Genomic DNA, 57,671 nt, shown 5'->3' with positions numbered 1-57,671 from the left:
CGGTACAGCACGATACCGTGTAGCAGGCGCTTCCGATGCTTAACCCCAGACCAGTCAAGGCGCACCTTTCAGTTTGCTGCAGCGGTGTTGCACTGCCTGCGCTGCAGGCGAACGTTCCCCGCCCACAATCCCAGTCCCGGTGTGGGTGTGGTCTAGGACACGCCAAGACTACCGGGCATATCCCCTATAGGGGGCGCTTCCCCTAAAGATCGTTCCCCTAAGCGACGGTAACCAATCGCGGGTTGTCCCCCATTGGGCACGGTCGGGGCCGCGCGAAGAATCGAGCTCACAACGATGCGCGTGAGCGTGCTTTTGTCACCCACGGACGGAACGAGGGCTGAGGCAATGTCGATTACCGCGGGCAACCCACTGGTTGCACTTATTCTTTGGCTGCTCCGGGACTCGAGTGCCCGTGAAGAGTTCCTCGCCAACCCAGCATGTTTCCTTGAAAAGCACGAGGTACTGCCTTTTTGTCGCGCGGATATCGACGCCATCGCGCCGCTGATCTGCAAAATCGGCGGCTTTAATGGTGATCCGAGTGCCCTAGCCGCGCATCTGTGCCCGTCTGGGTGGTTCGGTGCTTCGCACCTGGCGGCGGGGGGAGCCACCAAAATCGTCAATCTTCTGACTCCCGGCGGTGGGCACGGTGGCGGAAAGGCAGTAGTGGTGCAGGGGCCAGGCGGAAGCTCATCCGCCGTGACCCACGGACCTACGATTGTGGGACCGAGCACCACCGGTCCCACTATCGTCGGACCGACTATCGTCGGTCCGACGATAGTCACGCCCGGAGGTGGGGCAGGCGGGGGCAACATTGTCTTCAACCCCGTGATTGCGCCTGTAATAACTCCAGTGATTGCCCCCGTCATCAATCCTGGCGCACCAGGCGGCGGCGCGGCGGCACCTATCACCAATATCAACAACAATACGAACAACAACATCATCACCACCCCGCCCGGCGGTGGTGGCGACACTATTATCATCAACAATCCGCCCGGCGGAGGAGATGTGACCGGGCCGGTTACCAATATCGGCGACATCGGCAATATCGGCAACATCGGTGACATCAGCCTCGGTGATATCGGTCTGGGGGATATCAATCTCGGTGATATCGGCAATCTCACCGGCCCGATTCTGACCGACATCCTCACGTCAGGAATCACGCTTTCCGAGATTCTCCCGATCGACGTGCTGAGCAACAACGTCTTCGGCGACCTCATCAATGCAGCCTCGCTTGGTGACCTCACCGACATCGGGAACTTCGTGCAAAACCTCTCGAACATCGGCATCCTCGAGCCGTCGCTGGCGATCGGTGACATCATCAACAGCCTCGCCAACGTCGGTGACGTCACCGGAATCGGTCCGATCGGCGACTTCCTGCAGAACATCGCCTTCTTGAACGACCTGACCGCACTCGGTCAGGTGGGTGACATTCTGCAGAACATCACGGGCATCGGATCGATCGATCCGTCACTCCTGCAGAACATTACGGGTATCAACGACCTCGGGGGAATCACCGCAATTCTGCAAGATCTCGACATTACGGATACCGACGTCCTCAGCAACCTCATCAATGTTGGTGACTTCCTGTCGAATCTGTCGGGGATCGGTGACGTCTCCAACATCGGTCAAATTCTGCAGGACTTCGCCAATGTCGGTGACCTGACGAATGTTGGACAGGTCGGCGACATCCTTTCGAACCTCGTCAACGTCGGTGACCCCTCGGCCGTCATTGGTGACATACTCAGCAACGCCGGTGATTTCAGTGGCATCGGCGAGATCGGCAACATACTTTCGGGGCTGTCCCAGATTGGCGACATCACCAATATCGCGACGGTTGCGGACACCTTGCAGCAGTTCGCTCAGATCGGGGACCTCAGCGTTTTCAACTCTGTGCTCGACGGCCTTACGGGGGTCTTCGACCCGGATGTAACCTTCAGCGATCTCGTGGCAGTGTTATCCAATGTCGGCGACATCAACACGCTCAACACCGCGCTCACAGACGTTCTCAACGGATTTAGTGGGATTTCCGATGTCGGCAATCTTGTGGGCGTTTCGGACATCCTCAACGAACCGAGCGCGACGATCGGTGATGTTCTCTCAAACCTCACGGCACAGGATCTCACCGGTATCGGAGAAATCAGCAATGTGCTCAACCAGCTTGCTTCAATCGGTGACACGGCGTTAATTGGCCAGCTCGGTGATGTGTTGTCCAACTTTGCGAACCTCACCGACTCCGCCAATCTCACTGGCCCGCTTTCAATCCTCAGCGACAACCTGCAGAACATCGCGAACATCAGCGATGTCGCCGTGCTTAACCAGGTGAGTGACTTTCTCCAAAACATCAGCATCCTTGACCCATCCGCAACGGTCGGCGATGTGCTGAACAACATCACTGGTACTGCGAATTTTAGCGATATCGCGCTCATCAGCGATGTCCTGCAGAACATCGGTCAGTTCGGAGACCTGACAGGAATCGGTCAGGTCGGCGACACGCTTACTAACCTGATCACCAACAACGGAGATGTCCTTTCCAACCTTAGTGACATCGGTCAGCTCGGCGACGTGCTGTCGAACCTGGCGTCCACGTTCGAGCCCACAACGATTGGCGAAATCGGCGATGTCCTTAGCAATGTCGCCAATGGTGCATCACTCGAGGGTGTCGGAGATGTGCTGTCCAACAACATTGGTCAGTTGGGGCCCCTCACCGCAGTGCTCGGAGATCTCACCGGCATCAGCGACTCCACTGGAATCGGCACTATCGGCGACATCCTGTCGGATCTCGCTTTCCTCAACGACAATGTTGGCGTCGACGTGCTGACGAACGCGCTCCAGAACTTCGCGAACATCGGTGACCCGGTATTTGTCGCTGATTTCCTGAACGCCGTCATCGACTCGGACACGATCGGAATCGGCCAGATTGGTGACGTCCTCACCAATAACGGTGACCTCGGCAACTTCGCGGCGTTCCTGCAAGACGTTGCTCAGATGGGCGATATCGCGGGAGCTGCGGAATTTCTCAACAATATCGGGAACATCGGCGACCTGCTCAGCGCCAACAGCGCGCAACTCATCGGTACGGTCGGCGACGTCACAAATGTGAGCACGATCGGTGATGTGCTTTCAGACCTGGTGGCGCTGAACAACGCGGGCGTCCTCGGTCAGATCGGTGATGTCCTTATCGGGCTCGGCAACGTCGAGAACCTGAGCGGGATTGGGGACGTTCTCAGCAACATCGGAAATGGTTCGGGCGTAGGCGAAATCCTTACTGGCGACGTTACGGCACTCAACCAGATCGGGGACGTGCTCTCGAACATCGGCCAGCTCGGTGATGGTGCCAGCTTCACCGCCATCGGATCTGCACTTGAGAACATCGCCAACATCACGGATCCAACGATTATTGGCCAGATCGGCGATATCAGTGCACTTTCTCCAGTTTTCGACAACATCGCCGTTCTCAGCGACTTGATCGACGCCGGAGATATCACTGTGCTGAATCAGATCAGCGACGTGCTTACCAACGTGGCGGGTGGCAACCAACTTACCGACGTTCTTTCCAATATCGCGCTGATCAATGATCCGGTCGTGATCGGTCAGCTTGGCGACGTTCTGAACAACATTGCTCAACTGAGTGACATCAGCACCATCGGGCAGATCGGTGAACTGCTGAGCGGAAACCAGCTCGGCGATATCACCGGTATCGCAGGCGACTTCGGTGACATCGCCGCAAATCTACTATCAGGCAACCAGTTTGGGGATTTCGCTGGTCATATCGGTGATGTGCTCACCGGGAACGAGGTTGGCAACGTGATTTCAGGTATCGCGGGAGGAAACCAGGTGGGTGACGTCCTCTCGGGCATCACGGCGCTCAACGACGCGGTGGCAATTGGCCAGGTGAGCGACATCCTTTCGAACTTCGCGCAAATTGCCGACAACACGGTGATAACCCAGATCGGAGAAGCCCTTTCCGGCAACCAATTTGGGGATGTGCTGTCCAACCTTGCACAGTTTGACCCAGTGGTTCTCGGCCAGGTGGGGGACGTCCTCTCAGGGTTCAGTGCCTTCACCGATCCCGCGGTAGTGGGACAGATTGGGGACGTCCTCTCAGGAAACGTCGGCGCGATCGGTCAAGTCGGTGACATCCTCTCGAACCTCGCTTCGACGGGCGATATCGCGAGTATCGGTGCGATCGGTGACGCACTGAACAACTTCGCGAACCTCTCCGACACGTCGCTCCTGTCAGACCTCATCACCGCGGGCGATTTCACCGCGATTGGTCCCGTCTTCGAAAGCCTCGCCCAGTTCGGTGACGTGAACAACCTCAGCGTTGTCGGTGACGTCTTGAGCGGCAATGTCGCGCAGGCTGGAGATGTACTCACCAACCTGGCGAACGCTGACGGCGTCACCCAGTTTGGTGACGTTCTCTCCGGGATCGGCAGCGGAAACATCGCGCAGATCGGTGACGTCTTGAGCGGCAATGTCGCGCAGCTGAGTGACTTTAGCGATTTCGCTCAGTTCGGTGACATTCTTTCGGGCCTTGGCGCGCTCAACGACCCCGTTTTGATCGGCCAGTTCGGTGACATTCTGTCCGGCCTCGCGTCGAACAATCCGGTCGCAGTTTCCGATCTTGCCGACATTCTCTCGGGCAACGCTGGTCAGTTTGGGCCGATCACAACGTTCCTCGGCGATATTGCGGGCATCTCCGATCCAACGCTATTCGGGCAGGTTGGCGACGTACTTTCCGGCATCGGAAACGTGGAGAACCTGAGCGGAGTGGGCGATCTGCTGTCTGGTAACAACGGAGACATCCTTTCCGGCCTAATCGGCATCGGTGACGGGAACGGAATCGGCGAGGTCGGCGACGTGCTTTCTAACCTCGCGACGGTGAGCGAGAACCTGAATATCGGTGCGCTCGGCGCGGCTTTGCAGGACATCGCAACGATTGGTGACCCATCCGCAGTCTTCGGCGACATCCTGTCGGGAGACGTACTGTCCAACATCTCGAACTTCGGTGACTTTGGGCTCGCGGAATTGAACCAGGTGGGCGCGTTCTTCCAGGACATCGCGCAGGTGGGAGACCTCACGGCCGTGGGTCAAGTCTTCGACAACCTTGTCAGCCTCAGCGACATCGCGAACATCGGCGAGATTGGCGATGTACTCAGTGGATTCGGTCAGTTCAATGATGTGCTATCGAATATTGTTGGCGGAAACAACCTCGGAGACGTCTCAGGTATCGGGGATGTCAGCGATATTCTCTCCGGCACTCAGTTCGGTGACATCCTGAGCGGTTTCGGCGATGTGCTTTCTGGGTTTAGCGCGGATCCGGCCGTGATCGGTCAGTTCACGGACGTACTCAACAACCTGGCTGGTGGCAACGAGTTCGGTGACATCCTGTCAAACATCGCTAACCCGGCACTGATCGGCCAATTTGGTGACGTCCTCAGTGGACTCGCTTCTGTAGGCGACCCTGCGGCAATCGGCCAAGTCGGTGATGTCCTGTCAAACATCGGCTCGTTCGGTGACGACGCTACGATCGCTTCGCTCGGAGCGGTACTCCAGGACTTTGCCAACATCAGCGACGCCGCTCTTATCGGGGACATCCTCAGCAATATCGCTACCGGCGATCCGTCTGCCGTTTTTGGAGATGTCTTGTCGAACATCGGTCAACTCGAGCAGGTTGGCGCATTTTTCGAGACTCTCGCGCAGGCGGGTGACATTACCGGCATTGCAGGCAACCTGGCAGATATCGGCGACGTATTGTCAGGCAACCAGCTCACTGACGTCCTGTCGAATATCGCACAGCTCGGAGACATCACGGACAATACCGTGATCGGCCAGGTCGGAGACGTGCTCTCGAACTTCGCGCAGATCACCGACCCCGCAATCGTCGGTGACTTTAGTGAAGCTCTGTCGGGTCTTGCTTCGGGTAACCAACTAGGTGACGTGCTCGGCGGCAATCAGTTCGGCGACGTTCTTTCCGGTCTCGCTCAGATTGGTGATCCTACCGCGATCGGTCAGCTTGGCGATGTGCTGATCGGAATCGGAAACGTCGAGAACCTCGGACAAATCGCCGACGTGCTTAGTGGCGACCTTTTCTCCGGCAATTTCACTGAGGTCGGAGACGTACTCTCGCAGCTTGTAACGCTGGGTGACACCGCCAACCTGACTGCCATCGGCAACGCTTTGCAGGACTTCGCTAACATCACTGATCCGTCTGTGCTGAGCGACATCCTCAACCCTTCCAGCGACATCGGTGACATCCTCTCTGGCTTCACCACTGGTGACATCGGGCAGCTCGCGGCATTCTTCAATGACCTGGCTGATGTCGGTGACGTCAACGCCATCGGTGATGTGCTGAGCAACATTGGGCAGCTCAGTGACATCGCAAACGGAAATACCATCACAGACGTCCTTAATGGGCTTGCCGGTGGTAATCAAATTGGGGACATGGTCGGCGGCATTGCCAACGGCGACAACGGCGTCGGCCAGATTGGCGATGTCGCGGCCATTTCGCTCGCACAGGTCAGTGATGTTCTCAACAACAGCCAGTTTGGTGATGTGCTGTCAAACCTCGCTAGCATCGGCGACCCAACACTGATCGGCTCGTTTAGCGATGTGCTAAACGACGCGGCAGCGAATCTCGGGTCGGGCAACACGGTCGGCGACATCACCGGCATAGCAAGTGAAGTCGGAGATGTGCTGTCCGGTGATGTGCTCTCAGCAATCACCAATAATGGAGATCTCGGCAACCTCACCAACTTCTTCCAGAACATCGGTCAGGCCGGTGACCTCAGCGTTCTGAGCCCGGTTCTCGACAACGTAGGCCAGATCGGCGATGTGCTCACTGGCGACTTCGGCCAGTTCGGTGACGTGCTGTCTGGAATCGCCAACATTTCGGATCCGGCGGTGATCGCCCAGGTTGGTGACGTCCTCACCAGTCTGGCCGGCGGCAATGACATCAGTGATGTGCTGAGCGGCCTGACAACTGGAGACATCGCATCGATCGGTCAGATCGGAGATGTCCTCAGCGGCATCGCCAACATGGACAACGCTGGCCAGGTCGGCGATGTGCTCAGCGGTTTCGGCAACCTAGAGAATGTCGGCCAAGTCAGCGAGATTCTGTCTGACCTGGTAGACGTCGGTGACTTCGCGCCGGTTACCAACCTCGGTGATGTGCTGCAGGGATTCGCAAACACGGGCGACATCAGCCAGGTCGGCGCATTCTTCGACAACATCACGCAAAACGGTGACCTCAGTGTTCTGAACCCAGTTTTCGAAAACATTTCGACACTGAGTGATTTTGGGAACATCAGCGACATCAGTGACGTGCTTAGTGGCATCGGCAATATTTCTGATCCCACCGTCATCGCTCCCATCACTGACGTGCTGTCGGGCATCGCGAACATTTCCGATCCCACGGTGATCGGTCAGGTCGGTGACGTCCTTTCTGGTCTCGCATCAGGCAACGATGTGGGTGACGTACTCTCCGGCCTGTCAGGCATTGGTGACGGAAACTCAATAGGGCAACTCGGTGACGTCCTCAGTGGACTCGGCTCCTTCGGTGACGTCACGGGGATCGGAGAAGTCGGTGACGTCCTGTCGAGCCTCGGAGGACTCGAGAACATCGGACAGGTCGGTGACATCCTCTCGAACTTCAGCGCGATCAGCGACAACCTGAACCTCGGAACACTCGCAGCGACGTTGCAGGATGTCGCGCAAATGGGAGACTTCGCCCCGTTCCTGCAGGACATCGCTCAGGTCGGTGATGTCACCGGCATCAGCGCGGTATTCGACAACCTATCTGCACTGAATGACCTCAGCAATGTCGGTCACATCAGTGAAGTGCTGTCAGGTATCGGTAATGCGAACGAGGTCGGCAATGTTCTCAGTGATCTGGTGGATGCGGGCAACGCCAATCAGATTGGTGACGTCTTGAGTGGCCTGGCAAATGCAAACCAGCTCGGTGATGTCCTATCCGGGTTCGCGAACATCACCGACCCCACCGTTTTCGGTGAGATCGGCGACGTCCTTAGCGGCATCGCGAATCTCGACAACACGCAGATCGGCAACGTACTCAGTGATCTGGTGGATGCGGGCGACTTCGCAAATGTCGGCGAAATCGGCGATGTGCTCTCGAATCTCGCGAGTGCAGGCGACTTCACCAACATTGGACAAATTAGCGACATCCTCAGCAACTTCGGCACGATCAGCGACAGCTTCAACGTCGGTGAACTCGGTGCGGTTCTGCAAGACATTGCGCAGACGGGCGATATCAGCGAGGTTGGAGCCTTCTTAGACAATCTCGCCCAGATGGGTGATCTCAACGTTCTCAGCCCAGTCTTCGAGAACATTGCTGCGCTTAATGACATCAGCAATGTTGGGCAGATTGGGGACGTGCTCAGCAACTTCGTCGAAGCCGGGAACGGGAACCAACTCGGTGATGTTCTGTCCGGCATCGCAAATATCTCTGATCCCACGGTGATTGGTCAGGTCACCGACATCCTGTCGAACTTCGGCAATGCCAACGAAATTGGTGACGTTGTGTCAGAGCTGATTTCGATCGGCGATAACGCCACGATCGGACAGATCGGCGATGTGCTGAGCGGTATCGGTTCCTTCGAGAACTTCGGTCAGATAAGCGACTCTCTCAATGACCTCAGCGCGCTGAGCGACAACCTCAACATCGGTGCGCTAGGCGCGACACTGCAGGACGTTGCCCAGACCGGTGACATTGGTCAGTTTGCGGCATTTTTCCAGGACGTCGCCCAGGTTGGAGACATTGGACAGCTAGGTGCAGTCTTCCAAAACCTCTCAGTGCTCAGCGATCTCGCCAACCTGGGAGACATCGGTGATGTCCTTTCCGGGAACGCGAATCCAGTCACTGACATCCTGTCGGGTGACATCACCAACATCGGGCAGATGGGTGACGTGCTGAGTGACCTGTCGGCGCTGAATCCTGCCGTCATCGGTCAGGTCGGTGACGTTCTGTCCGGAATCAACGGCAACGAGTTTGGTGATCTGCTCTCCGGGAATGCTGGACAGATTGGTGACGTACTCTCCGGGCTCAGCTCGATCGGCGATCCAACAGCAATCGGTCAGGTCGGGGACGTCCTCTCGGGAATCGGCAACATCAGCGATTTCGGCCAGCTTGGTGACCTTTTCAGTGGCAATGAGGTCGGTGACATCATTGCCAACATCGCGTCGATGAGTGACAGCTTCAACCTCGACGCAGTCGGGACTGTCCTGCAGGATTTCGCGAACGTTAGTGACCCGCAGTTGCTCTCGAACTTCCTGAACGACCTTGTTAGCGCTGACCCGTCGGCCACTGTTGGGGACGTGCTTACAACTATCTCGAGTGGAGATGTTGGGCAGCTCACCGCCATCGTTCAGGACATCGCGCAGGCAGGTGACCTCAACGGGATCAATGCGGTGTTTGACAACCTCGCGCAGTTGGGTGATATCAGTGACGTCGGCCAGTTCGGTGATGTCCTTAGCGGACTCGCTGCCTTGAATGACCCGTCAATAATCGGTGAGATCGGTGATGTGTTCTCCGGCTTCACCGGTATAGCGGATCCCGCGGTGATCGGTCAGATCGGTGATGTTCTCAGCGGCAATCAGGTCGGTGACGTGCTGTCGGGCCTTACTGCGGTTGCCGACCCCACAGTGGTCGGGCAGTTTGGCGATGTTCTTTCGAACCTCGTTACAATCACCGATCCTGCGATATTCGGTCAGGTGGGTGACGTCCTGTCCAACGTGGCCGACATCGAAAATGTTGGCCAGTTCGGCGATATTCTCTCCAATCTGGCAACGCTGAGTGACACTGTCGACATCGGAAACCTGGGAGCTGCATTCGGGGACATCGCGAACATCAGCGATCCCGCGATTGTCGCTGACTTCCTCAACGGACTGGCGTCGGGTGATCCATCAGCTGCGGTCGGCGATGTGTTGTCGAATATCGCGTCTGGCGATATCGGGCAGCTCGGGGCGTTCTTCAGTGATCTCGCGGAGGTTGGTGATATCAGTGCTGTCGGTGCTGTGTTCGACAGCCTTGCGCAGCTAGGTGACATCAGCGGTGTCGGCCAAATCGGTGATGTTCTCAGCGGTAACGATGTCTTTGGGCAGGTGGGTGACTTCCTGAACGGCGTTGGCAACATTTCCGACCCGACGGTGGTCGGTGAGATCGGAGATGTGCTTTCGGGTCTGAGCGCGATTGGTGATCCAGCGATTGTGGGCCAATTCGGTGATGTGCTTTCCGGTATCGCTTCTGGCAATGAGCTCACGGACATACTGAGTGGTGACTTCGGCCAGCTCGGGCCGATTAGCTCGGTGATTGGGGACCTCACGGGCGTGTCGGACCCAACGGTGATCGGTCAGATCGGCGACGTTCTCTCGAACCTCGCTGCTGTCGGTGACCCAACACTGATCGCTTCGATTAGCGATGTGCTAAACGACGCGGCAGCAAACCTCGGGTCGGGGAACGTGGTCGGCGACGTCCTGACGAACCTAATATCGCTTAACGACACAGTCGATATCGGGAATCTCTCCGCCACGTTGCAAGATTTCGCCAATATCAGCGACCCCTCAGTCCTCAACGACATGATTGACAGCGTCGTGAACGTCAGCGGCGACCCGTCCGCGGCCATTGGTGATGTGCTGTCGGGCCTCTCAGCCGGGGACATTGGCAATGTGACCGCGTTCTTCGAAGACCTCGCCCAGATCGGCGACTTCGGCAACATCTCGGCTGTGGTCGAAAATATCGCCACTCTTGGCGATATAGGCAACATCGGCCAGATTGGTGACTTCACTGCCAACATTGGTGACTTGCCCGGGCTCGGGGATTTGCCTGGCCTAGGTGACCTGCCAGATCTCTCAGAAGTTCTTGACCCCAGCCTAATTGGCGATCTCACAGGAGGTATTGGTGCAGTGGAATTTGTAGGTGATATCTCCGGCGGGTTCAGCGGTGCAGCTGAAGCCGTGGCAGGGGTCGCGGGTGCCGCAGCGGGCGCGGCGGAAGCTGCGGGCGCTGCCGCGGGCGCGGTCGCGGGTGCAGCTGGGGCAGCAGCTGCTGCAGGAGGTGCGCTCTCGGGTGCAGTGGACGGAACCGCGGGGGCAGCCGCGCAAGCAGCGGGAGCGCTGTCCGGCGGGGCAACGGCAGTCGGAGACGTCGCTGGAAACCTCGGGGGCGCGTTCGCCGGTGGTGCTGAAGCGCTTGCGGGCGCAGCGGGCGGTGCGACGGGGGCGCTCAGCGGTGCTGCAGGGGCCGCAGCCGGAGCCGCCGGTGCGCTCGCAGGTGCTGCCGGGGCTGCGGGTGACGTTGCGGGAAGCCTGGGCGGTGCCTTCGCCGGCGGTGCGGGAGCGATTGGTGGCGCCGCTGGTGCGGTCGCTAGTTCGGCTGGCGCTGCTGGTGACGCTGCGGGAGCTGTTGCAGGGAGCGCTGGCGCTGCGGGACAAACGGCAGGTTCGGTTGCCGGAGCTGCTGCCGCCGCAGCAGGTGGCGCGGCAGCGGCAGCAGCAGGCCTCGCAGCCGTTGCGGCCGGTGGTGCTGAAGCAATCGGTGGATTTGCGGGCATGGGAGAAGCGCTTGCGGGTGCTGCGAGCGATCTTGCAGGTAGCGCTGGTGCGGTCGGAGGTGTGACAGGAGCTCTCGCCGGATCTGCTGGCGCCCTGGGTGACGCTGCTGCCGCCGTGGGCGGTGCCTTTGAAGGCGGCGCGGGCGCGGTCGGTGACGTTGCGGGCGCGCTCGCGGGATCAGCTGGCGCGGTCGGTGAAGTTGCCGGGGCTGCGGCAGCCGGACTTGCGGGTGGAGCTGGAGCGGTCGGTGACGTCGCAGGCAGTCTTGCCGGTTCGGCTGGAGCGCTCGGAGAAGCCGCCGGGGCTGTTTCTGGCGCACTGAGTGGCGGCGCGGAAGCTCTCGGCGGTGCAGCCGGAGCGTTCACGGGCGCACTCGAGAGTGGTGCCGAAGCCGCAGGTGCGGCCGCAGGAGCGTTCGCTGGTGCAGCGGGTGCGGCGGGCGACGTCGCCGGGGCGGTGGGCACGGGTCTCGCTGGTGGTGCGTCGGCGATCGGCGATGTCGCGGGCGGCCTCGCAGGTGGCGCGGGGGTCCTCGGAGAAGCCGCGGGCGCTCTGGGTGGTGCAGCTACAGGCGGCGCAGGTGCGGTCGGCGACGTGGCGGGAGCTTTGGCGGGGAGCGCAAGTGGATTGGCTGGTGCCGCTGGCGGTCTGACTGGTGCGTTTGAAGGCGGCGCCGCTGCATTGGGTGACGCTGCCGGTGCGTTGGCCGGCAGTGCGGGTGCGATCGGTGACGTTGCGGGTGCAGCTGCGGGCGCCTTCGCTGGCGGTGTTGAGGCACTCGGTGGTGTGGCTGGCGCGCTGGCTGGTTCGGCTGGCGCGGTCGGTGATGTCGCTGGCGGTCTGGCTGGTTCGGCTGGCGCAGTTGGTGGAGTCGCTGGCGGTCTGGCCGGTTCTGCGGGCGCCCTCGGGGAGGCTGCTGGCGCGGTCGGCGGCGCATTCACCGGTGGAGCGGAAGCGATTGGCGGTGCTGCTGGTGCCCTTGCGGGGTCAGCCGGAGCTGTCGGTGAGGTTGCTGGTGCGCTCGCCGGTTCAGCCGGAGCGCTCGGCGAGGTTGCTGGTGCGGGAGCCGGAGCGTTCGCTGGTGGCGCCGAAGCGCTCGGTGGTGTCGCAGGAGGGCTGGCGGGTTCGGCTGGTGCGGTTGGTGACGTTGCCGGTGCACTCGCAGGAAGCGCGGGCGCACTCGGAGAGGCTGCGGGTGGCTTTGCGGGCGCCTTCGCCGGTGGCGCAAGCGCACTTGGTGACGCTGCGGGTGCCGTGGCCGGTGCCGCTGGCGCAGCGGGAGAAGCCGGTGGTGCTCTCGCCGGAGCCGCCGGTGCAGCTGGCGAGGTCGCCGGGGCGCTCGCGGGTTCGGCTGGCGCTGTCGGTGACGTTGCCGGTGCTCTCGCGGGAAGTGCGGGCGCCCTCGGGGAGGTTGGTGGCGCCCTCGCTGGATCGGCTGGCGCATTAGGAGCCGCGGCTGGCGCGGTGGCTGGCGGTGCTGAGGCCGGTGCGGGTCTCGGTGGTGCGCTTGGTGACTCGGCCTTCGGGCTTGGAGGAACACTCGCTGGCGGTGCTGAAGCCGCCGCCGGCGCAGCCGGTGCCCTGGCTGGCGGTGCGGAAGCGCTCGGCGGTGTAGCTGGTGGTGCGGCGGGTGCGTTTGCTGGTGGTGCTGAGGCTGTGGGTGGCGCAGCTGGCGCCCTGGCTGGCGGTGCGGAAGCGCTCGGCGGTGTAGCTGGTGGTGCGGCGGGTGCGTTTGCTGGTGGTGCTGAGGCTGTGGGTGGTGCGGCTGGCGCCCTGGCTGTCGGTGCGGAAGCGCTTGGTGGTGTTGCTGGTGGTGCGGCGGGTGCGTTTGCTGGTGGTGCTGAGGCTGTGGGTGGTGCGACTGGCGCACTAGCTGGCTCGGCTGGTGCTCTCGGGGATGTCGCCGGTTCAGCTGCTGGGGCCTTCGCCGGGGGCGCTGGAGCGCTGGGCGAAGCGGGTGCCGCGTTCGCAGGTTCAGCTGGCGCCATCGGCGACGTGGCTGGAGCGGCCGCTGGTTCAGCCGGTGCAGTTGGAGACGTGGCCGGTGCGCTGGCTGGTTCCGCGGGCGCACTTGGAGGTGCCGCGGGTGCCTTCTCCGGTGCGTTGACCGGGGGTGCTGAGGCTGTTGGCGGTGCGGCTGGTGCGCTTGCTGGTTCTGCTGGGGCGGTCGGTGATGTCGCTGGTGCGCTGGCCGGCTCTGCTGGGGCGGTCGGTGATGTCGCGGGCGCAGCTGCGGGCGCATTCGCTGGCGGTGCTGAGGCCCTCGGTGGTGCCGCTGGTGCGCTTGCTGGTTCTGCTGGGGCGGTCGGTGATGTCGCTGGTGCGCTCGCCGGCTCAGCAGGTGCGCTGGGTGGAGCAGCGGGTGCCTTCACTGGCGCGTTCGAGGGCGGTGCGGACGCTGTCGGAGGAGCCGCCGGAGCGCTTGCCGGGTCGGCGGGTGTTCTCGGCGACGCCGCTGGCGCGTTCAGCGGGGCGCTGCAGGGTGGTGCTGCGGCTGCGGGCAACACCGCCGCAGCATTGGCGGGCAGTGCGGGCGCGCTCGGTGACGCTGCAGGTTCTGCTGGCGGCGCGCTCAGCGGTGGTGCTGATGCTCTTGCCAGTACTGCGGGTGCGGTCGCTGGTTCGGCCGGCGCGCTTGGAGGGCTTGCAGGTGCGCTGGGAGGCGCCGTTAGCGGCGGGGCAGGAGCTTTGGGCGGTGTGGCCGGGGCGGCTGGAAGCGGGCTTGAAGGCGGAGCCGGCGCTGTCGGCGGCGCCGCTGGTGCACTCGCCGGTTCTGCGGGTGCGCTCGGAGAAACAGCGGGTGCGTTCGGTGGCGCCCTCGGAGCCGGTGCGGACGCCTTCGGTGGTGCCGCAGGCGCTGTGGCAGGTTCCGCAGGTGCACTGGGCGATGCCGCAAGCGCATTCTCTGGTGCTCTGCAAAGCGGCGCTGACGCTGCTGGTGGCCTTGCTGGTTCGGCAGGAGCGGTCGGTGATGTCGCCGGGGGCCTGGCGGGAAGCGCCGGTGCGATCGGCGACGTTGCAGGGGCTGGCAGTGCTGCACTTGCCGGTGGCGCTGGTGCTGCCGCTGCGGCCGCTGGCGCGCTCGCGGGCAGTGCGGGTGCACTGGGCGAGGCGGCTGGTGCGGCTGCAGGTGGCGCGGAAGCGATCGGTGATGTGGCTGGTGCCCTTGCAGGCGCTGCGGAAGCGGGTGGTGCGCTTGCCGGTGCTGCTGAAGCTGTGGGAGGCGCCGCGGGTGGCTTCACGGGAGCCTTCGAAGGCGGCGCCGATGCGCTGGGTGGCGCAGCGGGTGCGCTCGCTGGGTCAGCTGGTGCTGTCGGCGACGCAGCTGGCGGGTTCGCAGGGGTGCTTGACGGTGGCGCTGGAGTCATCGGCGACGCGGCAGGAGCGTTCGCTGGTGCCGCGGGCGGTTCGGCAGATGCTCTCGGCGGAGTCACCGGTGCGGTGGCTGGAGGCGCCGACGCGCTTGGCGACGCGGCCGGGGCGCTGTCCGGGAGCACCCAGTTCCTGGGCGATGCAACAGCTGGTGTGGCCGGTGCCGGAGGTGCTGCCGCGGAAGCTGTTGGAGGCGTCGCGGGCGCTGCTGCGGGTGGAGCCGAGGCGATCGGTGGAGTTGCTGGTGCCGTCTCAGGGACACTTGAAGGCGCGGCTGGGATTACGGGCGGACTCACCACGGCGTCTGAGTCGGTGAGTGCAATGTCCGTCCCGGACAGCACGGACAGCTTCAGCGGAACCACGGACTACAGCACTTACAGTGCTCCCGTAACCGACTACGCTGCCCCGGTTGCCAGCACGACCGGTGCGGTCACGGGTGTCGTGACCGATACGGTGGGGAGTGGTGCAGACACTCTGGGTACGACCGCCACGGGGCTGACGAGTGGGCTTACATCCGGGCTCTCAAGCGGCCTGTCGCAAACGTGGGATTCCGGTTTGACGTCCGCATTCGATGCTCCCGTCGCAGACAGCGGCGACTTCATCGGGTGACCGTGCAGCGTGAAATTGGCCCGGTGCAGAGAAATCGTCTGCACTGAGTAGATCGAAGCTGGCGTGCTCCCGGACTGGACTTGGTAACCTCCGGGAGCACGCCGTCCCAAGGTGAGCTTCACTGCGCGAAAGGGACCACTTGATGACGCAGACGCCCGAGCGCACTGCCACGATCGATCGCTCCAGCGTGCCGGGCTCGCAGGACGGTACGACGCAACATGTCACAGTGTCATCAGTGCGAAGCAAGGTGGCCGATCAAGCCGCACTCGTGGCGATGGTCGACACGGCGCTGCGTGCGGTAACGAAATCTGGCCGCGATGACTTGGCCCGCAAACTTATAGCTGTCCGGGAACGTGTCAGCGATTCGAGGCTGCGTGTGGCAGTCGTCGGTGAGTTGAAGCAAGGTAAAAGTCAACTCGTCAACTCTTTGATCAACGCGGGTGCGTGCACGGTCGGTGACGACGAGGCGACGGCAGTGCCAACGCAGGTTCACTACGCGGAGCAGGCAGCTGCCTTTCTTGCCCTCAGTGATACCTCGGGGAACGTGTCGCGCCAGCCGGTGCCGCTGGACGAAATCCATGCGATCACACCACTCACGCCGTTCGCGGCCGGGCAAAGCGTGCTGCGGCTAGAAATTGGCATTCCCTCGCCGGTGCTGCGCGAAGGCCTCATGCTCATCGATACGCCAGGTGTCGGCGGACACGGTAATCCACGATTAGCCAGCACACTCAGCCTGCTGCAAACATCTGATGCAGTCTTCTTCGTCACCGACGCCAGTCGCGAGCTGACGGTGCCGGAAGTGGACTTTCTCCGCCAGGCTGCGGGCGTGTGCCCGGCCGCCGCATGTGTCGTCACTAAAACAGACCTTTATCCGCACTGGCGCGAAATCGCCGCAGCCAACGAGCGCCACCTGGCTGAGGCCCGAATCGAAATTCCGGTCCTTGCCGTGTCGGCGTTGCTGCGCGGATATGCGCTGCAGCGCCGAGACGAGTCACTCAACCAGGAATCGGGTTTCCTGGAACTGTTTCGTTTCCTGCGTGATGACGTTGCGGAGACGGTCTCAGGAACGTTGCGCCGGCTGGCCGCGACAGACGTCACCGCAGCAACCGAACACCTGATCATCTCGATGCGCGCTGAACTGGCCTCGCTGCGCGACCCCGCACGCCACGCGGAACGTCTCGCGGACTTCGAAAAAGCCCGTACCCGGGTGGAGGAACTCCACAAACGTTCGGCCCTGTGGCAACAGACGCTCAACGACGGCGTCATGGACCTGGTCGCGGACATTGAACACGACTTGCGGGACCGCTTGCGCCACGTCCAGAGGGCGGCGGAAGAGACCGTCGATACCACTGACCCTGGGCCGGCCTGGGAGGAACTCGGCGGATGGCTTGAAGACCAAGCGGCTAAGGCGGTGGGCGACAACTTCGTGTGGGCCCATGAGCGTTCCCTTTGGCTGGCTGAACAAGTCGGTGAACACTTCGCTCTCGACCACGCCGTCGACATCCCCGACATTGAGCTCGATGATGTCGAGGGCGTGCTGGAACCCGTCGCGGACCTCGGGGAAATCGAATCAGGCAAGCTAAGCGTCACCGACAAGGTGATGGTGGGGATGCGAGGGTCCTACGGCGGAATCCTCATGGTGGGTCTCGCGACGACGCTCGTTGGTATGGCGCTGATAAACCCGCTCTCGATCGGCGCGGGCGTAATATTCGGAGCACGCGCCTACAAAGAAGACATGGCTAACCGCCTGCAGAAGCGGCGCGCCGACGCGAAGATGGCGATCAGGCAGTACACCGACGATGTTGCCTTCCAGACGGGCAAAGAGTCGCGAGACCGGCTGCGGTGGGTGCAGCGCCAGCTTCGTGACCATTTCACCGACATCGCTGGCCAAACGCTGCGGTCCCTCAACGACTCGGTACGCACCGCCCAAGAAGCGGTGAACCTCTCGAAACGTGACCGAGAGGTCCGGATCGCTCAGCTCGAAAGCTCACTGGCGGAACTCACAGAACTCAAAGCCGCCGCGCAGCGGATGCTAGGGAAGTAACGGGCATCGCCAGCGTGGAACTACACACCCAGAACTACAGGCCGGAAACTACTTCGCGGAAACTACAAGGCAGGAACAGTGACGGGACCTCAGCTTTCTCACGCCCGTGAATTGATCAGCGAAGCATCGCGCCTTTACCGGGGCAGCATCGGCATCAAGCAGGCGATTGCGGACTGTGACGAACGCACCCGTCAGCCCCTGCGCATCGCGTTCTCCGGCTCGCTCAAAGCCGGAAAGTCGACGCTGCTCAACGCGCTGGTTGGTGACGAGATCGCGCCGTCCGATGCAACCGAATGCACAAAAGTGGTTACCTGGTACCGCCACGCCCACGCGCCGAGCGCAGTGGCCTGGCGCGAAAGTGAGGGAGTTTCGGAGTCTTCGCCGGTGATCATCGATCGCAGCGGCCGGAACCTGGCGTTCCACCTGGGTTCGAGGACCGCGTCTGACATCGACTGCATAGAAGTCGGGTGGCCGTCAGAAAGCCTCGAGAAGACGATGCTGATCGACACCCCGGGGATGTCGTCGCTGTCCCACGATGTATCGGAGCGGACGGCGCGTCTGCTGACGCCAGAGCGCGGCCCCTCGGAAGCTGACGCGGTGGTTTACCTGCTCCGCACGCTCAACGACACGGACATCCGCTTCCTCCGGGAGGTTGGCTCCCGGCTCGGCGGGGAAACCGGGCCACTCGGAATCATCGGTGTTGTTGCGCGAGCCGACGAAATCGGTGCTGGCCGACCAGATGCGATGGGCGCAGCGCGTGACGTCGCGGATCGGTTTGCGGCGGAACTGGAGAGCGCCGGCCTGTGTCAGGCCGTGGTGCCAGTGTCTGGGCTGGTCGCACTCGCAGCTCGCACCCTGCGTGAATCCGAGTTCGCTGACTTGCAGCGAATCAGCCGCGTTCCCGCAGGGGATCGTGACCTCGCGCTGCTGTCGGCTGACCGTTTTACTCGCTCACCAGATCTGCCAGTGGCCCCTGAAGCGCGGTCCGCGTTAATGAACCGGTTTGGGGTGTTCGGCGTGCGTGTGGCAATCGGTTTCCTGCAGGATGGCGTTGCCTCCGCGAACGAATTAGCGCAAGCGCTGCTCACGCACAGCGGAGTTGATGACCTCACTGAGCTGATCGCTGTTCATTTCCGGCAGCGTTCAGAGGAGCTCAGGGCGCATTCGGCGCTGCTGACGTTGCGCGAGATCCTATCGACTTCGCAGGTCAGCGGTACCGGCGAGCTACTGGCCCGGGTGGACCGTTCGTTAGCGAGTGACCATGGACTGGAAGAGCTGCGTGTGCTCGCCCGGCTCAAAAACAAGCTTTCCGGCGTGCCTGATGTGAGCGACCTGAAGCGGATCCTCGGAGGCCGAGGCACCTCGCCTCAAGCTCGTCTCGGCGTCCCGTCGGGCACGCCCCCTGACGTCGTCCGGCAGTTAGCTCGTGATTCTGCTCTTCGCTGGCGTTCCCGCGCTCAGCACCCGCTGAACGACCCCTTCGCGGCAGCGGCATACAGATCCGCGGCGCGCAGCGCGGAGGGACTAATGGAGGATGCAGCTCCTTTGTGACGGGGCTCCGACCGTCCAGGCCGTTAGCTCGCCGCCAAACAACGTGGAGTTCCGATGAGCGCCGTCGCAGACAATATCTGCCAAAGAGTGCTGAAGCGCCAGTTCGAACTGACGTGGAGTCTCCTGGAGTTGCACCTCGCGGCCCTCGATCCTGCCACGGACCTGTTGTGGGAACCAGCGGTTCACTGCTGGACGATGCATCAAGGGCCCGACGGGCGTTGGATGCCAGACTTTGCCGAGACGGAACCTGATCCGATTCCGGTCCCCACCATCGCCTGGCTTACCTGGCACATCGGCTGGTGGTGGACGGCCGCGGTGGCAAGCGTGAAGGGTGGAATCCCGCCGGATATCCGCACAACCCGCTGGCCTGGCCCCAACGAGGAGACGCTTCGCTGGCTGCACAGAATCCGTTCAGAATGGCAAGAAGTTTTCCACCAGGTGAACGACGCCGACCTTGCCCGACCGGTCGCGGTGCCCTGGTCCGCTGCTGAGGGGCATTCTCTTGCCGACCTGCTCGCCTGGGTGAATGCAGAGCTGATGAAGAATGCCGCCGAAATCGGTCAGTTGCGAATTCTCCGCAATGCGGGAACTGGAGCGGAAAAGTCGACATGAGCCGTTGCGTTTGCTCGAAGACGCTTCGCCTCACGCGGCGGGCACGGCAGCGCGGATAACGTCCACCAGTTCGTCGCGGTTGGGGCCGTGTGCGTACGCTGGTCGCCAGCCGTCCTGGTACACAGCCCGTGCTAGTGGTTCAGCCGGTCGCAGCGTCTCGGGGAGCGCGGTCATCTCGAAGTAGCCTCCGGTGAGCTCCCCGATTCGGGGGTCAGCATCGGCCGCGGCGGCGATGAGGTCGGAAGTGAGCGGGATGGTGAGGTCGAGATCCTCGCCCTTCCATCGTCTTACCATCCCGCCATCGATCGCGATGTGGTCTGCGACCCAAGGCTCGATGGCGTGGTCACACCAGGCTCCGAACGGTTCGGCGACGGTGACTGGGTCAGTCCCCTCGTCGAGCAGAGCGAGCAGGGCGGTGATCTGCATGCAGGCCATAGCTATCCCGCGCCCGCGGGTTGGTGTCGTCGTTGCAACCGAATCACCCACGGCGACGAGTCCCGGAACGCCGCCTTGCCGACGGTAGGTGTTGCGTAGCGCCCCGCCGACAAGTACGGCCGAGGTGATGAGCGCGCGGTCCTGTTGGGTCCACTCGGCGAGCGCCGGGATGGCCCGGCAGGCGGCGTCGAAGGCTTCCTGGAACTGTAGTGCCTTGAGTGCTGCGTCCGCGGTGGGGCGGACGAAGACCACTGAGAAGTGACCCGCCTCGTGCAGGAAGACCAGGCACTGGTAGCCGTCGAAGTCGCCGGTGTAGGCAAGTGGGCTCACCACAGGCCCGGGCGCTGCTCCGGGCCGCAGCCGGTACGTGCGGTTGACGTACGCGATACCGCAGTCGCCCTGGATAGTGGACTCACTGCGCTGCATGCCAGACATGCCGTGCCGCCCGACTCGGCCCGAGGCATCCACGACGAGATCAGCCTCGACGATGGCGCCGTCGACCCGCGCGCCGACGACTCGTTTACCGTCGAGGATCAATCCATCGACGTGCCCCCTGCGCAGGGTGAGGCCGGGCACCTTCTGCGCCGCCCGTCGAAGTGCTCGTTCGAACGTCAACCGGCGCGACAGCACCCCCATCACCCGGCAGGAGCCGTCGGACCGGGGCGTCTCCAAGGGCTGCGCGCCCAGGTTCATCCAGTTGCGGTGCGCCTCAGGCCACTCCGCCTGCAGGAAATGGGGTACTTGGGGGCGGAAGCCGTGTGCATGTTCGAATTGCATGACCCCGCGACGGATCCAGATATCGCCGGCGGGTCCGGGGTCCCTGTCCACTGAGACGACCTGATGACCGCGACGAGCCAGGGCGGCTCCGAGCATGAGCCCCGTCGGGCCTGAACCAACGATGAGAGTGCGCACGACTCGTCCTTGGGTATACTTGTCATGACTTAATTACACTCATAGTCACCCGAAAGAGATGTGGTGTCAAGATGTCAGCGGCGCGCCGTGCGTACCGGTCGACCTTGCGAGAAAGCCAGGCGCGGGCAACTCGCCGTGCAGTCGTCCAATCGGCCCGCGATTTGTTCGTCGAGTTGGGGTGGTCAGGAACAACCATCGACGCTGTGGCTGCGCGGGCAGGGGTCAGCCGCAAGACGGTGTTCACCGCCGTCGGCGGCAAGTCGGCACTCCTGAAGCTCGCCCTTGACTGGGCTCTCGTCGGCGACGACGAACCGGTCCCGCTTGCGGAACGAAAGGTCTTCGCGGAGTTGGAGCAGCAGTCCGATCCCCGCGCACTCGTGGCCTGTTGGGCGCGATTCGTTGCCGAGTTGGAGGAGCGGGCAGCACCTCTGGCCGCAGTCCTCGTCATCGCCGCCGATGCTGACCCAGAAGCCGCCGAGGTGTACGCCGTATCGGAACGTAACCGGCTAAGGGGTGCCGAGTTCATCGTCGCGCGACTCACGGCCATTGGCGGTCTCCGGCCGGGAGTGTCTCCCGAACGTGCTGTTGCTGCTGCCCACGTCCTCATGGACCCCTCTGTTCATCGGACGCTGGTCAGCGAGCACGGTTGGACGCAAGGCGAGTATGCAGACTGGATCGAGCGCAACGCCGCGGCCGAGTTGCTCAAGGGGGAATGACGCTCAAGCAATTCATGACTGGGAACTCTTGTCCAGGCACCCGAGTATCGCGCCGACGATAAGGACTACCGCCGCAGGGACAAAAAATACGCCAACTGACAGCAGCGCGAGCAGGCAGTAGCCAGAGAGCAGTACCGCGCAGGTAAGAACGACAGTTCTGCGTCGCGTTGACAACGCGACCACACCGAGGGCAGCCGGGATGGCCAGGGATGCGTAGGCTCCGCGGCCACTGCTCTCCACGATGTTGGTGGCGGTGACAAGGTAAGCCGCGGCGGCGAGGGAGAGGACGATACTGCCAACGGCGAATAACCGATGCCGGCGTCTCCCCAGTGTCAGGACTCGGCGCTGGCGGGATTCAGCCACTGGGATACGGGTGCGGAGAACATCATGCCCACAGCTCCCACAGTGAGCACCGCGTGCGCGGCGAGCACATACTGCGCAATATCGGTCGAAGCGCCTAGGGGGCCTTGGAATGCCGCACTAAGGATGTCGTATGCGAGGTAGTCGACGATTATTGCAGCCACCGCGAGCGTGGTGAGGGCGATGCGCGCCTTAGCGTGGCGCTGAAGGAGGGAACGCAACGCGACCAGCTGCAGCAACACGATCGCGATTCCGGCTGCGCCGATGCTCAGCAGCGCTACTTCGACTGCGTGTGCGATGTCAGTCGTGCCAGCCGAGTCGGGGAGTTGTGCGGTGCGCCGCCGTTCAGCCTCCTCAGCCACCGCAAGGACGTCGTCCAGCTGGGTGGTGACGAGTAGGCAGAATGTGAGAAATGCACCGAACGTGGTGAACCACAGTAGCTGCACCTTGCCCAGACGCGTTGGTGCGCCGGGTGGTTCGGGTGGCTTTGGGGGGGTGACACTCATTGTCGGGCGTGGCGGAGGCGGGGTCCGCTTGTCGGATTCGCTAGGGCGCGACCTGGGCGAAGGGGGCGGAGATGTGCGGTTTTCGGGCACGTGATCATCATGACAGTTCGTTGGGAGAACTAGGGAACAATCGCGAACTCTCGGACGTTAGACTGGTGTGAACATGAGCGAATGACGCTCAACTACGGTGGGTAGAGATGCTCGCGCAGGCTTAGTTGAGTCGTGTACGCTCACCCTAGAGCTGAAGTCAGCCTGATAAGAGGAGGAAACAATGGCGCGTGCGGTCGGAATCGACCTCGGCACCACGAACTCGGTCGTGTCGGTACTCGAGGGTGGTGACCCGGTCGTCATCGCGAACTCGGAAGGCTCTCGCACCACCCCGTCGGTGGTTGCGTTTGCCCGCAATGGCGAGGTCCTTACGGGCCAGCCTGCCAAAAACCAGGCAGTTACCAACGTTGACCGCACGATCCGGTCGGTCAAGCGCCACATGGGCACCGACTGGAAGCAGGAGATCGACGGCAAGTTTTATACGCCGCAGGAAGTCAGCGCCCGCGTTCTCATGAAGCTGAAGCGTGACGCTGAAGCCTATCTCGGCGAAGAAATCACGGATGCTGTCATCACCGTGCCCGCGTACTTCGAGGATTCGCAGCGGCAGGCGACGAAGGAAGCCGGCCAGATTGCTGGCCTGAATGTGCTGCGCATCGTGAATGAGCCCACCGCGGCAGCTCTTGCGTACGGCCTGGACAAGGCTGGCAAGGAGCAGACGATCCTCGTGTTCGACCTCGGTGGCGGTACGTTCGATGTGTCGCTCCTCGAGATGGGCGACGGCGTGGTCGAGGTACTGGCGACCGCTGGCGATAACCACCTCGGCGGTGATGACTGGGACCAGCGCGTTGTTGACTGGCTGGTCAACAAGTTTAAGATGCAGAACGGTATCGACCTCACCAAGGACAAAATGGCGATGCAGCGCCTTCGTGAGGCTGCGGAGAAGGCCAAGATTGAACTGTCCTCGAGTCAGAGCACAACGATCAACCTGCCGTATATCACCGTTGACTCCGAGAAGAACCCACTCTTCCTCGATGAGCAGCTGACACGCGCAGAGTTCCAGAAGATCACGTCCGATCTTCTCGACCGCACCCGGGCGCCGTTCCAGCAGGTCATCAAGGACGCTGGCGTTTCCATCAAGGACATCGACCAGATCGTTCTCGTTGGTGGCTCCACCCGTATGCCTGCTGTGGCTGACCTGGTACGCGAGCTCGGCGGCAAGGACGCGAACAAGGGTGTCAACCCGGACGAGGTCGTCGCGGTGGGCGCTGCCTTGCAGGCAGGTGTCCTGAAGGGCGAGGTCAAAGACGTTCTCCTGCTCGACGTCACTCCGCTGTCTCTCGGCATCGAGACCAAGGGTGGCGTGATGACCAAGCTCATCGAACGCAACACCACGATCCCGACCAAGAAGTCCGAGGTCTTCACCACGGCTGAAGACAGCCAGCCGTCGGTGCAAATCCAGGTGTATCAGGGCGAGCGCGAGATCGCTTCGCACAACAAGCTGCTCGGTTCCTTTGAACTCACCGGCATCCCGCCTGCGCCGCGCGGCGTACCGCAGATCGAAGTGACCTTCGACATCGACGCCAACGGCATCGTTCACGTCACCGCGAAGGACAAGGGCACCGGTAAGGAAAACAAGATCCAGATCCAGGGTGGCTCAGGTCTGTCCCAGGACGAGATCGACCAGATGATCAAGGACGCCGAGGCACACGCTGAAGAGGACCGTAAGCGCCGTGAAGATGCCGAGGTCCGCAACCAGGCCGAGTCCCTCGTCTACCAGACCGAAAAGTTCCTCAAGGAAAATGAGGAGAAAGTCGCCGGTGACGTCAAGTCGAAGGTCGAAGACGCGGTCAAGGACGTGAAGGATGCCCTCGCCGGTACCGATACCGACGCGGTGAAGGCTGCCGTCGAGAAGCTCGGTACGGAGTCGCAGGCACTCGGCCAGGCAATGTACGAAGCAGCTGCGCAGGACGCGGGTGCTGAGGGCGCGCCAGGTGCTGGCCAGTCCCAGGCTGGTCAGGACGATGTTGTTGATGCAGAAGTTGTCGATGAGCCAAGCGATAAGGACAACAAGTGACAGACCGCGATACTCGTGATCAGGAACCGGTGACGATTACCGACAAACGGAAGATCAACCCCGAGACTGGCACGGTTCGTGCTGCTGACGCCGAGCAGGATGTGTCTGACAATTCGGCGGCACCTTCGGGTGCCGCCGAGGGCGGCGAGCCGGCAGAATCAGTTGCCGAGGGTGGGGAATCCGCCATCGACGCGGAACCGTCGCAATCGGGTGCTTCGGACGAGGCGGCGCAGCTGGCGGCGCAACTCGACGAGCGAACCGCCGACCTGAAACGTGTTCAGGCGGAGTTTGCGAACTACAAGCGGCGGGTCGCCCGTGATCAGCAAGTGGCGGCCGAGTCGGCGAAAGCCAAAGTCATGACCGAGCTGATCACCGTCCTCGACGACCTCGACCGTGCCCGAGCACACGGTGATCTCGAGGCGGGCCCACTCAAAGCTGTGGCGGACAAGCTGGTCTCCATTTTGGCCGCTCAGGGGCTCGCTCCGTTCGGTGCTGAAGGCGAAGGCTTCGATCCAGCACTGCACGAAGCGGTTCAGCATGAAGGTGACGGCGCCGATCCAGTAATTGGCATGGTGCTGCGGCCCGGTTACACGCTTGGTGACCGAGTGCTGCGGCATGCCATGGTTTCGGTCGTCGACCGGCCTGCCGACAGCGACACCGCTGACGCTGCGGAAGTGGAGACCGAGTAAGAAGTAACTGGAGAAGCAGTTACGAGACTGGACGGGCGACGACATGAGGAAGGGAGGGACGCCCAATGGTGCAGCGTGAATGGCTAGAGAAAGATTTCTACAAGGACCTGGGCGTTCCCCCGGAAGCGTCACAGGAAGACATCAAACGCGCATATCGGAAACTCGCGCGCGAACTGCATCCCGACGCCAATCCGGGCGATGCGCATGCTGAGGACCGGTTTAAAGCTGTGTCTGAAGCGCACAGCGTCCTTTCCGATCCCGCGAAACGCAAGGAGTACGACGAAGCGCGGCGCCTGTTCGCTTCGGGCGGCTTCCGCCGTGGCGGTGGTTACGGTGGATTTGATCCGGGTGAAGGTGGCGGGTTCGGAGGTGACTTCAACATTGGAGACATCTTCGGAGGCGGCACTGGAACCGGCGGGGGTGGCTTCGGCGACCTGTTCGATGGTCTTTTCAACCGCGGCGGCGGTGGCGCTCGCACCAGTGCGTCCACTCGCCGGCCCAGGCGCGGCAACGATCTCGAACTCGAGACCAGGCTCACTTTCCGTGATGCGGTGCTTGGTGCGGTCGTTCCGCTCAAACTGACAAGTCCCTCATCATGTACGACGTGTCACGGCAGCGGCGCCCGGCCCGGAACCAGTCCCCGGGTGTGTGCGAACTGCAATGGCAGCGGAATCGTCAGCTCGAACCAGGGTGCCTTCGGCTTCAGCGAACCCTGCATGGAGTGCCGGGGCAGCGGATCGATCATCGACGATCCCTGCACCGATTGCCGCGGCACGGGCGTGACAAACCGGACACGCACCATCACTGTCCGAATTCCCGGCGGCGTCGAAGACGGCCAGCGCATACGACTTGCCGGTCAGGGTGAAGCGGGGTTACGAGGTGCACCCTCCGGCGACCTATATGTGACCGTGCACGTCGATCCGCACCACGTATTCGCGAGAGCAGGCAATGACATCACACTGACTGTTCCGGTGTCGTACTCCGAGCTGGCGCTCGGCACGACAGTGTCGGTTCCGACGCTCGAAAACCGCGTGCGTGTCAAAATACCGCCCGGCACAGCTGACGGCCGGACCTTCCGGGTCCGCGGCAAAGGTGTCCACCGCAAAGGTGGCACAGTTGGCGATCTCCTCGTTACGGTCAAAGTGGCGGTGCCCCCGGCGCTTAGTGCGGACGCTGCGGAGGCACTTGAGAAATACGCCGCAGCGGAGCGGGCGAGTGGCTTCGATCCCCGCGCTGGATGGGCAGGTGCGCTGTGAATGAACGGTTAGACCACATGTCAGCGCCGCGCGGAGGGAACTCCGGTGAATCGAGCGCTGCCCTGTTCGCCATATCCGTCGCTGCGGAATTGGCGGGCATGCACGCTCAGACGCTTCGCACTTACGATCGGCTTGGGCTCGTGACACCGCACCGGACCAGTGGTGGTGGCCGCCGCTACTCGCAGCGGGACGTCGAATTGCTGCGAGAGGTCCAGCGGCTATCCCAAGAGGAAGGTGTCAACCTCGCGGGAATCAAGCGGATCATCGAACTGACGAACCAAGTCGAAGCTCTGCAGTCGCGCGTGGGCGAACTGCTCGACGAAGTTGCGCGGCTGAGGCAGCGCCGCGGGGAACTAGTGCCCTTGCCGCGCAGCAACGCGCTCGTCGTATGGAAGCGTCGCACCCAGTAGCCCACAGGTGCTGCGGTTAGCCGTAGGCATTGCTGCGCTGACGAAGAAAATGTGATGTTCGACGCAATCCCTCCCGGTTGCCCCTAAGATTAGGGGCAACCGGGAGGTGTGTGGTGCAAAATACCGACGTGATCAACAGTCGGGCGAGTAGCAGGCCGGGGCGACGAGGCCCAGGTGGGAAGCTGACGCGCGAGGCGATCGTCTCGGTTGCGCGCAGCCTCATCGAAGAGGAAGGGCCGGACGCGCTTTCTATGCGCCGACTGGCATCAGTCGTCAACAGTTCCCCGATGGCGCTCTATCACCATGTCGAAGGACGTGCCGATCTGCTCGCTGCGATTTTCGCGCAGATCTGCGCGGAAGCGCCCCGCCCGGAACTTCCCGAAGACCCCGTCGAACGGATGGAGTCGCTTGCCATGCTTGGGCAGCGAATGCTGCACGAACACCCATGGACGCTCGAGATTCTGAGTTCCGAACTGGCCTTGCGCCGGGAAAACCTCTGGTACATCGAGGAGTTTCTGGCCGCCGCTGCCGCGGCAGGGTGCACCGATTCGCAGAGTGCCGGTCTGTATCTGACGATCTGGAAGCTCATCATCGGAAACGCCGTACTCCGCAAGAATCGGGAAACCGGCCTGGCCGGTCCGGGAAATGCGTCCGCAGCGCTCGAGATTGCTGAAGCTGAAGGTATGCCGCGATCCCGGAAAGCGATAGCCGAGTGGCACGAACTGGGAGAGGCTGCGGATCTCCGCGCCGAAATCACCGCAGTTCTTTCGGCCTTAGTCGGGCGCGGGGTGCCCGCCACGGCATAGCGGTCAGCCGCACGCCCGGCGTGCGATGAGGCTGCGCTGCAGTCGCCGCAAAATTCTGAAAGTTGAGTGGAACAGACTCAATCTCTTGTGCGTTGGAGTAAGTAGGATCGGTACGCCCGGCAACATTAGCGCTGGTGCGCAGTGGGTGTCCCGATCGGCTTTCTTTCAGCTTTACGGTCACGAGGGGTGGTCATCGCATGGAATCGTTTACGCCAACAACAAAAGTGCAGGCAGCGCTCTCTACGGCGCTGCAAACCGCATCGGCTGCGGGGAATCCTGACGTCCGGCCGGTGCACATTCTCGTTGCACTGCTTGACCAGGGGGACGGCATTGCTGTTCCGCTCCTGAAAGCTGTCGGTGCAGACCCGGGCGCGGTACGTGCCGAGGCTGCTTCCCTGACCGACCGGCTCCCCGTTGTCACCGGTTCGTCTGCCGCGACGCCGCAACTCAGCCGTGAGGCGCTCGCCGCCATCACTTCGGCCCAAAAACTCGCTACCGAACTCGACGATCAGTACGTCTCGGCCGAGCACGTCCTTGTTGGCCTCGCGGATGGTGACGGCGAGGTCGCCCGCCTGCTCCAGCGGCACGGTGCGACGCCACCGGCGCTGCGTGAAGCGTTCACTACTGTGCGGGGGAGCGCGAAGGTGACGAGCCCTGATCCAGAGGGCACCTACCAAGCTCTCGAAAAGTACAGCACTGACCTCACGAAGCGGGCGCGGGAAGGCAAGCTTGACCCGGTAATCGGGCGTGACACTGAGATTCGCAGGGTTATCCAGGTGTTGTCGCGCCGTACGAAGAACAATCCTGTCCTCATCGGTGAGCCGGGCGTCGGCAAAACGGCCATTGTGGAGGGCCTTGCGCAGCGCGTGGTTGCCGGAGATGTGCCGGAAAGCCTGCGCGGCAAGTCCGTGATTTCGCTCGACCTCGGATCCATGGTGGCCGGTGCAAAGTACCGCGGTGAGTTCGAAGAACGGCTCAAGGCTGTACTCGACGAGATTAAAAAATCTGAGGGCCAGATCATCACCTTCATCGACGAGTTGCACACCATCGTTGGCGCAGGGGCGACTGGTGAGTCGGCGATGGACGCTGGCAATATGATCAAGCCGATGCTCGCGCGGGGTGAGTTGCGGCTTGTTGGTGCAACCACGCTCGACGAATACCGCAAATACATTGAGAAGGACGCTGCGCTTGAGCGACGCTTCCAGCAGGTACTAGTCGGCGAGCCTTCTGTTGAGGACACAGTAGGTATTCTGCGTGGGCTGAAGGAGCGCTACGAGGTCCACCACGGCGTTCGGATAACGGACTCGTCGCTGGTGGCGGCTGCGACGCTCTCTGATCGTTACATCACGTCCCGTTTCCTGCCGGACAAGGCGATTGATCTCGTTGACGAGGCCGCGTCACGCCTGCGTATGGAGATCGATTCGCGGCCTGTGGAAGTCGACGAAATTGAGCGTACGGTCCGGCGTCTCGAGATCGAGGAAATGGCGCTCACCAAAGAAACAGACGAAGGATCGAAGAACCGGCTCGAGAAACTCCGCAAGGAACTCGCGGACGCCCGGGAACGGCTCTCCGAACTCACTGCACGCTGGCAGAACGAGAAGAACGCCATCGAATCGGTCCGCGACATCAAACAGCAGCTCGAGAACCTGCGTGGCGCCTCGGAGCGCGCTGAGCGCGACGGTGACCTCGGCAAGGCTGCTGAGTTGCGTTACGGCCGCATCCCAGAGCTTGAAAAACAGCTTGACGTCGCCGAAGCGGCCTCGAGCGGCGGCGCCAGCGGTGACGTCATGCTCAAAGAAGAGGTTGGGCCCGACGATGTTGCCGACGTCGTCTCCTCGTGGACGGGGATCCCTGCAGGCCGCCTGATGGAGGGCGAGACCGCGAAGCTGCTCCGAATGGAGGACGAGCTGCGGCGTCGCGTAGTGGGACAAGACAGTGCGGTACAGGCTGTGTCCGATGCGGTTCGCCGCGCGCGTGCCGGTGTCGCTGACCCGAATCGTCCAACCGGGTCGTTTATGTTCCTCGGCCCGACTGGCGTCGGAAAAACTGAGCTGGCAAAAGCACTCGCTGACTTCCTCTTCGATGACGAACGGGCGATGGTCCGCATCGACATGAGCGAGTACAGCGAAAAGCACAGCGTGGCCCGCCTTGTCGGTGCCCCGCCCGGTTATGTCGGATACGAGTCGGGTGGTCAGCTGACCGAGGCTGTGCGCCGGCGTCCGTACACGGTGGTGCTATTCGACGAGATCGAGAAGGCTCACCCCGACGTCTTCGACATTTTGCTGCAGGTGCTCGACGATGGGCGCCTCACGGACGGGCAAGGCCGAACCGTGGACTTCCGGAACGCCATTCTTATCTTGACATCGAACCTCGGTTCGGGTGGCAGCGATGACATGGTGCTGGCAGCGGTGCGGAGCGCGTTCAAGCCGGAGTTCATCAATCGGCTCGACGACATCGTGATCTTCCGCCCACTGGGTCAGGATCAACTCGAGAGCATCGTCGACATCCAGCTGAATCTGCTGCGGAATCGTCTCGCGGCACGGCGCCTCGAACTCGAGGTCTCCGGAAAAGCACAAGAATGGCTCGCGCGGCGCGGATACGATCCCGTTTACGGGGCGCGCCCACTGCGGCGGCTGATTCAGCAGTCGATCGGCGACCAGCTCGCAAAGCTGATCCTCTCCGGTGACGTGCACGATGGTGACACGGTTCCGGTGAATGTATCGGTTGATGGGGAGCGACTCGTGCTCGGGTGAGTGCCGAAGGTCTCAAATGCGCAGCAAATACGTCTCACCCTGAGTATTCGCTGAGAAGAACCCGCGATGGGCAGCCAAGCCGCCGCTACGATTGCGGCGATGGCTGTGATGTGGTTTTTCCTCGGAGGATTGGCCCTGATAGGGGCCATCGTTGTGATGCGCATCGACAGTCGCCGGCGGGCTTGGCAACGGAAAGTGCGAAGCATTTGGGGAGCCCGCCGGGGACTCGAGTTCACGCGCAAGGTGCCGCGTCTCGCGGCGCAGTGGCGATTCGGCACGGTCGGGAGGCATTCGCTGACCGACGGCCGCAATGTCGTCCAGGGGGTACCCCGGTCGAGTGATCAGGGGTGCGAAGAAGTCCTGTTCGATCTCGATGATGCGGCGACCATCGTTGCCTTCCGCGTGCCAGCTGAAGCGGGCATCGCGTTCGAAGCGGTTCGCACGGATCCGGAAGGTCAGCCGGCGCCCGCAGTCGCGGCCCGTCCGAGCCCGGGCACTGCGCCCGTAGCTGCGATCGGTGAGTGGACTATCTTCTCCACCGATGTCGAGGCGGCGCGGCGCGCCGCGGATCTGCGGCTCGTCTCGTTCCTTGACGCGGCGCCGCCGAGCGTGGACCTCGTATGGGCGGAATCGGAGTGGGTGCTCGCGAGTCTCGGCCCGAATACCGGCTGGGCGGAGTGGGACGCGGCTGAGGAGTGGCTGGCTCGGTTTGCGGGCCTCATGCGAGTCCTGCCTCCGGCGCGCTCGACAATGGTGCCCGTAGGTTAAGCGATCCGCCGTCAGGTCCTGTTGGCCCTGTGACGAAGCGATATGCTGACGCAATGATGCGTCCAGTAGCACTCGTCACAGGGCCAACTTCTGGTTTAGGCGCTGGTTTCGCCCGCCACCTGGCGGAAGCGGGCCATGACCTTGTTCTCGTCGCGCGGGACAAAGACCGTCTCGAAGAACTGGCGGGAGAGTTGCACGCGGCAGGCGCCGATTCTGAAGTTATTCAGGCTGATCTGTCCACGGCCGCCGGGCGCGATGAGGTGTTGCGCCGCGCGCGCCATGGTATTGACTTCCTTGTCAACAATGCGGGTTTCGGCACCTCGGGGGAGTTTTGGACAGCGCCACCGGAAGTCCTTCAGGCCCAGCTGGACGTTAATGTGACCGCGGTGATGCAGCTGACGAGGGCAGTGCTCCCCGACATGATCAAAGCCGGCAGGGGAACCATCATTAATGTCGCGAGCGTCGCTGGTTTGCTGGCCGGCCGGGGCTCTACCTATTCTGCGAGCAAAGCCTACGTCATTTCGTTCACCGAGGGCCTTACGGGCGGCTTGCAAGGCAGCGGTGTGCGGATTCAGGCTCTGTGTCCCGGTTTCATTCGCACCGAGTTCCACCAGCGAGCTGGCATCGACATGGCGTCGATACCGGACTTCATGTGGCTCGACGTCGACTCGGTGGTGCGCACCAGCCTCGATGATCTGAACAAGGGAAAGGTCATCAGCATTCCAGGCATCCAGTACCGCGCGCTGACGGGCGTGGGCCGGGTGTTGCCGAAGTCGGTCGTCCGCCGGGGTGCCGGCATCTTCGGAAAGGGCCGCGACCGTACCTAGTACCCTTCGATGCGCCAGGTTCAATGTTGAGGAGTATCGATGACCGTGGATCAGCAGGCGCGGGAAGAACTAGCTGCGCTCATACGTACCAAAGCAGTCGTTCATGGACGTGTGACCTTGTCGTCTGGGCGTGAAGCGGACTACTACATCGACCTGCGGCGGGTGACGCTCGAGCACCGAGCCGCGCCGCTTATCGGCACGCTCCTGCGTGAGCTGACGGCTGATTGGGATTATGACGCCGTGGGCGGACTGACGCTCGGCGCTGACCCGGTTGCGACGGCGGTGATGCACGCGGCCGGTCGGCCGATCGACGCGTTCGTGGTGCGTAAGGCTGCGAAAGCGCACGGCATGCAGCGCCAGATCGAAGGCCCGGATGTGGCAGGCAAGCGAGTGCTTGTCGTCGAGGACACGACGACAACGGGGAATTCGCCGCTCACCGCGGTTGCTGCGTTGCGGGCAGCCGGGGCTGAGGTCGTGGGAGTCGCTACGGTTGTCGACCGTGATACCGGTGCGAGGGAAGTAATCGAAGCCGAGGGCGTCGAGTATCGGTCACTTTTCGGTCTCAAAGACGTAACAGATTAATTGTGACGTGAGAGCCTAATCTGCTGGAATTCTGCAGACTGCCGCGAATTTGTCACGAATACTCCAGTGTTCCTGTACGGAGTGAGCGAGCTTCCTACTCTGTAGTAGTGAAACTATTTCGGGCTGAGCTTGCACCTGCGGCGCTATTGCGGTCGCAGGATAATGCGGTCCCGATTGTCCGGATCAATGCGCACGGGGATGGTTTCGCCGGGCGCGTACAGGTTCTCCTCGCCCTCCGCGACCTCCGTCACAAGGGTGCCGCTGTATGGCTCCATCCCGGGGATGGTGATATCCAGGGTCAGCTCCATGGGGGTACTGCCAAAGTGCCGCTTCCGTTGCGCCGGGCGCACGACGGCAATGGTGGCCCAGCCTTCGAGTCCTTCGTTCAGAATGTGCCGGTCGCGGCGGGAAGGATGCTGGGCCCACATCATCCCAGCGCCGAGAGCCACCGCATACATCGCCAGCAAACCACCCATTTGCCAACCGACGGTTTCCTCCGGTGTGTCCGGCGCAATGTGGGTGATCCAGATGACCAGGATGACAACATAGACGGCGGTGATTGATAAGACTGTGTGAGCTATGCGCGTATGGTTCACTGGCGCCTCCGGGCCTCACTTGCGAGATTAGCCCGAAATACCCTGGGACGAGCGTCACATAGGCCAAACAAAAGGAGGATGGAGTACGAACGTTCGAGTAGGTTGCAGCAAGCGTACGTGTGCCGCGTTAGTTAGCTTGTGTGCAGGCGAGTAGCCTGTATCAGCCTGTGGCGTCGGTAACACGGCTAAGGGAGTTAGCGATCATTCAGAGTGATGAGCACCAGTGTCTGCCCAGTGGCGGCGGACGATGAGGCCTTTACTCAGGGCGGAGAAGAAGGTCGCAGTTGAGGTCCGCTTGGTGGCATGAACGGCAGGGAGTAGCAGTGGAGGGGGACTTCTCTGCGCGAGCATCAGGTCGCAGAACTCGCAGAACGGAGGGGGTAGTAGGTGACTGAGGGCCTTACGCCGCAGCACGATCAAGAATCGTGGATTGCGGCACACACGCGTGCCTTCGAGCCCTTCCCGCTCTCACAGGCCCAGTACGGCATGTGGTTCGCCCAGCAGCTCGACCCCGACGTGCCGGTCTCGATCGCGCAGTACATCGAACTGCGCGGTGAACTCGATCCGGATTTGCTTGACTACTCGATTGATCGTGCCCGCTGCGAACTCGGCTCCGGCGCACTGCGCATCCTGCAGCAGGACGGAGAGCCGATGCAGGTCGTGGCGCTCGGTCCCGAGAAGCACATCGAGCGTTACGACTTCCGTGACAAGCCAGATCCGATAGCCGCCGCATTCGAGTGGATGCACGAGGAATACTCGACGCCCATTGATCTTTTGCGTGACCGCATCGGTATCAGCGCGCTGATACAGGTCGGCGAGAACCACTACCTCTGGTACGGGCGTATCCATCACATCGCACTCGATGGCTACGCGGCGACCCGGTGGGTGAGCCGTGCCGCCGAGATTTACCGCAGCATCAAGCAGGGGCGTGAGCCGTCACCCGCGCCGTTCACTGAGCTTTACAGTACTTACGAAGCAGATGTCACCTATCGATCGTCGGCCCGGTATGCCGCGGATCGGGACTTCTGGCTAGAGCGCCTCAGTGGCCGCAACGTGGTCTCTAGCCTGGTCGAGGGGACTGCGCAGGCGCTGCCCCGTACGAAGCTCGAAACGGCGGCGTTGTCCCCGCAGGCGGCGGAGCGCCTGGAGAACTCGGACCAAATCTTTGGGGTTTCCGCGGCGGCCGTGCTCGTCGGCGCCTTCGCGGTGTACCTCTCACGCATGACGGGTGAGAAGGACGTCACCGTCAGCTCCATCATGCTGGGCCGCGTCAACAAACAGCAGCGCGATGCGGGTGGAACATTCGCGAACACGTTCCCGCTCCGAGTGTCGGTCGAGGCCGGCGAAACGATCGAAGAGCTGCTGCAGGCGGTGCATTCCGAGCAGCTTGGTACGCTCCGGCACCAGCGGTTCGGTGTCGAGGAAATCCGTCACGAGATTGGCCTGGGAGACTCTCCGCGGCGACTGCTCGGTCCGATCGTCAACCCCATGCTTTTCGACCAGAACATCGACCTTGGCGATATCGTCGGTGAGTTCACCATTCTGACGTCGGGACCGGTTGAAGACCTCCTCGTCAACATCTATCCCCGGGGAAACCCGGTGCGCACGCACGTTGACTTTCGTGCCAACCCTAATCTCTATACCGACGAGCTGTTGCGTGAGCACCACCAGCGGTACATGGCGTTTCTCGAGGAGTTTCTCTCGTCAGAACGGACAGCGCCGCTCGAAACCGTGCACCAGCAGACCGCTGAAATCGGAATCCAGCGTCACCGTCAGCGAATCCGCAGCGAGTTCTGGCGCGAGACGCTGTCGGGATTGCCGAATTCTCTGGAGCTCCCGGGGTTCACGACCCGGCCGAATGGGCGCCGGGGGGACACCGCAAAGGTCTCACTTCCACTGGCATCCGATACCTCCGACAGCCTTCGCCGCTTCGCGCGGGAATCCGGGAACACTGAATTCGCGGTGCTTGCTGCGATCGTCGCTGCAGCCTTGGCCCGCATCACTGCATCAGATGACCTTGGGCTGGGAATTCCCGTCACCGCTGAGCCAGACGCCGAGGCCACCGCGATAGTCCTCCGGACGGGAGTTGACCTCGCGCAGCCGCTGACTGAGGCCGCCCTCAGGGCACAGAGCAACCTCTATACGGTCGCGCGGACCGCGCTGGGCGCCGTGCTGCCCGAAATTACCGCCGCATTGCGCGCTGATGGTGATGACGAGCGTGTCGCCCCTTGTCACGCGGCGCTGAGCGTTGACGGCGCAATGCTGGCAGCGGGGAGCCCCGCGCGGGGCGCGGCGTTCGGACCTGAATTCGCTGTGTGCGATATCCAGTTCGCTTTCCGGCTCGGCAAAGGCGCTGCACTCACGCTCTCCTTCACCGACGATGTGGGGACGCCCGAAACTGCGACGATGATCGGTCAGCGCGTGCTCACGCTGCTGCAGGAGGCGCTCGCTAAGCCTGAGGTAGCACTGGGCGACCATGAGCTGCTGACCGCCACCGAGGCGGACACACTGCTGCCGGTTACGGGACCGGAATCGGCTACCCGCGTGCCGTTGCCAGAAGTGTTTGCCCGTTCAGCGGCAGCGAACCCCGACGGCGTGGCGATCATCGCCGGTGATCGGCGCGTGTCGTACGAGGAACTCGATTCGCTGTCCAGCCAGCTTGCTCGGTATCTGATCGAGCGCGCCGGGGCGCGGCCTGAACAGCTGGTTGCGATGGGCATCGCTCGGTCGGCCGAATCTGTCCTCGCCACGTGGGCGATCGCGAAGACTGGCGCAGGATTCGTACCGGTTGATCCGAACTACCCGCGTGACCGCGTCGAGCACATGATCGAGGATTCCGGCTCGGTCGTCGGTCTCACGGTGCGGGATCAGCGCCACTTGCTGCCCGACACCATCGAGTGGATCGTTCTGGACGACCCCGCCACCCGCGAACTGATCAAACATTTCCCAGTTAGCACGGTGACCGATGTCGACCGGCTCGCTCCGCTCCGGCTCGACAACATCGCGTATGTGATCTACACCTCCGGTTCTACCGGTAAACCAAAAGGTGTCTCGGTCTCACATCACGGCCTTGAGAGTTTCGCCGCGGAACAGCGCGACGCATACCGGGTGACGCCGCAATCACGCGTTATGGCGTTCTCGTCACCGAGCTTCGACGCGTCGATGCTCGAAATGCTGTTCAGCCTTGCGAACAGTGCAACCATGGTGATCGTTCCGCCCACGGTTTTCGGTGGCGAGGACCTGCACCGTGTGCTGCATGAGCATGCGGTGACACACGCATTCATCACGCCAATGGCGCTCACGTCGGTCGAGCCAGAGGGGCTTGAACACGTCCAGCACATCGCCGTGGGTGGTGAGGCCCTGCCGCGTGAACTGCTGACCAAGTGGGCGCCGGGCCGGACGTTCCACAACATTTACGGGCCCACCGAAACCACGATCGTCACCGCGATCAGTGAGCCTCTGGTACCAGGCGATCCGATTTCCATCGGCGGCCCGATTCGCGGCACGCGAATGGTGATCCTCGATTCGCGCCTGAAACCCGTCCCGATGGGTGTGGCTGGTGAGCTTTACATCACCGGGCTCGGACTCGCCCGGGGGTACCACGAGCGCCGTGAACTCACCGCATCCCGATTTGTGGCGGACCCGTACGCGCCGAACGGTGGCAGGATGTACCGCACCGGTGACCTGGCGAGGTGGGCGCACGCACCCCGTACGGGACATCTCACTATCGAGTACGTTGGCCGGTCTGACTTCCAGGTGAAAGTCCGCGGGTTCCGGATCGAACTTGGGGAGATCGACACCCTGCTCGAGAAGCACCCCTCGGTCAGCGTCGCGGCTACACTAGGCCGGCCAGGCCCCAGCGGTGACACAGTGCTGGTGTCGTACGTGAAATTCAAGCCGGGACAGGAGACCGAGCCAGGGGAGCTGACACGGCACCTCGAAGAGTTCCTGCCTACTTATATGGTGCCGTCCGCGGTTGTCATCCTCGATGAGATTCCGCTCAATCCTGTCGGAAAGCTTGACCGCAACGCGCTGCCAGAGCCGGACTTCGCGGCGAGCACCCGAACGAGGTTCCGCGCACCCACAAACCCCGTTGAGGAAATCATCATTCAAGTGTTCACTGACATCCTGTCGGTGGACTCGATTGGCGTCGATGACAGTTTCTTCGACACAGGTGGCAACTCACTCATCGCGACGCGCGCTGTCGCGCGCATCAACGCGGCACTGCAAAGCGAAATCACTGTCCGCGACCTCTTCGAGGCACCCACGGCGAGCGCACTGGCCGTACGGGTCGAACAGCACGGCGACTCGCAGCGTGTCGCGCTGGTGCCGTGGGAACGGCCAGAACGTATCCCGCTCTCCCTTGCGCAGCAGCGAATATGGTTCATCAATCAGTTCGACACCACGTCGCCGGCGTACAACGTGCCTATGTCCGTGCGGCTGCGCGGCACGCTTGATGCGGGCGCACTGCAACTGGCGCTGAGCGATGTTGTTGCACGGCACGAGTCACTGCGGACGGTGTTCCCCAGCTCAGAAGATGGGCCGTATCAGGTGATACGCCCCGCGGACGAGTCGGTCCCGGATGTGTCGCCCCGGCAGGTCAACTCGGACAGCGAACTCGCGCAACACATTCAGCAGTTCGCGTCCGATGGGTTCGATGTGACGCGGGAACTGCCGTTGAGAGCGCGGTTGTTCCAGCGGACCGCAACCGACCACACGCTGGTACTGGTCGTCCACCACATCTGTGCGGACGGGTTCTCACTGCAGCCGCTCGCACGGGATGTCGTGCTCGCGTACACCAGCCGCATCAGCGGTGGCGCACCTGAGTGGGAGCCGCTCGAGGTGCAATACGCGGATTACGCGCTGTGGCAGCGTGCGCTGCTCGGTGCCGAAGATGATCCTGAAAGCATTGCCGCCCAGCAGCTTCGGTACTGGGAGGAAGTTCTGTCGGGCGTGCCAGACGTCCTGGAACTCCCACTGGACCATCCGCGTCCCGCGGTGCAGTCACTGCGCGGCCACGAACACACGTTCGTGGTGCCAGCCTATCTGCACAATCAGATGTTGGAACTCGCCCACACGAGCGGATCCACGCTGTTCATGGTGGTGCACTCGGCGCTGTCCGTGCTGCTCGCGAAGCTGTCCGGCAGTGATGACATCGCCATCGGTACACCCGTCGCTGGGCGTGGGGAAGCGGCACTCGACGACCTCATCGGAATGTTCGTCAACACGCTCGTCCTCCGGACGGATGTGCAGCCGGATCTCGACTTCACCGGTCTGCTGGCGCAGGCCCGGGCAGTGGATATTGGCGCGTTCAGCCACTCCGATGTACCGTTCGAGCGCCTCGTCGACGTCCTTAAGCCGAATCGGTCCACGTCCCATCCGCCGCTCTTCCAGGTCATGCTGGAGTTCCAGAACCTCGGTGAAGCACGTGTGGAGCTGCCCGGGCTCAAAGTGGAGACCGCTCCGCTGGCGACCGCAACCGCCAAGTTCGATCTCCAGGTCATCCTCACCGAACAATTCGATGAGGATGGGCGCCCACGCGACATGCTTGCGTCGATCACCTACTCGTCCGACCTTTTCGAACGGACGACGATCGAGCGGCTCAGCACGCAGTTCCTGCGTGTACTCGACCAGGTGAGCGCCGATCCCAGTCTTGTGATCAGCGAAATTGATCTGCTCGACGAACCGGAACGAGGTCAGATACTCAACGCCGGTACCGGTGAGCGGGCCGACATTCCCGAAGTGACGCTTGCTGACCTGTTCACTGCGCAGGCCGCCCGCACCCCGGACGCGCCCGCGCTCGAATACGACGGTGAAACACTCTCGTATCGCGAGTTCGAAAGCCGCGCAAGCCGTCTGGCGCGGTATCTGATCGCGCGCGGTGTCGGCCCCGACAGTACCGTCGCTCTGTCAATGCGGCGTTCGTTCGATCTGCTCGTGGGCATGTACGCCGTCACGCTCGCGGGCGGCGCGTATGTTCCGGTTGATCCGGATCACCCGGCGGACCGCAACGAGTACGTACTCGAAACCGCGGCACCAGTGTGTGTGCTCGTCTCTTCGCACGACGACCTGGGCGTGCGCACCAGTGTGCCGGTTTTCGTCCTCGGTGCGGTGAACCTCGACGGTTACTCGTCCGCGCCACTGCGCGACGCCGACCGGCGAGCGCCGCTGCGTGCGGACAACACGGCGTACGTCATCTTCACCTCAGGTTCGACAGGGCGCCCCAAGGGTGTTGCCGTTACCCACCGCGCCATCGTCAACCGCCTCATCTGGATGCAGAGTGAGTACAAACTGCAGGCCAGTGACGTCGTACTGCAAAAGACGCCATACACCTTCGACGTGTCGGTGTGGGAGTTCTACTGGCCGTTGCAGGTTGGTGCGCAGCTTGTCATCGCTAAACCAGACGGTCATCGGGATCCGGCTTATCTGGCGGAACTGATTGAGCGCACTGGCGTGAGCGTCCTTCACTTTGTGCCCTCCATGCTCGCCACATTCGCCGCGACCGCCGACAGCAACCGGGCCACGGCTTTGCGGTCACTGCGGGCAGTGTTCTGCAGTGGTGAAGCACTACCGCCAGCTGTTGTGGACGAGTTCGCCGCGCACACCACCGCCGCGGTGCACAACCTGTACGGACCGACGGAAGCGGCAGTCGACGTCACGTACCACCAGTACACGGCCAGCGATACCGTGTCGGTACCGATCGGCGCACCCGTGTGGAACACGGACGTTCTGGTTCTTGACGCTGCACTGCGCCCAGTGCCGCTGGGTGTGCCGGGTGAGCTGTACCTTGCGGGCATCCAGCTCGCGCGCGGCTACATCAAGCGCGGAGACCTCACCGCGGATCGCTTTGTCGCTAACCCGCACGGCAGCGCGGGGAGCCGGATGTACCGTACCGGTGATCTCGTGCGCTGGCGTGAAGGCGCCGCGGGCGCACTCGAACTCGACTACATCGGGCGGACCGACTTCCAGGTCAAACTGCGCGGCCTTCGTATCGAGCTGCCAGAGATCGAAGCTGTTCTCCTTGAACAACAGCCGGTCGCGCAATCGGCTGTGCTGGTGCATCAGGACAAGCACACCGGCGACCGCCTTATCGCGTACGTGGTGGCAGCGCATGGGCACGAAATCGATACGGCGGATCTTGCGAATGCCGTGGCTGCGGCGCTGCCGAGCTACATGGTGCCTGCCCAGTTCGTGATACTCGACGAGTTCCCGCTCGGTGCCACCGGCAAGCTTGATCGAAAAGCCCTGCCGGTACCGGAACTGCTCACTGCCACAGCTGATTTCGTAACGCCCCGCACCCCGGCCGAACAAGTGATCGCGGAAATGTTCGCCGCCCTGCTCGGTATCGACCGCGTGAGCGTAAACGACAGTTTCTTCGACTTAGGCGGCAACTCCCTGGTTGCAGCGCGGCTAGTGGCCCGCATCAACGCTGCACTCGGCGCGGACGTCGGCGTGCGCGATCTGTTCGACGCACCGACCGTCGCGGCGCTCGCACGGCGCAGTGAAAACGCGCGGGGCGCTGTCAGGCCGCCGCTCACCGCAGGGCCCCGGCCTGAAGTTGTGCCGGTTTCCCTTGCACAACAGCGGATGTGGTTCATCAACCAGTTCGACACCACGTCCGCGGGATACAACGTTCCGATGCCGATCCGGCTGACGGGTGACATCGACACTGCGGCGCTCGAGCAGGCCCTGCGCGATGTTGTCGAACGCCATGAATCGCTGCGCACCGTTTACCCCGCTACACCGCAGGGACCGGTGCAGGTCATTCTGCCTGGTGCCGAAGTGCCGATTGACTTGTCAGCGCATGCGGTCGCAGGCGAGTCGCGGTTGCGGGAACTCATCGCCGAGTTCGCCTTCGCGGGATTCGATGTCGCAACCGCGGTGCCGTTGCGAGCGCGACTGTTCTCGCTTGCACCCGACGAGCACGTGTTGCTTGTCGTCGTGCACCACATTGCCTCCGATGGGTTTTCGCTGGCGCCCCTCGCTCGTGACGTCGTGATCGCATACACCGCGAGAGCGAACGGGCAAGAACCGGACTGGGCGCCGCTCGCAGTGCAATACGCCGATTACGCGTTGTGGCAGCGTGAGCTGCTGGGCGACGAGAACGATCCCGATTCGCTCGCGCACGCGCAACTCGAATACTGGCGGACCGCGCTCGCAGGTATCCCTGAGGTGCTGGAACTGCCCACTGACCGGCCACGGCCTGCCGTGCAATCGCTGCGGGGCGCTGTCGAAGAGTTCGAGATCAGCGCGGAACTGCACGGGCGCATGGTGGAACTCGCCCGTGCTAACAACACCACGGTCTTCATGGTCGTCCACGCGGCTGTGGCACTGCTGCTGGCTCGGCTCACCGGGAGCCGGGATATTCCAGTGGGCACACCCATCGCCGGCCGCGGTGAAGTGGAGCTTGACGAGCTCGTCGGCATGTTCGTCAACACTCTGGTGTTGCGTACCCACGTCGACCCGGACGCGTCGTTCGCAGACCTGCTGGGGCACGCCCGCTCGTTGGACCTGGCTGCCTTCGCACAGGCTGACTTGCCGTTCGAGCGGCTCGTCGAGGTGCTGAATCCGCAGCGTTCGCAGGCGCATTCGCCGCTGTTCCAGGTGATGCTCGAATTCCAGAACAATGAGAAGCCACGCCTCGACCTGCCCAGGCTCTCGGTTGAACTTCTCGATATCGATATCGACATCGCGAACTTCGATCTGCAGTTCGTGTTCTCCGAGCGGCGTAACGGCATCAGTGGGGGATTCACGGCCGCAATCAGGTACGCGGTAGACCTCTTCGACGCGTCCACCGTACGGTCGTTCATCAAGCGGCTCAGCCTGCTACTCGAAGGGGTTACACAGAAGCCCGACGTGCCAGTTCATCGCATCTCCATGATGGACGACACGGAGACCGCGGACGTCACATCCGTGTGTGGTGGCCCCGGTAACCGGCTCGAGGTGCTGCCGGACCTCCTGACGATGGGCATTCGGGACTACAACGCGCCCGCGGTGATCGACGGTGATCGACAGCTCACGTACCGAGAGCTCGAGGAGCAGTCAAACCGCATCGCACGCATCTTGATCGAAGAAGGCGTCGGACCAGAGGATTTCGTCGCACTTGGTTTCGCGCGCTCATTCGAATGGCTCATCTCACTGTGGGCTGTGACGAAGGCCGGGGGCGCATTCGTTCCGGTCGACCCGACCTACCCCGCTGAGCGCATCGAGCACATGCTGAACGATTCGAGTGCCGTCGCTGGCCTCACCAGCACGCGGCACGCGGCGACGCTACCGGCACTGGTGCCCTGGTGGTGTTTGGACGATCCGGAATTCCAGGCGCGTATGGCCGCCCAGTCCCCGGCGCCCGTCACCGATGCGGAGCGCCGTGCGCCGCTTCGTCTGGAAAATTCCGCGTATTTGATCTACACGTCCGGTTCGACCGGCAAGCCAAAGGGCGTTGTCGTTCCCCACACGGGGCTAGACAACTTCACGCCGGCCATGGTGGCGCATCCGTCCGTCACCAAGGATTCACGAGTGTTGTCCTTCGCATCACCTAGCTTCGACGCGTCGCTGCTCGAAGTGCTGATGGCCTTCGGCGCCGGCGCCTCTATCGTTCTCGTTCCGCCGGACGTGTACGGCGGTGAAGAACTCACCGCTGTGATCCGCGATCAGCGGGTCACACACGGCTTTATCACTCCACTCGGCCTCGCTTCACTCGACCGCGAACAGGTCGAGCACTTCCAGTTCGTGGTGGTTGGCGGCGAAGCCGTCCCGCCAGACGTGGTCGACCACTGGGCGACGGGCCGTCGGTTGTTCAACGGCTACGGGCCGACTGAAACAACAATCGTCGCGACGATGAGCGATCCGATGAAGCCTGGAGAGCCCGTGCGAATCGGCAAACTCTTCAATGGCGTGACTGCTGTGGTGCTGGACCAGCGCCTTCAGCCGGTGCCGAAGGGCATCGCGGGAGAGCTCTACATCTCCGGTCTCGGTGTCGCGCGCGGCTATCATGAGCGGTTCGGGCTCACGGCGGGCAGATTCGTCGCGAATCCCTATGGCACGCCGGGTGAAAGGATGTACCGAACGGGTGACCTCGTTCGCTGGTCCGACGACTATCAGCTCGAGTACCTGGGCCGTACCGACTTCCAGGTGAAGGTGCGTGGTTTCCGGATCGAGCTCGGCGAGATCGACTCCGCGCTCGCGAGCCACCCGTCAATCGATTTCGCAGCGACGCTTGGCAAGACAGGCCCGTCGGGTGCGACTGTGCTCGTCGCATACGTGCACGAAGCACCGGGGCAGACAGCCAGCCCGAAGGAACTCACCGACCATGTCGCGAAGTTCCTGCCTGCGTATATGGTTCCCGCCTTGATCATGGTGATCGACGAGATCCCGCTCGCGGTCACCGGCAAACTCGATCGCCGCGCCCTCCCCGAACCAGACTTTCGGTTCGCAGCGGTCGAGTACCGGGCGCCTTCGAACCCGATCGAAGAGATCCTGGCCGGTGTGTTCGCTGACGTGCTCGGGGTCAGCAGAATCAGCGTTGACGAGAACTTCTTCGACGCGGGCGGTAACTCGCTGGTCGCGACGCGCCTTGTAGCCCGTGCGAACGCGGCCTTCGGTTCCCGCATCGGCGTTCGGGACCTGTTCGAAGCGCCGACCGTTGAGTCGCTCGCGGCGCGCATCGAGCAGTTTGGGGCCTACGGTGGTGACCGTCCGGAACTTGCGCCGCGGCCGCGGCCCGCGCGGATTCCGCTTTCGCCTGCGCAGCAGCGGATGTGGTTCATCAACCAGTTCGATCCCGACTCGCCGGCCTACAACGTCCCCATGGCGCTGCGCCTATCCGGCCGCCTGAACAAGGATGCGCTCGAGCGAGCGATCGGCGATGTGCTTGAACGGCACGAGTCGCTGCGCACGGTGTTCCCTGAAACGCTCGACGGCCCAGTGCAGGTCATCGTTCCGGCGACTGAAGTCGGAGTGGATTTGACGCCAATTGCTGTGTCGGCGGACGGCGTGGTCGACCACATCCAGCGGTTCGTCGCGGAAGGGTTTGACGCTACAGAGGCGGTGCCCGTACGGGCGCAGTTGCTGCGCGTCAGCGAGCGCGAGCACGTACTCGTGATCGTGGTTCACCACATCGTGGCGGACGGCTTCTCGATGGCACCGCTCGCTGCGGACGTGATGGTCGCCTACGCCGCGCGCCTGCATGGCCAGGAACCTGAGTGGACGCCCCTCGCGATCCAGTACGCGGACTTCGCACTGTGGCAGCGTGAGTTGCTCGGCGAAGAATCCGACCCGGAATCAGTCTCCGCTCGTCAGCTGGAGTACTGGAAGTCCGCGCTCGCCGGACTGCCGGACGTGATCGACCTGCCCGCGGACCGGCCACGCCCCGTGACCGCGTCGCTGCAAGGCGGTCTCGTCCGCTTCACCATCGACACGGAACTGCACAGGCACCTCACCGAGGTCGCCCGTGAGCTGAACTCAACGATGTTCATGCTCATGCATGCGGCGCTCGCGGTGCTGGTCTCGCGGCTTTCGGGCAAGAACGACGTCGCCATTGGAACACCAATCGCCGGACGCGGGGAAGCTGTGCTGGACCCGGTGGTCGGCATGTTCGTCAATACCCTGGTCCTGCGGACCGAGATCGATCTGAACGCCTCGTTCAGTGACACCCTCGCGCAGATCCGTGAAACTGACCTGGCCGCGTTCACCCACGCGGATATCGCGTTCGAGCAACTCGTTGAGGTGCTCCGGCCCGAGCGCTCGACGTCTCATTCGCCGCTCTTCCAGGTGCTGCTCGAGTTCCAGAACAACCCGGAAGCGGTACTCGAACTGCCTGAACTAACCGTGAGCGCGGTCGAGTTCGAGGACCACATCTCGAAGTTCGACCTTCAGCTTTCCGTTCGGGAAGAGCGCGATGGCTCCGGCAGCCCAGCTGGAATCCGGGCCGGGTTCGTCTACGCGACAGACCTTTTCGACGAGGAGACAGTGCAGGTCTTCGCCGATCGGTTCGTGCGGATTCTGCGGTCGATCGCGCAAACTGCCACGCTCCCCGTTGGAGATATCGCGCTGCTTTCCGAAGCTGAACAACGCGCGATGCTGACCTCGTGGAACCACCCCGGTACTGACATCGCACCGCGGCACCTTGCGAACCGCTTCGCCGAGAAGGCCGCGGAATTCGCCGACCGCACTGCGGTGACGTTCACCACCGCGGATGGGGTGCGCACACTCACCTACGCGGAGCTCGACGCGCGGTCGAATAGACTGGCCAGGCGACTCATCGAGGCCGGAGCCGGCCCGGACGAGCTTGTAGCGGTAGCTGTGCCGCGGGATGAACAACTGATTGTGGCGCTCCTGGCAGTGGTCAAATCTGGCGCGGGGTACCTGCCCGTCGACCTGACCTATCCCGCTGACCGGATCGAGTTCATGCTCAGCGATGGCGCGCCGGTTGCCGTCATCACCACGGCGAGAGAGGAAACGCTCCTTCCCGCTGGCTCCGCCGAGCTGATCCATCTCGACACCGACCTGTCAGGTTATAGCGCCGCTGAAATCAGCGATGCGGACCGTACCGCGCCGCTGAGCTGGGACCACACCGCGTACGTCATTTACACTTCCGGATCGACGGGCAAGCCAAAAGGTGTCGCCGTCCCGCACCGCACGGTGCTGACGCTGATGGCGAACACTGATGAGAAGTTCGGCTTTTCCGAGACCGACGTATGGACCATGTTCCACTCGTATGCGTTTGACTTCTCGGTGTGGGAACTGTGGGGACCCCTGCTGTATGGCGGCAAACTCGTCGTGGTCGACTACTTCACCGCTCGAAACCCCGACCAGTTCGTCGAACTCGTCCGGCGCGAAGGCGTCACCGTGCTGAACCAGACGCCCTCGGCGTTTTATCAGTTCGCCGAAGCTGAGCGGCTGGCAGACACACGCGGCGGCCTATCCCTGCGCTACATCATCTTTGGTGGTGAGGCTCTGGACCTCGCGCAACTCGGGCGCTGGTACGCGCGCCATGCCGACGATGCTCCACAGCTCGTCAACATGTATGGCATCACTGAGACGACAGTCCACGTGAGCTACCTCGCGCTCGACCGTGCCTTCGCTGCCACCGCGGCCGCGTCCGTGATTGGACAGGCACTGCCGGGTCTGCGCGTCGCAGTCCTCGACGAACGCCTGCGCCCGGTACCGCCGGGAACAATCGGCGAAATGTACGTTTCCGGGCCGCAGCTTTCGCGCGGCTACCTGCGCCGTCCTGACCTCACGGCGAGCCGGTTCGTGGCCGATCCGTACGGTGCGCCCGGTGAGGTGATGTACCGCTCCGGTGACCTTGCGCGCTGGAACCGCGCAGGCCAGCTCGAATACCTGGGACGTTCCGACTTCCAGGTTCAGCTGCGCGGGTTCCGCATCGAACTCGGCGAAATCGAAGCCGCGCTGCTCCGCTACCCCGGTGTCGCGCAGTCGGTAGTCCTGATGCGGGCGGATTCGGGCCCAGGGTCAGAGCGGCTTGTCGGCTATGTGGTACCTGAAGCAGGAAGCCACCTGACACCGGCTGCGATCCTCGATACGCTCGGCGACACGCTTGCCGCGCACATGGTGCCAGCCGCGGTAGTGGTGGTCGGCGAGTTCCCGCTTACCGCCAACGGCAAGCTCGATCGGCGGGCCCTGCCAGCACCGGACTTCGGTGCCCTCGTACAGGAGGGCCGCGCGCCCGCTACCCCGCTCGAGGCGAAACTCGCTACGGTGTTCGCTGAGGTACTGGGACTGCCATCGGTGGGCGTTGACGACTCGTTCTTCGCGCTCGGCGGTGACTCGATCATGTCGATCCAGCTCGTCACCCGGGCCAAAGCCGCGGGGATACACATCAGCCCGCGAGACGTCTTCAACCTGAAGACGGTCGCAGCCCTCACACAGGTCGCCAGAGTCGTTGGGGAGTCGGAGCTTTCGGCGCTTGCTGAGCTTCCCGGTGGCGGAACCGGCGCGCTCCCGCTAACGCCAGTCATGCACTGGATGCGCGAACGCGGCGGCCACTACCACCGGTACGCCCAGTGTGCACTGCTTACGCTGCCTCCCGGTATCGACGAAACCGGTATCGCACGCACCCTGCAGGCCGTTCTCGACCAGCACGACTTGCTGCGCTCGCGCATGGCCGGTGCTGAACTGGTCGTGGCGGAAACGGGCTCCGTGCGCGCCGCAGACCTCCTCACACACGTGCAGGTCGCAGCCGCGCCGGGCGCGCCGGAATTCACCGCCGCGGCTGAACAGGCTCTCGATGAGGCGGCGGACAGACTCGACCCAGACAGCGGGGTGATGCTGCAAGCAGTCTGGCTCGACGCGGGCGCGGACGGTGGCCGCATACTGCTGGTCATCCATCACATCGCTATCGACGGCGTGTCGTGGCGGGTGCTCGTCCCTGACCTTGCGACTGCGTGGAACCAGATCACGGCGGGCGAAGAACCACAACTTCCGCCGATCGGGACCTCGTTCCGCCGATGGAGTACCGGGCTCCGGGAAAACGCTGCGGCGCGCGAAACCGAACTGGGCATGTGGAAGAGCTTCCTCACCGGAGAGGATCCACTGCTCGGCGCGCGCGACTTCGATCCGCGCCGTGACACTAACAACACGGTTGAGCGGTTGACGGTCGAACTCCCTGTCGACATAACTGAGCAGCTGTTGACCCGTGTGCCGGAGGCTTTCCATGGCGGGGTAAATGATGGCCTGCTCGCGGGACTTGCGCTTGCGCTGAAGAAGTGGCGGGGCGCGGAAGCGCCACTTATCAGCCTCGAGGGTCACGGCCGCGAAGAAGACGCGGTGCCAGGTGCTGATCTTTCCCGCACCCTGGGCTGGTTCACCACGATCTTCCCCGTGCGGTTCGAACTTGCGGGCGCAGATGTTGATGACGCTTTCGCGGCCGGGCCAGCGGCCGGTGTGATCGTCAAGGCAGTGAAGGAAACACTGCGTGGCATACCTGATCGCGGCATCGGCTACGGTCAGCTGCGCTACCTCGACCCAGTCGGCGCCGAAGAGTTGCGCAGACTCCGCCGGCCACAAGTGAGCTTCAACTACTTTGGCCGATTCACCACGGCAGAGCTGCCGGAAGAGTTGCGTGCACTGGGCTGGCTGCCAGTAGGCGACGATGAGGACACTGCCAATCTCGCTGCGGCGCAGAATGGTGACATGGCGGCGATGGCAACGCTGGACATCAACGCCGTTACCGCAGCGACCGCAGATGGCCCAGTGCTCCGCGCAACCATCGGGTACGCGACGGAACTCGTCACGGCCGCCGACGCCAGCGAATTCGCGCAGACATGGGTGGACGCGCTGACGGCCATCGCGCGTCACGCGACTCGGCCGGATGCCGGTGGCCTCACGCCGTCCGATCTCGATCTGGTGCAGACCGACCAGACCACGATCGACCGGTTTGAGGAGCGATTCCGGCGGATCGAAGACGTGTGGCCGTTGTCTCCGCTGCAGTCGGGGCTGCTTTTCCACGCCGTGCTCGCCGAAGAATCCGTCGACGCTTACATGGTGCAACTTGTCCTGCACGCCACAGGCAGCGTCGACCCCGAACGAATGCGCCGAGCAGCGCAGGCACTGCTTGATCGGCACGCCAATCTGCGAGTGGCCTTCACCGCCGACAGCGCCGGTAACCCCGTCCAGGTCGTTGTCGACGGTCTTACCGTACCGCTGCGCGACATCGATCTCAGCGATCATGACGACCCGCAGCAGGCGCTGGTGGAGGTTCTGAGCGCGGACAAGCAGCAACAGTTCGACATGGGGGCGGCGCCGCTGATCCGGTTCGCTGTGATCAGCCTCGGCAAGGGCGACTACCGGCTAGTCATCACGAACCACCACATCCTGCTCGACGGCTGGTCAACGCCGCTGCTGCTGCGCGAGCTGATCACGCTGTATGTCCTCGACGGCGACGCGGCCCAGCTCCCTGCTGTTCGCTCATACCGTGACTATCTTGCGTGGCTGCGCCGCCAGGACCCGCAACAGTCGCTCCGCGCCTGGACCAGCGCACTCGCAGGAACCGAGGAGCCGACGACGCTCGTGCCGCTGGACCGCGCCAGGCAGCTCGAAGTGGACTCGACCGAGATCAGCGCGGAGTTCACTGAGGCGGAAACCGCGGCGCTTACGGACCTTTCACGGCAGCTCGGCATCACCCTCAACACGGTGATCCAGACGGCGTGGGGAATCGTGCTCGCGACGCTGACTTCTCGTGACGACGTCGTCTTCGGGACAACAGTGTCGGGACGGCCACCGGAGATCAGCGGTGTGGAAGAGATGGTGGGCCTGTTCATCAACACCCTGCCCGTCCGCATCCGGCTCGAGGCGGGCGAAACCCTCTCCGAACTGCTTGTCCGGGTGCAGGGGGAGCAAGCTGAACTCCTCGATCACCATTACGTGCAGCTCGCCGATATCCAGCGAGCCGCCGGTGCAGGCGCAGGCTTCGACACGCTTGCAGTTTTCGAGTCGTATCCAGTCGACACCGCCGGGGTTACTGCGGAAACAGACCTCGCGGGCATGCGCATCGCTGGTCTGGATGGCGCTGATGCCGCGCATTATCCAGTGACCCTTGTCGCGCACACCAGTACTGCTCTGCACGTCAAACTCAAGTACTTCCCGTCCCTGTTCAGCACCGCAGACATGCACTCGGTGTTGCAGCGCTACGTGCGGATGATGCGGCACTTCGCGCACGCGCCGGAGCAGCGTTACGCGTCACTCTGCGTTCTCGATCCAGACGAGTATGCGGACCTCGTACCAGTGTCTGGGGTGCGGGGCAGGACTGTCAGGTCGCTGCCAGAACTCCTCGCGGACGCGGTGGCGGAGAACCCCGACGGGCTTGCCGTGATCGACGGCGAGCGGGAGATCACCTACCGCGAACTCGACCGCGTATCGAGTCAGCTAGCACGCGTGCTGCTCGAGCGGGGAGTAAAGCCGGAGACGTTTGTGGCTCTGGGGATTGCACGGTCACTTGAATCGATCCTCGGGATTTGGGCTGTCACAAAAGCCGGGGGCGCCTACGTACCCGTCGACCCGACCTACCCCGTGGACCGGATCGAACACATGCTGACGGACTCCGGTGCCGCGCTTGGGCTGACGACTCGCGCCCACGCGGATGCGCTGCCAGGCGACACGGAGTGGCTGGTCATCGACACTCCAGAGTTCGCCGAGTTGCTGGGCCGCTACTCCAGTGAGCCGATCCGCAGCGAGGAGCGCCACGGGCCGGTGCTGCTCGGCACGGCGGCGTACATCATCTACACGTCCGGTTCGACGGGGAAGCCGAAGGGCGTACTGGCGACGCACCGGGGCCTGGAAAACTTCGCTCTCGAAGCGAAAGAGCATTTTCAGGTGTCCCGCGACGCACGCGTCATGCACTTCTCGTCCCCGAGTTTTGACGCATCCGTGCTCGAACTGCTGCAAGCATTCGGCAGCGCGGCGACGATGGTGATTATTCCCCCGACTGTGTATGGCGGTGCTGAACTCGCGGAGATCATCCGTACCAAGAAGGTGACGCACGCGTTCATCACCCCGCTCGCACTCGGTTCCATGGATCCGCAAGGGCTCGAACACTTCTCCAATGTCAGTGTCGGTGGCGAGGCGGTGCCGCCCGACCTCGTCGACGCGTGGGCGCCGGGGCGTAACCTCTACAACGGTTACGGTCCCACCGAGACGACCATTATGGTGGCGATCAGTCCGCCGATGGCCGCAGGAGAGCAGGTGCTGATCGGTGGCCCGATCCGCGGTACCCGCGCACTGGTGCTCGACGCACGGCTGCAACCTGTCCCCGTCGGAGTGAGTGGCGAGCTGTACGTCACCGGGGAGGGACTGACGCGCGGTTACCACGAGCGCCGCGGTCTGACCGCCGAGCGCTTCATTGCGAACCCCTACGGGGAGCCGGGTGAGCGCATGTATCGCACCGGTGACGTGGTGCGGTGGCTGCGCGACAAACAGGGCGACCTCCAGATCGATTACGTTGGCCGGTCAGACTTCCAGGTGAAGGTACGTGGCTTCCGCATCGAGCTCGGTGAGATCGACGCAGCGCTGCGCGCGCACCCGGCTGTCGGCTTCGCGGCCACGATCGGCCACACGTCGCCGAACGGCCAGACGACACTTGTTGCCTATGTGCAGCCCCACGACGACGGCCGCGTTAATACCGAGGAGCTTGCTGAGTTTGTCGGCAGGTCGTTGCCCTCGCACATGGTGCCGTCGGTCATCATCCCGATCGACGAGGTTCCCCGCACACCGGTCGGCAAGCTCGACCGCCGGGCGCTGCCCTCACCAGACAGCGTCATGACTGAACCCGAGTACGTGGCGCCGCGCAACGTGGTCGAGGAAATCATCGCGGGAGTGTTCGCTGAGGTGCTCAGCACTGAACGCGTGAGCGTCAGCGCGAGCTTCTTCGACCTCGGCGGCAACTCGCTGGTAGCGACGCGCGTCATCGCACGCGTGAATGAGGCGCTCGGCGTCGCGCTTGGTGTCCGGGAACTTTTCGATGCTCCGACGGTCGCGGAACTCGCGAACCGCGCCGAAGCAGCGGGTTCGCACGGGCCGGCGCGTCCCGCGCTCGAGCCGCGACCACGCCCGGACTATGTGCCGGTATCACTTGCGCAGCAGCGCATGTGGTTCATCAACCAGTTCGATACGTCCTCGCCGGCTTACAACGTGCCACTCGCCGTGCGGCTCACCGGTCCGCTCAACGTGGACGCGCTGGCGGCGGCATTGCGAGACGTCGTCGAGCGGCACGAAGCGTTGCGTACGGTTTTCCCAGATAGTGTCCAAGGGCCATCGCAGGTAATTGTGCCCGCCAGCGAGGTGGTTGCGCAGCTTTCACCGCAGCAGGTGGCCAGCGAGGCTGAGCTGCGTGCTCGCATCATCCGGCTCGCGGGCACCGGGTTCGACGTTGCCGCTGAAGTGCCACTTCGGGCCAGACTGTTCCAGCTCAGTGCGACCCAGCACGTGCTGCTGGTTGTGGTACATCACATCTCCGCAGACGGCTTCTCAATGGGTCCGCTCGCGCGCGATGTCGTGACGGCGTATCACGCCCGCAAGGCAGGCAATGCTCCCGCGTGGGCGCCGCTGCAGGTGCAATACGCGGATTACAGCCTGTGGCAGCGCGAAACCCTGGGCGATGAGAACGAACCAGCGAGCCTCGCGGCGCGTCAGATTGACTACTGGAAGCGGGCCCTCACAGGTCTTCCTGATGTGCTGGAGCTGCCCACCGACCGGCCTCGCCCCGCGCAGCAGACGCTGCGGGGAGCGGATTACCGGTTTACCATCCCCGCAGATCTGCATGCCCAGCTTGAGCAACTCGCGCGGCGGCAGGGCGCAACGGTGTTCATGGTGCTTCATTCGGCGCTCGCGGTACTGCTTTCACGATTGTCGGGTACCACGGACATCGCGATTGGCACCCCTGTCGCGGGCCGCGGCGAAGCCGCGCTCGACGATCTCATTGGTATGTTCGTCAACACGCTGGTGTTGCGCACCGAAGTGGAAGGCGCGGAGACATTCGAGGAACTGCTCGCGCACGCTCGCGAGACGGACCTGTCCGCTTTTGCGCACTCCGACGTACCATTCGAGCGTTTGGTGGAGGTTCTCAACCCCGACCGGTCAACGGCGCACTCGCCGTTGTTCCAGGCCACCATCGAGTTCCAGAACATCACTCGGCCAGAGGTGGAACTCGACGGCCTCCACGTCGAACCCCTGGATTTCGAAACGTCGATCGCGAAGTACGACCTTGAACTGATTCTCGGTGGGGACGGTGCGACAGCCGGCCAGCCAGACATCGAAGCCGCTTTCACGTACGCCACAGATCTGTTCGACGCGGACACGATCGCAGCATTCGCTGACCGCTACGTGCGGATTCTGCGGGCCGTCGTCGATGACCCGCAAATCAAGGTTGGCGATATTCCGTTGCTCAGCGGGACTGAGGTTGCTCGGTACGCGCCGGTGCACGGGCCTGAAGGTCTCGAGCCACGGTTGTTGCCGGATATCCTGGCGGACGCTGCCCGGCGAGATCCGGACGCGCACGCTGTTGTCATGAGTGACGCCGTGCTGACGTACCGGCAACTTGATGAGCGGTCGAACCAGCTTGCGCGAGTGCTTGCGAAGTACGGCGCGGGCCCCGAGAAAGTTGTTGCTCTCGGTCTGCCCCGCTCAATCGAATCCGTCCTCGCCGTGTGGGCGGTAGCGAAGACGGGGGCGGCGTTCGTACCTGTCGACCCACGCTATCCAGCCGACCGCATTGAACACATGCTCACTGACTCCGCTGCGGTAGCCGGTCTTACCGTCGTGACGCACCGAGAGGCGCTGCCGGGCACCCTGCCATGGCTTGAATTGGATGGCCCGGCCCTGTCGTCGCTGGCGGACGCACAATCCACTGCCGCGATCACGGATGCGGACCGCATCTGGCCGTTGCGCCTCGCTCATCCGGCCTACCTCATCTACACGTCAGGTTCGACGGGCAAGCCGAAGGGCGTCGCGGTGACCCATTACGGGCTCGCGAGCCTGGCAGCGGAAGAGCGTGATCATCTTCGGGTCACGAGTTCCGCGAGAGTGCTGCATTCGGCGTCACCCAGCTTCGACGCTTCGGTCTTCGAAATGCTCATGGCGTACAGCGCGGCCGCGACACTCGTCGTGGCGCCACCTGACGTATATGGCGGCGCACCAATGGCCGAGCTGCTGCGGAAGCAGAAGATCAGTCACGCATTCTTCACTCCTGCCGTACTCGCTTCCGTCGAAGAGGACGAGGTCGACACGTTGCGGTCCATCCTCGTTGCGGGTGACGTGTGTCCCCCGGAACTGGTGTCCCGATGGGCGCCGGGACGGGCGATGGTCAACGCGTACGGGCCTACGGAAACGACGATCATGAGCAGTATCACCGCGCCAATGGCCGCTGGCGGGCCGGTTACGATCGGAGCGACAACACGCGGATTCATGGCCATGGTTCTGGACGGGCGCTTGCAGCCGCAGCCTCCTGGCGTCGCCGGCGAACTATATCTCGCGGGGCCTGCGCTGGCACGGGGATACCAGGGCCGACTGGGGCTGACGAGTGAACGCTTCGTCGCTAATCCATTCGGTGCCCCTGGCGAGCGCATGTACCGCACCGGGGACGTCGTCCGCTGGGTGGAGCGAGGCGGCGAACCCGAACTCGAATTCATGGGCCGCAGCGACTTTCAGGTGAAGATCCGCGGTTTGCGGATCGAACTCGGTGAAATCGACACTGCGCTGGCGAGCCACCCGCGCGTGAGCTTCGCTACCACCGCCGGTGTCGATGGCCCCGCGGGCGAAACCATCCTTGTCTCCTACGTGGTGCCACATGCGGGCGGCTCGGACGACGACGCAGTCCACGTGACGGCAAGCGAACTGACGGCATATCTTGCTGAGTTCCTCCCGAGCTACATGGTGCCTTCGGTCATCATGCCGATCGACGAGGTGCCGCTGACTCCGGTGGGCAAGCTCGACCGGAAGGCGCTCCCTGCGCCAGACCTTCAGAGCCTCCGCAGGGAGTACGTCGCGCCCCGCGACGCCGCTGAAGAGGCTGTGGCCGGTGCGTTCGCGCAGGTACTTGGCATCGAGCAGGTCAGCGTCTACGACAGTTTCTTCGATCTCGGCGGCAACTCCCTGAGTGTCACTCGTGTCGTGGCTGAACTGGAGAAGACCACTGGCCGGGCATTGCGGCTGCAGAGCGTGTTCCTCAACCCGACCCCGGCGGCACTGGCGGAGCGACTGTCGCGGCCCGACGATGCGCCGAGCGAGCTCGCGGCGCAGTTGCTCGCACCAGTTATCAGGTTGCGGCAGCAGGGGCGCAGCGCGCCAGTGTTCCTGGTGCACCCCGGTGTCGGCTTGTCGTGGGCATACACAGGGCTTACCCAGTACATCCCGGACGATCATCCCGTGTACGGTCTGCAGCTGCCGTCTTTGACGGGTGCTGAACCGTCCGATTCGATCGAGCACCTGGCGGCAACGTACGTCGAGCACATTCGAAAGATCGCGCCAAACGGCCCTTACCATCTGGCCGGCTGGTCCCTTGGTGGTGTAATCGCACAGGAGATGGCTGCGCAGCTGAGCGCGGCGGGCGAGGATGTTGGCCTGCTCGCGATGCTGGACAGCTATGTCGCCGCGGATACCGATGTCCCGGATATGGCTGAACTCATCCGCAGTTTCGGCGTGGACGTGCCGGAAGGAGCTGCACTGAGTTACGAGGCGGCGGCCGCGGAACTCGACAGTGCTTTTGGTCAGCCCACTGGCCTCACAGCTGCGCACATCGAGCGTATCCACCGCGGGTTCGCTGACGCGGCACGAATAATGCGCTCGTTCGAACCGAACGTGTACTCCGGCCGGGCGCTGTTCTTCGCAGCCGATAACACGGTGGATCCCGCCGGTGTCTTGCGCACGCCGCGGGAATGGGCGCAGCAGCTGCCGAAGATGCGTGTCGTCGACGTCCCGGTGCGTCACCAGCAGATGATTGAGCCGGACGCATTGGCTGTGATCGGGCCGGTGCTGGCACAGTTCCTGAAAGACGAAACGCGGGGGAGACGCGCTCAGTGATTCCAAAAGTGCTGCAGTCCAGGGCTGCAAAGACTGGCGCCGTCGCGCTCAGTGTGTCCTACCGCGTGGAAGGTGCGACTGCGCACGTCACACTGGCACGGCCTGACAAGCTGAACGGGCTGACCCTCGACATGCTCGCCCAGCTGGTTGAGGCAGCCGCGGAGATCCGCAAGAACCGTGACGTCCGGGTGGTGCTCCTGTCTGGGGAAGGCTCGTCGTTCAGTGCGGGGCTGGACTTCCCGTCTGCGGCGAAGCAACCGCAGCGGATCGCGCGGTACTTCCTGCCAGTACCGTCGTTTGCGCCGCTGCCGGGCCGGGGCACCAACATGTTTCAGCGGGCCTGCTGGGCGTGGCGTGAGCTGCCGGTGCCGGTGATCGCTGTCATCAGCGGTCACTGTTACGGCGGCGGCCTGCAATTGGCCCTGGCCGCTGACTTCCGTTTCGCCGCCCCGGACTCGGAGCTTTCGGTGCTGGAAGCGAAGTGGGGCATGATCCCGGATATGACGGGCACGGCAACGCTGAGCGAACTGGTGGGCATTGACACGGCGAAACTGCTCACTATGACTGGCAAGGTCATCAGCGGTGATGAGGCTGCCGGGATCGGCCTCGTCACAGGTGTCGCCGACGACCCAGCCGTGCCAGCGCTCGAGTTGGCGCAGTTGCTGAGCAAACAGTCCCCTGACGCCGTGACAGCCGCGAAGAAGCTGTTCAACGCGGCGTGGTCAGAATCACCACGCGCAGCATTCGCGGCGGAACGACGCGCACAACTGCGCCTTCTTGCAGGCACGAACACGAAAATTGCCCGTAAGGCGCGGATGAAGGGCTCCGAACCCGAGTATCGGCCGCGAACGCTGACCTAGCAGGGCAACGCGCAGCGCCGGCAGCGCTATTGTGGTGGCGTGGACCGTCGCCGTATAGCACCGCAGCTGCGCGGGCTCACCGTCGGCGGATTCACCGCCGCGGTGTCAGTAGCTGCGCATACTGCGGCAGGTGGCGCGCTTCCGCCGCTCTCCGTGTTCTTCCTCCTTGCGCTCACGTGCGCCGCTGTCGGTGCGGTTGCAGCGGTGCCGCGCTTAGGCTCCCGGGCCGGGGTCGGGGCCGTACTCGCGGCTGGTCAGCTCGCGGGTCACGGTGTGCTCGCGCTCGGCTGCGCGCACACCGCGGCGGCCGCTCACCACAGTGCCGGAATGCTCGCAGCCCACATCGTCGCGATCGGTGTCGCAGCGGCTCTCATCCATGCTGCCGAACATGGCTTCACAGCGCTCGGTGCGACGATCACCGGGATTGTGCGGCTGCTCATTGCGCCACTGCCCGTCCGGCTTATACCCCCGGCGATGCCGCGCAGCACCCCCATTGGCGTCGGTCCAGGCGTGCTGTGTGTCGCTCGCGGCGGCACTCGCGGACCTCCCCGGTGGATGGCAGGCGCAGCCTGCACTGCCCCTGCTACGTGACCACTTCACGGCGCTGACACCGATTCTGCGGTGCAGCGTTTGCACGTGCGCACGCCGACCGCGGCGACGCACGAATCGAGCACAGGGAGAAAACTGTGGTGCACTTACGCACACATACACGCATGTCCGCGGTCGCTCTCGCACTCACCGCGGCGGCGGCACCATTCCTGACAGCCTGCGCGGCGGACGATCAATC

The 57,671-nt window shown here is 63.1% G+C and carries 23 protein-coding genes (2 of these 23 only partly in view); 18 read left to right on the top strand and 5 right to left on the bottom strand.

Features of this window, described 5'->3' with window-relative positions:
• Positions 1 to 58, bottom strand: partial view of an Hsp70 family protein gene (locus tag ONR57_RS04515; protein WP_265121718.1) — the 5' end (the start) only. The gene continues 2,144 nt to the left of window position 1, outside the view; only the first 58 of its 2,202 coding nucleotides appear in the window; its start codon is at positions 56 to 58; the stop codon falls past the left edge of the window.
• Positions 59 to 345: 287 nt separating this feature from the next.
• Here ONR57_RS04515 and ONR57_RS04510 point away from each other — a divergent pair, with 287 nt between their 5' ends.
• The 4 genes from ONR57_RS04510 (at position 346) to ONR57_RS04495 (ending at position 19,756) form a co-directional block, all read left to right on the top strand.
• Positions 346 to 15,549, top strand: coding sequence for a hypothetical protein (locus tag ONR57_RS04510; protein WP_265121716.1), 15,204 nt, complete (start codon positions 346 to 348; stop codon positions 15,547 to 15,549).
• A 274-nt stretch (positions 15,550 to 15,823) separates the two neighbouring features.
• Positions 15,824 to 17,593, top strand: coding sequence for a dynamin family protein (locus tag ONR57_RS04505; protein WP_265121805.1), 1,770 nt, complete (start codon positions 15,824 to 15,826; stop codon positions 17,591 to 17,593).
• 78 nt (positions 17,594 to 17,671) lie between these two features.
• A complete protein-coding gene (locus tag ONR57_RS04500) occupies positions 17,672 to 19,144 on the top strand; it encodes a dynamin family protein (RefSeq protein WP_265121715.1) in 1,473 nt (490 codons plus the stop codon).
• 54 nt (positions 19,145 to 19,198) lie between these two features.
• Positions 19,199 to 19,756, top strand: a complete 558-nt coding sequence (locus tag ONR57_RS04495; RefSeq protein ID WP_265121714.1) for a DinB family protein — start codon at positions 19,199 to 19,201, stop codon at positions 19,754 to 19,756.
• Positions 19,757 to 19,786: 30 nt separating this feature from the next.
• Here the strand turns inward: ONR57_RS04495 and ONR57_RS04490 are convergent, their stop codons facing one another.
• Complete coding sequence (locus ONR57_RS04490) at positions 19,787 to 21,103, bottom strand: NAD(P)/FAD-dependent oxidoreductase (protein WP_265121713.1); 1,317 nt, start codon at positions 21,101 to 21,103, stop codon at positions 19,787 to 19,789.
• Positions 21,104 to 21,174: 71 nt separating this feature from the next.
• On the opposite strand from ONR57_RS04490, the gene ONR57_RS04485 reads away from it, so the two are divergent.
• Positions 21,175 to 21,819 carry a TetR/AcrR family transcriptional regulator gene (locus ONR57_RS04485; RefSeq protein ID WP_265121712.1) on the top strand — a complete coding sequence of 215 codons (645 nt, stop codon included), beginning with the start codon at positions 21,175 to 21,177 and terminating at the stop codon, positions 21,817 to 21,819.
• Between the two features lie 12 nt (positions 21,820 to 21,831).
• Here ONR57_RS04485 and ONR57_RS04480 read toward each other — a convergent pair whose 3' ends face one another.
• Together ONR57_RS04480 and ONR57_RS04475 are read right to left on the bottom strand one after the other, a co-directional pair.
• Positions 21,832 to 22,182 carry a hypothetical protein gene (locus ONR57_RS04480; protein WP_265121711.1) on the bottom strand — a complete coding sequence of 117 codons (351 nt, stop codon included), beginning with the start codon at positions 22,180 to 22,182 and terminating at the stop codon, positions 21,832 to 21,834.
• Positions 22,152 to 22,685: a hypothetical protein gene (locus ONR57_RS04475; RefSeq protein ID WP_265121710.1), complete on the bottom strand. Its 534-nt coding sequence runs from the start codon at positions 22,683 to 22,685 to the stop codon at positions 22,152 to 22,154. The genes ONR57_RS04480 and ONR57_RS04475 overlap by 31 nt, the downstream gene beginning before the upstream one ends.
• A gap of 271 nt (positions 22,686 to 22,956) precedes the next feature.
• Here ONR57_RS04475 and dnaK point away from each other — a divergent pair, with 271 nt between their 5' ends.
• The 9 genes from dnaK (at position 22,957) to pyrE (ending at position 32,898) form a co-directional block, all read left to right on the top strand.
• The gene (gene dnaK / locus ONR57_RS04470) at positions 22,957 to 24,807 is read left to right on the top strand and encodes a molecular chaperone DnaK (RefSeq protein WP_265121709.1); all 1,851 of its coding nucleotides are present in this window, start codon (positions 22,957 to 22,959) and stop codon (positions 24,805 to 24,807) included.
• Positions 24,804 to 25,496 carry a nucleotide exchange factor GrpE gene (gene grpE / locus ONR57_RS04465; RefSeq protein ID WP_265121708.1) on the top strand — a complete coding sequence of 231 codons (693 nt, stop codon included), beginning with the start codon at positions 24,804 to 24,806 and terminating at the stop codon, positions 25,494 to 25,496. Before dnaK ends, grpE begins: the two co-directional genes overlap by 4 nt.
• A 65-nt stretch (positions 25,497 to 25,561) precedes the next feature.
• A complete protein-coding gene (dnaJ, locus tag ONR57_RS04460; protein WP_265121707.1) occupies positions 25,562 to 26,752 on the top strand; it encodes a molecular chaperone DnaJ in 1,191 nt (396 codons plus the stop codon).
• 17 nt (positions 26,753 to 26,769) lie between these two features.
• On the top strand, positions 26,770 to 27,162 hold the full coding sequence (locus ONR57_RS04455; RefSeq protein WP_265121804.1) for a heat shock protein transcriptional repressor HspR: 393 nt from the start codon (positions 26,770 to 26,772) through the stop codon (positions 27,160 to 27,162).
• A gap of 128 nt (positions 27,163 to 27,290) precedes the next feature.
• Positions 27,291 to 27,968, top strand: a complete 678-nt coding sequence (locus ONR57_RS04450; RefSeq protein WP_265121706.1) for a TetR/AcrR family transcriptional regulator — start codon at positions 27,291 to 27,293, stop codon at positions 27,966 to 27,968.
• Positions 27,969 to 28,165: 197 nt separating this feature from the next.
• Positions 28,166 to 30,721 (top strand): ATP-dependent chaperone ClpB, encoded by a 2,556-nt coding sequence (clpB, locus tag ONR57_RS04445; protein ID WP_265121705.1) that lies wholly within the window; start codon positions 28,166 to 28,168, stop codon positions 30,719 to 30,721.
• Between the two features lie 99 nt (positions 30,722 to 30,820).
• Positions 30,821 to 31,489, top strand: a complete 669-nt coding sequence (locus tag ONR57_RS04440) for a hypothetical protein (protein WP_265121704.1) — start codon at positions 30,821 to 30,823, stop codon at positions 31,487 to 31,489.
• Positions 31,490 to 31,545: 56 nt separating this feature from the next.
• Positions 31,546 to 32,316, top strand: a complete 771-nt coding sequence (locus ONR57_RS04435) for an SDR family oxidoreductase (RefSeq protein ID WP_265121802.1) — start codon at positions 31,546 to 31,548, stop codon at positions 32,314 to 32,316.
• Between the two features lie 39 nt (positions 32,317 to 32,355).
• Positions 32,356 to 32,898 (top strand): orotate phosphoribosyltransferase, encoded by a 543-nt coding sequence (gene pyrE / locus ONR57_RS04430; protein ID WP_265121702.1) that lies wholly within the window; start codon positions 32,356 to 32,358, stop codon positions 32,896 to 32,898.
• Between the two features lie 143 nt (positions 32,899 to 33,041).
• Here the strand turns inward: pyrE and ONR57_RS04425 are convergent, their stop codons facing one another.
• On the bottom strand, positions 33,042 to 33,494 hold the full coding sequence (locus ONR57_RS04425; protein ID WP_265121701.1) for a hypothetical protein: 453 nt from the start codon (positions 33,492 to 33,494) through the stop codon (positions 33,042 to 33,044).
• 387 nt (positions 33,495 to 33,881) lie between these two features.
• Here ONR57_RS04425 and ONR57_RS04420 point away from each other — a divergent pair, with 387 nt between their 5' ends.
• The 4 genes from ONR57_RS04420 to ONR57_RS04405 all read left to right on the top strand — a co-directional run.
• A complete protein-coding gene (locus ONR57_RS04420; RefSeq protein WP_265121699.1) occupies positions 33,882 to 56,024 on the top strand; it encodes a non-ribosomal peptide synthetase in 22,143 nt (7,380 codons plus the stop codon).
• 53 nt (positions 56,025 to 56,077) lie between these two features.
• A complete protein-coding gene (locus ONR57_RS04415; protein WP_265121800.1) occupies positions 56,078 to 56,884 on the top strand; it encodes a crotonase/enoyl-CoA hydratase family protein in 807 nt (268 codons plus the stop codon).
• 39 nt (positions 56,885 to 56,923) lie between these two features.
• A complete protein-coding gene (locus tag ONR57_RS04410) occupies positions 56,924 to 57,475 on the top strand; it encodes a hypothetical protein (protein ID WP_265121698.1) in 552 nt (183 codons plus the stop codon).
• Between the two features lie 122 nt (positions 57,476 to 57,597).
• A protein-coding gene (locus tag ONR57_RS04405) for a copper chaperone PCu(A)C (RefSeq protein ID WP_265121695.1) crosses the window boundary here: on the top strand, positions 57,598 to 57,671 show its beginning. 478 nt of this gene lie beyond the right edge of the window; the window shows 74 of its 552 coding nt (coding positions 1–74); its start codon is at positions 57,598 to 57,600; its stop codon lies off the right edge, out of view.

The sequence above is a fragment of the Hoyosella sp. YIM 151337 genome (genome assembly GCF_026041215.1).
Classification (GTDB): domain Bacteria; phylum Actinomycetota; class Actinomycetes; order Mycobacteriales; family Mycobacteriaceae; genus Hoyosella.
This window is presented reverse-complemented; position numbering and strand designations above follow the sequence as displayed.

What these genes read in the sequence shown, in the direction of transcription:
- ONR57_RS04475 (WP_265121710.1), bottom strand. Translation starts at nt 22,685, where the DNA reads ATGAGTGTCACCCCCCCAAAGCCACCCGAACCACCCGGCGCACCAACG.
- dnaJ (WP_265121707.1), top strand. Translation starts at nt 25,562, where the DNA reads ATGGTGCAGCGTGAATGGCTAGAGAAAGATTTCTACAAGGACCTGGGC.
- ONR57_RS04495 (WP_265121714.1), top strand. Translation starts at nt 19,199, where the DNA reads ATGAGCGCCGTCGCAGACAATATCTGCCAAAGAGTGCTGAAGCGCCAG.
- dnaK (WP_265121709.1), top strand. Translation starts at nt 22,957, where the DNA reads ATGGCGCGTGCGGTCGGAATCGACCTCGGCACCACGAACTCGGTCGTG.
- ONR57_RS04440 (WP_265121704.1), top strand. Translation starts at nt 30,821, where the DNA reads ATGGCTGTGATGTGGTTTTTCCTCGGAGGATTGGCCCTGATAGGGGCC.
- ONR57_RS04505 (WP_265121805.1), top strand. Translation starts at nt 15,824, where the DNA reads ATGGTCGACACGGCGCTGCGTGCGGTAACGAAATCTGGCCGCGATGAC.
- ONR57_RS04455 (WP_265121804.1), top strand. Translation starts at nt 26,770, where the DNA reads ATGTCAGCGCCGCGCGGAGGGAACTCCGGTGAATCGAGCGCTGCCCTG.
- ONR57_RS04510 (WP_265121716.1), top strand. Translation starts at nt 346, where the DNA reads ATGTCGATTACCGCGGGCAACCCACTGGTTGCACTTATTCTTTGGCTG.
- ONR57_RS04485 (WP_265121712.1), top strand. Translation starts at nt 21,175, where the DNA reads ATGTCAGCGGCGCGCCGTGCGTACCGGTCGACCTTGCGAGAAAGCCAG.
- clpB (WP_265121705.1), top strand. Translation starts at nt 28,166, where the DNA reads ATGGAATCGTTTACGCCAACAACAAAAGTGCAGGCAGCGCTCTCTACG.
- ONR57_RS04435 (WP_265121802.1), top strand. Translation starts at nt 31,546, where the DNA reads ATGCGTCCAGTAGCACTCGTCACAGGGCCAACTTCTGGTTTAGGCGCT.
- pyrE (WP_265121702.1), top strand. Translation starts at nt 32,356, where the DNA reads ATGACCGTGGATCAGCAGGCGCGGGAAGAACTAGCTGCGCTCATACGT.